The organism is Cognatiyoonia sp. IB215446 (genome assembly GCF_033963825.1).
GTDB lineage: Bacteria > Pseudomonadota > Alphaproteobacteria > Rhodobacterales > Rhodobacteraceae > Yoonia.
The window spans coordinates 56864-112363 of the sequence record NZ_JAXBMD010000003.1 but is presented as its reverse complement, the minus strand read 5'-3'; the positions used below and the strand labels follow the sequence as shown (position 1 = coordinate 112363).

Here is a 55500-nt window from a genome sequence, read left to right as displayed (position 1 = left end):
CAGCCAGATATGCGTCAATCGACGCATCGATATACTGGTCACAATTGGCGATCATCAGCGGGTCGTCGTTGTCAATCGCCTCGCGCGCTAACAGCACAGTGCAGGCCGCGCCCTCGGTCACTTCATCCACATAAATGATGGAGCAGCCGGGCGCCCAATCCTGCAGCTTGGCAGCCAGATCATAGGTCTCATCGTGTTCGCGCAGGATCAGGAAATGAAACTGGTGCGGGGTCGTGGGGCGCAGATTTTCGATGACCACTTGGATCATCGGATAGCCCTGAACCGGGATCAGCGGCTTGGGCAAGGTATAGCCTTCTTTCGCAAAGCGGCTGCCGCGCCCGGCCATAGGCACCACGATATTCAGCATAGATACTTGTCCCCCGCCACACTCGGTAGTTTCACGACGACCGTGGTCACATCCGTCACCGCCTCAAAGTCAGTCGCCTCGCCCGGTTCGATCAGGATGATGTCTCCCGGACCATAGGGCACGTCATTCATCCGCGCCTCGCCGCTGATAATCAACGTCACCTCGGGCGCGACCTTATGATAATGCTTGGGCTCTTTCGTGCCCGCCTCATAGGACTTCACGCCCACTTCGGCATTTTCGGTCTGGAGAACAGCGGGGTCAAAATTACCCACAAACCAGCCCTTGGTCATGTCATCGAGCCGAAAGGTCTTCATGATGCGGCCCCGCGTTTCTCGGCCAGCAGCTTTTGATCGTATTCCTCGACCGCCTGCGGCGTGGCGAGCGATGTGTAGTCTTCGCGCTCGATCTGATGAATACCGATCTTTTTCTGGTTCAGGATCAATTCGTTAAAGGTCGGGCAAACAAAATAGCCACCATTCACGCTGGCCTTCTTCATGATCATCGCCTTGGCGGCGGCCACGAAGTCCGACCCTTTGCGGAAGTAATAGACACCCGCCGTCGCATTGCGACTGATCGGGCGCTTTTCAGCGGCCTCAATCACAATCCCATCGTCATCCGTTTTCACGAATGACCAGCGGGGGTGCACGCTATCGAAAACGACCGTACCGGCATCAAGATCACGCGCGCGGAAATCCTCAATCACCGCATTCAGATCGAAATGTAAAAGCTGATCGCCATTGGCGATGACCAGTTCGTCATCATTGTCGATCTGCTCGACAGCCAGCATCACAGTGCAGGCCGCACCAGCCGTTTCACCGTCAATCGGGATAATATCACATTCGGGGTCGAGCAGGCGCAGCACATCGCGCAGATAGAACCGCATGTCATCTTCCTTGCGGATGACAAAGGTGAAATTGGCCTGCGGCGTCATGCGCAGGCAATCGAATGCATGCTCGATCAGCGGGCGGCCATCGATTTCGACCACTGGTTTGGGGAAGGGAAAGCCGTATTGCTGGAACCGCTCATCCTTGCCAGCCATGGGGATAACGATATTCATGATTGGCCCTCCACCCGTGCGATCGCATCAAGGATGCGGTCCAACTGAACGTCGTAAATGCTTTGCACGACCAAAAGGTGACAGCCCGCGCCCTCTGCCGCCTTGATGCCGTTCACGTTGTCCTCAACCACCAGTGTCTTTTCCGGCGGCACACCGACCATCCTTGTGGCTGTCAGATACATGTCCGGGTCGGGCTTCGGCTTTTTCACGTCCTCGTTCGACAGCATCACATCGAAATAGGATTTCAGTGCGCTTTTCTCCATCATCAACTCGATGGAGTTGCGCACCGAATTCGACGCGAGCCCAAGCTTGTAGCCCCGCGCCTTGAGGCTGGAAAGCGCGTATTCATGCACAAAAACCGGGTGGCAATCGGTATGCACCTGATCGGTCGTGTATTGCTGTTTGAGATCATTCAGAAACCCGTGCAGTCCACGAGGCAGGCCGCGTTCGGCACTCAGCATCTCCAGCTTTTTGCGTGTCGGCAGACCATCAAAGGTCGACAGGTGATCTGCGCGCGAGATCGTGTAACCAAAGAGCTCCAGCGCCCGGTTCAGCGCGTGATAATGCCAGTCCTTGGCATCGATCAGCACGCCATCCATATCAAAAATAACGGCTTCAATTTTCGTCATCCGAAAAACTCACTCGCTGTTTCGGGGATATCTGTACAAAGAATAACGTCATCACTTTGGCAGAGGTCAGAGGATTTCATCATCGTCCAAAGTGCCTGGTGATCGCGTCCATGCAGTTCAGATGACACGACAGCCACCTTCTTGCCCGCCGCGAGATGCGCGCCAATCACATCCATATCCCACCATTCGCTGTGGAACGCATCAAGCCAGACGCCAGCAGCCTCATCATAAAACGCAGGCACCTCTTCCACGTCAGAATGGCGCGTGAACACAGCGATATCCGTTTTCAGCCAGCCTATGGCATCGGGCACCGCCATGTCGAAAACAAAACACCCTGTCAGCCCGTGATGCGCCACCTGAGCGGTCACCATCGGCTGCAAACCGTCCGCTTTGATGTTGAGCGCCATGGGAAGGTCAGGGTTATGGGCGGCCACCTGCGCAAACATGTCATCTGCGGCCATCGCTCCCGCCAGGGGCGGATCATGTGCCACGACCAAACGGCCATCAAGGTCGCGTAAATCCGTCTCTGTCCCGTAGCCTAGCGAAAACGACCGGTCGAAAGCCGTGGCCGTGTTCTTTTCATCCGCCGTTTTCCAATATCCGCGGTGTGAAATGATGATCATGGATGATCCAAAAATATCAATAACAAATACACCAGTGGTCTAGTCGCGTTAACCTTCTGTATCAAGCCTTTATCCTTGCCACAAAGCGCCGCGGCCCGGATGATTGTTTCGCCAACGGTGCCTAGAGTGACGCATAGACAACACCAGCGATGATCAGGGTCAGCACCAGCCACAGGATGTCAAAACTGATCTGCTTCATACCCAGATAAGGCCGCACCAGCCAGAGCGAATAGGGCACCGTCACCAGCGGGACGAGCGCGATGATGACGAGTGCAGCGTTAAAGCCAACATACTGAAACGTCAGTGGCAGCGCGATGCAGATCCACGTGGCACGCACACCAGAAATCACCATCATCGCCCGGCTATTGCCGTGGTTCATGATCAGACCATTCACCGTATCGAACCTGACGGCCAGGAAACGCAGCGAAAGAACGGTCAGATACAGCCCGGCAACTTGGTAGGTTTCGGTGTATAGCGTATCAATCAAAAGCTGCCCACCAAAGAACAACACCAGAAACGCGCTGAGGCAAATGACGTCGATCCCGGTCTGCAGTTTGCGATAAAGGCGCGGCGCGTCGTGAGGTCGGGTGCGCAGAACCTCACTGATCACAGGGAAACCCACACCATCACCCAGCCGCACGACCAGCATAACCCCAGCCTCGATCCAGAACATCGCAATTACAAAAATGCCGAACGTGGCAGCGTCTAGAAACACACCAAGGATCAGCTTTTCCGCATTGACGGCGAAGAAGGTGAAAACGGACGATCCCAGCAGCCACTTGCCAAAGTGCCAGAGCCGGTCGGCAACCTCTTTGTCCCAGACAAACGCCATGCGCGGGCCGGGATAAAAGGTATGCGTGAATGTGACCTTCAGAATAGCACCGACGAGCATCCCACACATCAGGGCCCAGACAGTTGGGCTTATCGAGGCGAAGATCACCATGAACACAATCGTTAGGGCGTGGTTGAGGTTGTCAAAAATCGCCGGATACTGCATTTGCAGACGCCGCTGGCTGAGTTCGTTTCTGGTTGAGTCGAATCCCAGAATGAGCGGCACAAATGCCGCCATCGCCATCAGATACGGAAGGTTGGGATCCGCGTAGACCGTACCTTCCGGTGCATAAATCGGGGCCAGGAACCAGACTAGCACGGCCAATACGAAAACAGCGGTCGAAATCATCGCACCACGGCCAATCTTTACAACCCATGCAACGCGTAGAAAATGTGGCTGGTCACCATCCTTCTCGCGCATCACCGACCGGTTGATGCCGATGTCGGTAAACAGGTTGAAGCCCGCCAGCAGCACACCAATTAGGGCCATCAGACCGAAGGCTTCAGGGACAAGCAGGCGCGTCATGATCAGGTTGCTGCAGAGCCGCAGGATGTTGCCGCCCATCACCTGAATGATGCCCCAGCTGCCCGCCTTCGCTACGCGACGGGACAGTGATGGCCCTTCGCTGCCTTGGGTGGATGATGCGTTTGTCATTTATACTCGATCAATTGTGCCTGATAGCCGCGCCATCGGCGCCAGTAATAGGTAAGAATGCCCTGACTTTCCGCGAATTTGCCCAAGGTCAGCAGAACGGCCTGCTCCCAGGCGAAGCGGCTGTTGCCGTCCCGCAATGCCAGGCGGACGACTTGCAGCGGATAGACGAGCAAGAGTAAGAGGGCCGCGGGCCCGGTGAGAAAGGTCAGGCAGAGCACTAAGAGCGGAATCGCGACACCCCAAAGCAATGCGCGGCGCGTTGCGGCCACACCGTGCTTTTCGGGACCACGGCCATGCATAGCCTGCCCCTCCGCCGCCGCATGCCCAGCGCGGCTGGCACGTTTCCAGAACTGGCCAAAGCGGCTCATATCCGCGTCATGCAGCGTCATCTCTGCATCCAGGCGCCAGATCTTCCAACCCAGCCTGCGCATCCTCAAACACATCTCTGGCTCTTCCCCGGCGATTAGGCCCGGGTTGTAGCCATCCACTGCCTGCAACGCATCCCATCGCATCAGGGCATCACCACCACAGGCGCTCGCCTCACCAATCGGCGTGCCCCATTCAGCGTCACACATGCGGTTGTAGACGGTCTTCTCAGGAAACCGCTCGCGCCGTCGCCCGCAGACCACGACCACACCCGGATTTTCTTGCAGAAACGCCGATGCGACATCCAGCCAAGCGGGGTCAAGCACGCAATCACCATCGATGAATTGTACAAAATCTGGCGGCGAGCCCTCCGCCAGAGCGGCAATACCAGCATTGCGTGCTCGCGCCGCGGTAAATGGGCTGTCCATATTGAGCGCGACGACATCAACACCGCGATCCTTTGCCGCTGCCACCGATCCATCATTTGAACCGCTATCCACGTAAACGATACGCTCTACCCGACCCTTCAAGGAATCCAAACAAGCGATCAGACGCTGCCCCTCATTCCGTCCAATGGCCACGGCATGGATGGTTGGCAAAGACTGTGTCATGCAAGCGCCGCCGGACGTTTTTCACCGGTCAACGACATGCGACGCGGGAACATCGCGCAGTCAAATTGGCTCAAATCCAGTTTCAACAATCTCAGCAACCAAAAACAAAATCTGCTGTTCACTAAGCGTGGTTTGACGCCATTGTACAGCCTGCAGACTGGCAGAGCCTGAATAGGCGTCGCAGTGATGCATCACGATAACGTTCGCTTCCGCTTGCTTTTCACACAAGTATGATAAGAAGCGATCTAACCGTCCATGAACAGACATCGCGGTCCGCCTACACCTGACCATATATGCCAAATCTTTTTGCCACTTTCGTCCTCTTTTCCTATCCGCTGGTCGTGATTGTGCTGTTCCGGCGGATGCCGGTACCGAATGCACTGATCTGGTCGATCATGGGCGGATATCTTTTTCTGCCGGAGCGGACGGGCATTGATTTGCCGCTTTTACCAGAGTTGAATAAGCATCTGATCCCCAGCCTGAGCGCAGCCATCATGCTGCTGCTGACCCCAAAACCACCGATGCGCCGCATTGTTGATCCCAGAGGTGCAAACCAGCGGGGCGGTCGTGCTGAAGGTGGCACGACTACAATCGCAACGCGGCATCAGCCCAGTGTGATCGCGAATCTCTGTATCGCGACCATGTTTATCGCACCAATCGGGGTCGCGCTGACAAACACGGATTGGGTCGTATTCGGCCCACGCGTGATTCCCGGCATCCGTCTTTATGATGCACTTTCAATGATGCTGAATGCAGGCGTGATGCTTTTGCCCTTCTTGTTGGCCAGGCGGCATCTAGGCACGCATGAGGCGCATATGGCGATGCTCTGGACCTTCGTAAAGCTGGGATTTGTCTACACTCTACTGATCCTGATTGAGATCCGTCTAAGCCCGCAACTGCACCGCTGGCTCTATGGGTTTCACGCACATGATTTCGTCCAGCAGATCCGTTTTGGGGGCTTTCGCCCTATGGTGTTCATCCAGCACGGTTTGCGGGTCGGAGTGTTCATGCTGATGGTCGTGATCGCGGCCTTCACCCTCTACAAAATTCGCGTCGCCAACCGTCCACCTCCCGGGCGAGCCGGACAGTCAGCAACTGAAACGCCAAAAGACAAGGGTTTGCCGCTTTATGTCGGCATCTACTTTCTGGCCATCTTGCTGATCTCGAAGGTTGTTGGCGCCTTCATGATCGCGATGATCTTCGTGCCATTTCTGATGATGACTAAACCCAGCCAATGGCGAATCCTTGCTGCCTTCGCAGCTCTGCTCGTTCTGCTTTACCCCATGGCACGATCCACTGGTGTGGTGCCCGTCGAACGTGTTTATAACCTTGCTTCTATCATCAGCGAAGACCGGGCGGGTTCCTTCCGGTTCCGGTTGAACCACGAGGAAGCCCTACTCGAACGGGCTGCCCAAAAGCCGCTTTTGGGGTGGGGTGGCTGGGGGCGTAGCCGCGTGTATGACCCCTTCACGGGCGCGGATATCACCGTTGCCGATGGCATCTGGGTGATCGTTTTCGGTGTGTCGGGTTGGGTTGGCTACATTGCGCAATTCGGACTTTTGACGCTGCCCGCCTTCGCTTATTTCTTTGCCAAAGGACAGCTTCGATACGCGATCGCCAGTCAGGGCTTGTGTTTGATATTGGCCACAAACCTCGTCGATCTGATGCCGAATTCCGGTTTGACGCCAGTGACATGGATGGTTGCGGGTGCGTTGCTGGGTCGGTTCGAACGGCGCGGTCAGAGTGAGCCTCAACGCACAGAAAATCCGCGACGTGATTTACGCCGCAGAACCGACCTGGCCGTCGCATCCCCGCGTCAGGTCAGACGCCGACCTACGGCCTGACGCGGCCCCAACCCTTGGTCTTCATGTTCAGGAAGAACCGCTCGAACGTGCGGAAACTGATATCGGCGATCACTATGGAAATGCCGGTATAGATCAGCAGCACCACCCAGTTTTGTGTCGCAAGGCCAGCCGCACCCAGACCCACGTTTGCGATGTGCAACCCGATCAGGTGATAAAGATAGACGCCATAGCTGATTTCCCCAACCCTCGCGATAGGCCGCAGGGCAAGGACAGGGCGCAATGCATTGTCTTCACGAATCACAATCGTGATCAAGGCAATTGCCATCGCGATATGCAGCGCCAGATTGGGCCACCCCTGCAAATCTGCAGGCAACCATTGTAGAAGTGCCAGAATGGTGCCGAACGACAGTAGGCAGGCAGGTGCAGATGACAAAAAGCGCGCGAGAACAGCAAAGCTTGCTGGCCGGTGCAGAAGTATCGCCACGACCGAACCGAGCAAGATGGGCGCATATGTCGTGTTGAACATCGCAAAGCGCAAAGGCCCAGCCTCAAATGCGGCAATCCCTAACGGCGTCAGCCAACCGATCACCGCTACCACATTCAACAAGACCAAAAACCCAAGGACCGGGATCAACCAGCCGGGCGGCAAAATCATCAGCAAGAGCGGCCAGACCAAATAGTACTGCTCTTCCACTGCGAGTGACCACATAGGCGATAAAAGCGGGATATCCGTAGTCAGGAAATTGGCAAGAAACAGATAGTAAAAGGGCAGTTGGCTCAGATACTGGGTCTCACCCTTCACACCTATGTAGTAGGTGGCCACCGCTGTCACGACCAGAAAGTAGACAGGGATAATGCGCAAAAACCGCCGCCAGTAAAACCCGCGCAGTGAGAAACGACCGCGTTCCGACGCCTCGCGCATCAACAACGTAGTGATCAGAAAACCACTGAGAACAAAGAAAAAATCAACCCCTACGAAGCCACGTGTCGCGATCCGGGGTGCGTTTTCAAGGCTGGTCCAGACCGGTCCATGATGCCAAAGCACTGCCGCGATGCACAAAAAGCGTAGGCCATTCAAAGAGCCGAAATGCCGCGTGGCCTGATAGTCTGAGAATGACGGCGCATTGTCCGCTGGCATGGCAATACTGATCACGTTTGAAATCCAAAACCGTTTGATATGCCTATCCATGTCACGGTTTCATGCGACCGCAAAGCCAAACTCGCCGTTGTATCACACCAACACACACTGTTTTTCCAGTGTTGGACCTGTCGGTCGTCGTCATCATCGTATAGACGTAAGGCCATATTTTGTGCCTACATTGAATATCAGCGCCGTGATGTTAACCTATTTGCATTGTGATTTAGATGACTGCTCGCCCTGAACCCCACGCCTCTTGGTTTATCACAGGCTACTTGCAAGCAGGAGTTTTCTGGCTGTTTCTGGCGACGCTGGCAGCGCTAGCCTTCTTTTTTGAAGGTCTGCAAGCGCTCTTCACAGCATGGCAATTGCCGGAATACAGCCACGGGCCGCTGATTCCCGTTCTTTCGCTGCTGCTGTTTTTACGTCAGTTGAAGACGGTGCCAGTCGATCATGGCCCCGTCACCGATCAGGGTCCGGGTATCGCCCTTTTGATCTTTGCCGTCATTCTAGGCCTGCTCGGCAAACTCAGCCAAATCGATCAGATTGTCGCCTATGCGATCATCCTGTGGGTCGGGGCAATCCTGCTGATCTTGTGGGGCTGGCGTGACGGTCGGCAGTTCTGGCCGCCGGTTGTGCATCTGGTCTATATGCTGCCACTGCCCGGCGTCCTTTATTACAAGGTCTCGACCTATTTGCAGATGGTATCATCCGAACTGGGCGTGTGGATGCTGCAGGTCATCAACGTGCCGGTCTTCCTTGAGGGCAACATCATCGATCTGGGCGTCTACAAGCTGCACGTTGCCGAGGCCTGTTCAGGCCTACGCTACCTTTTCCCGATCATGTCGTTTTCCTATGTCTTTGCTGTCCTGTTTCGCGGAACGATTTGGCACAAGGCGATCCTTCTGCTAGCAGCGGTTCCGATCACGATAGTCATGAACTCCGTCCGCATCGCTTTTGCTGGCTGGCTCGTGAACTATGTGGGGCTGGAATACTTGGAAGGGTTCACGCATTTCTTCGAAGGCTGGATCATCTTCATGATCTGCGTGGTCCTCCTGTTCCTTTTGGCGTGGCTGATGCTGCGGCTTGGCGGCTCTGGCATGGGGATTATCGACGCGCTTGACCTCGACACAAGCGGATGGGGCAGCCAGATGGCGCGGTTGCGGTTTGTCGCACCCTCACGCACACTGGTTCTGTCGGCTGTCATCCTTGGCGCTGGCGCTGCGGCGTGGGAGGCGCGGGGCACGACCGAACGCGTCACTGTTTCGCGTGAGCCCTTCGTGTTGTTCCCCACATCGCTCGATACCTGGCAGGCTGGCATTCCGCAGGCGTTATCGCCCGAAGTTCAGCGGACACTTGGCGCGGACGATTATCACTCGGTCTGGTTTGCAGAGCCGAACGAAGCCGCTGATGTCGGTCTCTTCGTGGCCTGGTACTATGATCAAACGGATGGCGGCATCCACTCGCCCGAGATTTGCCTGCCCGGTGCGGGCTGGGAAATTGCCAAGCTCGACCGGATCGACATCGCGCCCCAGGTCGGGTTTGACGCGCCCTACAACCTCAACCGCGCCGTGATCCAAAAGGGGCAGACGCGCATGCTGGTCTATTACTGGTTCGAACAGCATGGACGTCACACCGCATGGGATTTCGCTGCCAAGATGTACCTTTTGTGGGATAGCTTGGTGCTTGGCCGCTCTGACGGTGCATTGGTGCGCCTGACAACGCCGATCCTGTCGGGTGAGAGTGAGGCGGACGCCGAGCGCCGCCTGCAGGACATGTTCATCGAAACAACACGGGTATTGCCCCGCTTTGTGCCGGGACTTGATGTATGAGTATAGAAAAGGGCCGGCTGCTGATTTACGCGCCGGTGCCGCTTTATGGCACGCCTGACAACTGGATGATCGAGGCGCAGGCGGCGAATGGATTGCGCCTGTGGGCGGAAAACTTTGATCGCGTCACGATCATGATGCCTCATCTGGACGGTCCCGCGCCCACAGGCTGGACGCCTGCAGATGAGGTCGGCCCGAACATGGCGCGGGTCAAAGTTGTCGCCTTGCCGACGGCCTGGGTGCTGCCCAAGTTTGCAAAAGTCTACAGGCCGACCCGCGATATCATCCGGGCCGAGATTGCGCAGGCTGAATATCTGTCATTTGCCATCGGGGGCCTGATTGGTGATTGGGGCGCTGTCGCCTGTCTGCAGGCCCACAAAATGGGACGGCCATATGGCGTGTGGACGGACCGGGTGGAGTCGCAGGTCACACGCTCTGATGCGCGCGCTGGACCGCTAAAAGGCCGGATCAAGAAAAGCGTGATACACCGCCCTATGGCGATACTTGAACGATGGGTCATTAAGCGTGCGACCATTGGCTTGTTTCACGGCCAGCAGACGTTTGACGCTTATGCGCGATACTGCCGGAACCCACAGATCGTGCATGATATCCACGTTTCGCGTGATGCGCATATCTCTGACACGGCCTTTGAAGCCAAACTGAAAAGCGCCGCTTATGACCCATTGAAAATCGTTTATGCCGGGCGCGCGAATGCGATGAAGGGTCCGCTTGATTGGGCGTCCGCCTTGCAGAAGCTGGCACAAAAGGGGGTTGATTTCGAAGCACATTGGCTCGGCGACGGCCCACAACTCGATAACCTCAGAAAACAGCTTCAGGCTAATAGGCTGTCAGATCGTGTGACCTTGCATGGTTTCGTCAACGATCCGGCGCAGGTCGCCGCGCAAATGCAGGCGGCGCATGCTTTCCTCTTCTGTCATAAGACACCTGAGTCTCCACGTTGCCTGATCGAAAGCCTAATCGCTGCCACCCCGATTGTGGGCTATGAAGGGTCTTACGCCGCTGATCTGATTGGCGAAAACCAAGGCGGTCATCTTGTCCCGATTGGTGACACTGCTGCGCTGGGCGATATGCTATTCAAGCTCGCGCAAGACCGCAGTCATCTTGCCGACCTCATCCAAAACGCCCGAAAGGACGGCACGCCCTTCGATGATGAAAGTGTCTTTGAGCATCGATCGGACCTGATCAAACGCTATCTTGGCCAGCAACGGTAACGCCCGCGATCAGACCCTCACCACCTCCATACGCAAAATCTTCAGAAAGCGGCTGACATGCCCAAATCGCCACTGGTTCACATCGGATATCAAAAGACAGCATCGACGTTTTTGCAGAAACGGGTCTTCTCCGACGATGCCGTGTTCGTCAGACCATGGGGAGAACATGCTGCTCCAGCGATTGAGCATTTCGTGCTGGAGCATCCAGAGCATTTCGACCCCGTCACGGTCCGAAACGCATTTGGGCAGTTCGAGCACCAGATTCCGGTTATTTCGCAAGAGGATTTGTCCGGTTTTCCCGTATACGCATTCTATCATGCCGAAACCGTCGCGCAGCGGATCAAGGCAACCTTTCCCGATGCGCGCATATTGGTCTGCATCCGCGAGCAAAAATCGATGATCGTCTCGCAGTATTTTCAGTTTGTCCGGCAAGGTGGCAGCAGGTCGCTTCTTAGCATGCTTAAGGACAACGACAGCAAGGTTGGTTTTCGCCCGGTCATCCGCAAGGAACACTTCGAATACGATCTGATGTACAACCTATTGCGTCGGTATTTTGACGCAGACAACATACTTATGCTGCCTCACGAGCTGCTGCATCACGATCCGGACGCCTATTTTGCGAAGCTCAACGCATTGCTTGGGACATCACTGGTATCAACTGTCGCAACTGAAACGGTGAACGCAAAACGCAGCGGCAGTGCAGCGCAGATTGAGCTGTTCTTCAACAAGATGTTCCCAATGCCGCCGGATTTGCCGACGAACTATGGTGATTACCCGCTGTGGGTCCGCGGTCGTAATCGCATGCTGAGGAACATTGATCTGTTCGCCACACGATACACTAATTTGGGTCAGTCTTTTGAGGATAAGATCAAGCGTGACGCAGCCGGATATATTGGTGATCACTTTGCGAAATCCAACTCACGTCTTTCCAAGCAGTTAGACATCGACCTCGCCGCGCTTGGCTATCCAACTGCGGCCAAGACACAAGTGACCGCCGACTGAGTCGGCACCGCCTGGGTTTCTTGGTCAACTCGAGAGGTCGCGTTTCCGCAACGTTAACAATCCTCCTGATTCGCACCAATGGAATCGATGCCCGCAACAACCAAACCGTCGCGCAGGCAAAATACTGTACTTTGGGGCAAAAAGAGTCGTTTTATGCTTGCACAGGGCCATAGATTGCGGCCATTTGATGTCATTATGTAACCAGATATTAACTTTTGTCTTGATTGAGACGAGTGGAGTAACGACGATGAAACGGCTTTTGGCAGGCGCGATTGCACTTTTGATTTTGTCTGCGGTGAACGCGGCGGCGGCAACATTGAACTTTGTCGGCGCAGGTCAGACACACGATGTGACCCGAAATGATATCCAGCCAGCGTTCAACACAGAAATAGACATCATTACTGGCGATCAGAAGACCTACAGCAACGGCTTGTTCCTTGATGCAAGTGGTGGTGCTGCAGACGTGACCTACACATTCCTCGGCGCTGAAGCGGGCAACAGAAACTTTTCAGCCATTTTCGGTGGTGGGACGTTCTTCAATAGGGGTGGTGCTGCGTCCACGCCGGGTGACCAAATCACCGTGCGGCAAGAGACGAGTGGTTTGCTGGATTTTGCCTTTGGGACATATTCACCACTCCGCGCGATTGGCGTCTTTTTCAACGACGGTCTAGCCTATCCGGGTTCTTCCAACTTCGCGATGGGCTTTATCCAGATCGACGTGAACTCGTTCTACGTGCTCTTTGATGACATCGCGCGGGGTGACCGTGACTTTGACGATATGGCCATCCGTATCGATGTCGCGGCTGTGCCCATTCCAGCCGGTGGACTGTTGTTGCTGTCTGCATTGGCCGGGGCACTGGTGCTGCGGCGGAAATCCAACATCGCCTAATTCAAAACAAAACATTTTCACGACGGGGCTGATCGCTGATCGGCCCCTTATTTTTCTCAGCGAAAATCAGTCATATCCCATCTGACCGGTCTCATTGTCCATATACCGGCACTTGTTGAGAAGCACGCCGACCACATTCGTCTGTGATGCAAGATCACGCTCACAGACATCGATCTCGGCCAATGACGTGCTTTCGGCTGCAGCGACGAGCAAAACACAATCGACGACATCCATGAAAGCAAGCGTATCGTCGGTCTGCAGCATCGGTGGCATGTCAAAAATCGTCAGATCCGGCTGGTAACGCGCTTCGATTTCATCCAGCGCAGGCTCAATCGTTGAGCTTTGCAAAAGCTCCGATGAATTGCGCACTGGCCCGTAGTTGACGGCAAAGGCCAGGTTTGGTCGCGCGCGCATTGCCACATCAGTAAAGCTGGCTTTGCCTTCAAGAACAGCGGCAAAGCTGCCACCCCCCGAAAGATCCAAAGCCTTTGCCAAAGTCGGACGGCGCATGTCCATTTCACCAACAATCGTGTGCACCTCAGCCTGTTTTGAAAGCGAAAAGGCGAGGTTGAGTGCGACAGTCGACTTCCCACAATCCTTACCTGGTGACGTGATGGCAAGCCTTTTCCATCCTTGCGCACGCATCTGCTGCAGAACTTTGGTACGCAACATATCAAATGCCGCCGCCCCTTCGGGCTTTGCCGCAGAATTGCTGAATGTGACGATACGCTGCCGCGCCATCTTTTTGGGTGATGGCACGAAGTTGGCCAACGGCAGCCAGATTGACGCGCGATCCGTGGCCGGACGGATCAGTTGGGACCTTTTCGACATCGGCCCGCCAACGACGGGCGTAGCTTTGGATGGCGCGACAGGTTTTGGAGGAGGAATACGGCCCTCACGCGCGGCGCGTGCTTTTGCGATTGCGGCTTGTATCTTATCCATAATATTCCGCCATTCTTAGACCAGCCCAACCCTGCTCATGATCTCATCAAGGATGGGCTGCAACGGACGGATGTAGGCATCAATATACCAGATCGCCGCCGGCAGACCGACCAGAACCATGACCACCACGGCGAATACAATCAGCCGTTTGCGCCAAATCTCGCCCCTCGTCCGAATGTAGGGCATCGTCATGATAGGGGTGATCTGCAAGCCGTTCACGATATCAACTGGACGGCGCACCGCAGTGTTTATCAATTCGAGCAGCGCGATCAGTCCTAGCCCCATACCAAGGCCAGCGGCGATTCCCATCGCAACAATTCGACGCCTATTCGGACGAGTCGGGCTTGCGGGTGGGCTCGCCTGTTCAATAACCGAGATACGCTGACCCTTGGACAAAGCCTCAATCGTGTCACCAACTTCTGCGGCAGAACGGTTGCGCACAGCCTGATCGTATTGCGCGCGCAGATTATCGAAATTCCGCTCTAATGTGCCAAGGGTGATTGCGTTGCCGGGTGTCGCAGCGATCGATGCGGCAAGTCGTTCCAGATTTGCGGTGATGACAGCCTTCTGTTCATCAATGAACCCGATCTGTCCATCAAGATCGGCGAGCTGCAATTCGAATGGCGTCAGTTGAGTGCCTTCATCATTCAACCCGATTGTGCCCGCTGCCTGCTGCTCCGCAACGATCCGCTCAAGCGCCGAAATCTGTGCCTGCAACACTGCAATGCGTGGATTATCCGATGACAAAACGGCAGAGGTGCGCGTCAGCTCATCTTCCAGTTCCTGCAGTTCGGCCTCTTCCGGCGTGCGCGCAACAGCACCGACCAAACCAACTTCGCCGGTTTGTTCAAACAACTCAACCAGACGCTCACGCCTATCACGCAGCTGACTTTTCTCGCGTTCAAGTTCCAGCAAACGCTCCTGCTCGGCGGCCTGCTGCGAACGACGAAATTCAAGGCTGTCGGGCAGGGCTTCCAGATTGGCCTCTTGAAACTCAAGGATGCGCGCACTCATCTGGGACAATTCCTGTTCCAGCCGGTCGGTTTCCTGCGAAAAGAACTCCAGTGTCTGACCAGAAACGGTCGTCCGCATCTCAATGTTTTCTTGCAGGATGAGCGTGACGACCTCGTTCGTGACCGCTGCGGCCATCTGTGGTTCGGGTGCGTCAAAACTAACGGTCACAAAGGATGCGGATGAGCCGCGTCCGGTACCGCTAGTCTGAATCCTGATCCGCTGCCGCATGTCCATCACGCGTTCATCAGGTGTCAACTGATCCTCTGGTGCGGACGCACCGCGATAGACGCCCAACCGGTTGGCCATCTCAAGCAGATTGTCTCGCGCCAAAATCCGTTGACGAATAATCTGCAACTGCTCGGTCGCATCCGTGCGGACGGTCGAAGCGGCAAGGTCGCCGGGGATCTGTTCGGATTCAACCACCAGCCGCGCTTCGGCGACATAGATCCGCTCTTGTGTCAGCGCGACAGCAAGGCCAACGGCCGTGCCAAGGCACAGCAGGACAAAGAAGTAAGGAAAGCGGCGCCAAAACACCGCAAGATAAAATCTAAAATCGATCATCCACCAATCACTTCGTACTGCCAGACTGCAGAGCCGGTTGATCCGGTCTTTCAGTCGCAACGCCCCCGGCGAAAAATACCCCGTCGCCCAGTACTTGTTCAACCGTTGTTGCCGTCACTTTTTGTTCTTCGCTTGTATAGGCATAAAGCAGTGACAAGTCACAAAGCTGATTGATCAATCGCGGCACGCCGCGAGTCTGTACAAAAACCATGTCGCAGGCGGCTGGTGTAAAGATTGGCGTTTGCGCCCCAGCAACTTCCAACCGGTGGTCGATGTAGTCACGAACGGCAGAGGCATCCAAGGCAGGCAAATGAAAACTGGAAGCGACCCGCTGGGCAAACTGGGTGAAGTCCGGGTGGCGGACCTTGTCGCGCAGCTCGGGCTGACCAACCAGCACCAATTGCAGAAGCTCATCCTTATTGGAGTTGATATTGGTAAACATCCGCAGCTCTTCCAACGACTCGCGGCTAAGGTTCTGCGCCTCGTCAAAGATCAGAACGACGCGGCGGCCTTCGCCATATTGCGCGATCAGATATTCCTCAAACTGACCGAAAAGACGCACATAATCGGCCTCCGCCGGAACCGGCTGATCAAGGGCCTGCAAAACCCAACGCAGCAACTCATCCCGCGTGCCGTGGGCGTTTGAGATTAAACCGATCGTCAACTCATCGCCCATCGATTTGAGCAGATGATGCAAGAGCGTGGTCTTGCCCGCGCCGACGTCGCCAGTGATCAACGTGATTGGCGCGCGCGTGACGATACCATACTCGAACATCGCATAGGCCCGTTCGTGCACCGGCGACCAGAATATAAAGTCTGGATCGGGCACCAAACTGAACGGACGTTCATGCAGGCCGAAGTGATCAAGGTAAATATTGATCGCGTGATTCATGCGTTTCCCAGCCAAAGTTGGCAGCGCTCTGTGACACGGGACACAGACGCGATTCGAAGTCTTGTGATTTTTATCTGATAACCGCTTTTCAAGCCAGTCAGAGCCCCTTGGTAAGGAAAAACTGACTTTAGGTAAGGTTGGAAAAACAACAGACTGGTGCGCGAGACGCAACAATGGGGAAAAATGCCGATTATCAAACACTTAAAGAGACGATAAATTCAGCGATTACGCCGAAAATGGGCTATTTTTGTGGCTAATGATCCGTTAAAGTCTGCGTTGTTAGGACCGTGTGTTGCTCCACGAGTCGGATTGCTGAAAACTGGTGATGTAAACGGTGCAATGGTACTGACAGATTAGATTTGTGTCACATTTTTCGGGCACATGTTTTTGGAAAACGAGTAGAGATTAATGACAACAAATTATTCAGAAGTCCCCAAGAGGACGAAGGCGCGCGCCCTTGCAGCCGCGCTGCTCAACGAGCGTCCTTATGAGCTTGGGCTAAAACGTATTTTCGATATTGCTTGCGTGCTTTTAGCAGCACCCATTGTCCTCCCGCTGATTGGTATCATGGCAATCCTGGTGTCGCTGGACGGCCATTCTCCTTTCTATCGGCAAGACCGTGTTGGCCGTGGCGGCCAGATCTACCGGATCTGGAAGTTGCGGACCATGGTGGCAGATGCTGACCAGATGCTGAAAGGCTATTTGGCTAGCAACCCGGATGCCGCCGCTGAATGGGCACTGACTCAAAAACTTAAGCGCGATCCACGGATCACAAATATCGGCCATGCACTGCGCAAAAGCTCTTTTGATGAACTGCCGCAGCTTTGGAACGTGCTTGTGGGCGAGATGAGCCTTGTTGGCCCGCGGCCAATGATGCCGGAGCAGCGCGACCTTTATCCTGGGCGTGCTTACTTCACGCAACGGCCTGGCATCACGGGCACCTGGCAGGTCTCAAAGCGAAACGAAAGCACCTTCGCTGATCGGGCACGCTTTGATACCGACTATGTTGCGAACCTGTCTTTCGCCAATGATATCAAGATCTTGTTGGCAACGGTCCGCGTAGTACTGAAAGGCACGGGTTACTAAACAGGTAACCCGTGTAGACCCGCATGCCTATGCTGCACTATGCCACCAGACGCACCCTGCGACGGGGGCTTTTGTGTGTTGCGCTTTGCGCTTTGGTGGCCTGCAAGACATCCGAGGAAAAGGCCGATGAATTCTATCAGTCCGGTCTGACGCTTCTTGAAGCTGGTGATCTTGATCGGGCGGCGATTGAGTTTCTGAACGTCTTTCAACATGACGGTTTTCACCAGGATGCGCGGCGTCAGCTGGCCGATATCCGTATGGCACAAGGTCAGGTCGGTGCGGCCTATGGGCAATATCTGCGCCTGATCGAACAATATCCAGACACGCCCGATGTGCGCCTGATCCTTGCGCGGACCGCGATTGACATCAACAACTGGGATGAGGTGCGTCGCCATGGCGATGCGGCGTTCCAGCTTGTGCCTGACAATCCAATAGCCCAAGCCCTGCAAACCGCGTTGACTTATCGCGACGCGACATTTGCCAACGATCTGGCCGCGCAAGCCGCTGCCGCCACGCGCGCGCATGACCTGCTGGCCGCTGATCGGATGAACGAGGTCGCGCGCCGCGTTGTTATTGACGATCTTCTGCGCAGCGACACACCAATGGACGCCATGCCCGAGATTGACCGGGCCTTGCAACTCGACCCGGAAAGTTATGCCTATCATACGATCCGCCTACGCCTGCTGATGCAGGTCGGCGACATTTCGGGCATTCGTGCACAGCTTGAACGGATGGTAGCGCTTTATCCCGAAGACGATGACCTCACCAACACATTGGTCAGCTGGCATTTATCACAAGAGGATTTTGACGAGGCCGAGATCTATCTGCGGGAACTCGCGGGTGACATCGCCGGACCAGTCGAAGGACATATCGCGGTTGTGCAACTGATACAGGGCGCGCACGGTCCAAGTGCCGCGAAGGTGGAACTCGACCGCCTTGCCGCTGCTAATGCCGGTACGCCAAATGCGGATATCTACCGCTCTCTCGCTGCCGTTATTCGCTTTGATGAGGGCGCGCAGGAAGACGCAATCGCAACCTTCGCCGATATTCTCGAAAGTGCACCCGCCGTTGACCAGACCCGGCGCATACGCAACACTTACGCGCGTCTTTTGATTGCCCAGGGTGACATCGCCGGCGCCCGCGATCAGGTCGACACGATCCTGAGTGAGGACCAGTCAAACGTCGATGCACTGAAACTGCGGGCCGGGTGGGCAATCGCAGATGATCGCGCCGATCAGGCAATCCTTGATCTGCGCATGGCCCTTGGTCAGCAGCCACGCGACGCCGAAATCCTGACGCTGATGGCGGACGCCCATGAACGCGAAGGTAGTCTTGCGCTCGCTGGCGAACGTCTCGCGCTGGCCTTTGACATCAGTGGTGCGGCACCGGATACCGCGCTCCGCTATGCCAGCTTCCTGATGCGCGAAGGGCGCAGCGCAGCCGCGCGCAATGTGCTAACGGACGCCCGCGCAGCCAATCCCGGTGACATCCCGGTGATGACGGCGCTTGCCCGCATATTGCTGACCAAAGGTGCCTGGGTTGAGGCGCAAAGCATCGCCAACACGTTGCGCAGCATCGAAACACCTTCTGCGCAAGAGGCCGCGACATCGCTGCAGGCCGCGCTTTTGCTGGGGCAAAACCGGGTCGATGACAGTCTGGCGTTTCTGCAAGGTGAGATTGATCAGGGCAACGCGGACATCACCGCCATCACACAGGTGGTCCAGATCCACTTGCGGTCCGGGAACGTGGACAGCGCTCGCGTCTATCTGGATCAGGCGCTGACGACCCACCCCGATGACCGCACGCTGCTTATGCTGGATGCGAGCCTGCATGCCATGGCCGGTGCATTTGACCGCGCGGAAGACCTTTTCCGTGACATGATCGCGGCAACGCCGACTGCCGAGGCCCCGGTCCTGCGGCTTTATAACCTTCTGGTTGCGACAGACCAACCCGACGCTGCCAGTGCATTGATTGACGAGGCCCTTAAAGACCAGCCAGACTCGCTCAACCTGCGTTGGATTCGCGCGGGCGCGCTGGAGGCGCAAGGCGACATTGACGGGGCCATCGCCCTTTACGAAGAGATGTATGCCGTCAACTCAAGTGCTGTGACGATTGCCAACAACCTCGCGTCGCTGATCGCCACGCACAAAAACGATGCCGAAAGCATCGCCCGCGCGGCGGCCATCGCCAAGCGGTTGCGTGAGCTAGATTTGCCGCCGTTTCAGGACACTTACGGCTGGATTGCCTATCGCCAGAACAAGTTTGACGAGGCGCTGACCTACCTGAAACCCGCGGCAGAAGGGCTGCCCGATGATCCGCTGGTTCAGTACCATCTTGGCATGACCTATGCCGCGCTCGGCGATCATGAAAAAGCCATTGAGCAGCTTGGCAATGCGCTCGCGCTTGCCGGATCAAGCCCCCTCCCGCAGTTCGACGAGGCGCGCGCGAAGCTGCAAGAGCTGAGTCAATAAAGTGTCACTTCGCAACAACATCCGGTTTTTGTTGCGTTTTTCGTTTGGTGAAACCGGAAATCGCGGTAAGTCTGGCCCCAAGTGGGGCATAGATCCCGCGTGAAACTATTGGAATGAGGCCGTGTCATGACCCGTTTTGCCACGTTTCTGGGAGCTCTTGCCGCCCTTTGGCTCATCGCGACCCCAGGTGTCGCACAGGAATATCGCGTTCAACCCGGCGACACATTGCGTGTCGAAGTTGTCGAAGACCAAAGCCTGAACCGCACCTTGCTGGTCTCGCCCGACGGGCGCATTTCCCTGCCTGGTGCCGGGGCATTGCGCGTCAACGGTTTGACGATTGAGCAGATCCAACGCGCGCTGGCACAGCGTCTGGCGCCCGGATTTGTCAATCCACCCAATGTCTTCGTCGATATTCAGGCATTGGCACCCGAGGATGAAGACCCCGTCACTTCGATCTTTGTTGTGGGCGAGGCAAACACCGTCGGCCGAATTGAGCTTGAGCCTGGCACGACGTTGCTGCAGGCTTTCGCGCAGTTCGGCGGCTTCACGAACTTTGCCGCGACCAAGCGCATCCAGCTGCGCCGCGGCTCTGATATATACACCATCGACTACAACAAGATCCTGGATGGCAGCAGCCGTAATGGCTCCGTGCGCATGCACGAAGGCGACGTGATCATCATTCCACAACGGAAACTGTTTGAATAACGTCCCGCACCCCGGACTGCTTTAGGGGGAGTGGTCTGACATGAAGAAGTTCACCTTTCTGGTTTTGGCAAGCAGCCTTTGCCCGGGCCTTCCTGCGGCGCAAGAGGCCGAGCCGGGCGGCGTCTTTTTCACCTTCGACATCACTCAGTCGTTAGAGGCAAATTCAGACCGCGACCTGGCAACACCTGAAGAGGAAGACGAGGTCGAGGCGACACTCGGTTTGCGTTTCGGTGCCGTGACAGAGACACGGACACAGCGGCTTGCATTCGGTCTGGGGACCGGTTTGCGGGCTGTAGATGGAGAAGTTTCGAATGAGGATGTGAGCGTCCAGCTCTCTTATGACCGTAACAGTGCCGATGCTGTGCTTAACACGTCTGTCCGAGCCGTCAGGTCCGATATTTCGTTTCTGAGGGATGCGTCGGATTTCATCAATGACCAGGGCGAGATCGAACTGCCCGACGATTTTGAAGATCTGACAGGCACCGGGACGCGCACAGCATCCACAATCTCTGCCGGATTCCGCTGGGGTGAGACCGCGCCCTTGGGTTACCGGATCAGCGTCAGCCAGCAGTTTTTGCGCTATGAAGACGCAAGTGCCGCCTTGGCAGATAGCGACACAGGTTCGATTGGCGCCGGGTTACGGCTGAATATCAATGAGGTGACAACAGGCAACCTCGACCTCAGTTACACCCAAACCGATGAGGTGGGCGAACCGCTGGAAGATCGCGTAACACTAAGTGGATCGGTAACGGTCGACCGGCCATTGGGTGATCTGACCTTTCAACTCAGCACATCTCGCGATGAAGCCGATGACATCTTTTGGGCAGGGTCCGTGGCGCGCCGTCTGGCGCTACCGCGCAGTGCTTTGTCCGGTTCTCTGGGCCTCGTCGAAGATGAGGCTGGTGAGGCGCGCCCCACGGGTAGCTTGGCGTATACTCTCCCTCGGCCTGCAGCTCGGATCGAACTGAGCGCAAATAGATCACTCCCCCCCGGCGGAGACCGTGCAACGACCACTTTGCGCGGTACCTATGCGCAGGAGATCACGCCGGTTAGCAACATGCTGTTCGACGTCACATTTGGTGAGACGCGCGACCCTGATGGATCTGACAGGTTAGCGACGGGCAGCGTGACAGGACGATACGCCGTTGAACTGACACCAGTCTGGTCATTCAGCGTCGGAGCGGGAATCAGTCTGCGCGACGAGGACGGGACAAGGCGTCGCAGCAACTCACTCTTCCTGGGGTTGGATCGCCCAATCTCATGGAGACCCTGACGAGTCTTCGCGAGAGTCGGAAACGTCGCCGCAAAATCAATCAATTGCCTTCAGAATTATCGCGACAATTGATACAGAACCGGGCATTTGTCGCCAAATTTGGGCTAATTCTCGCCGATCTTATACAAAAATGAGTTGGCAAGCATCAATACCGGCCTAATATGAATATTGTACTAGAAATTGTTTCGGCAAAGTTGGCGCAACGTTAAGGTTATATTAACGCAAGGATCGTATGCTCGCCAACATGTGGACACAGTTTGGACATGGTTGTTGACCACGTTCAGGCTTGCTTCGGGTAAAACCGGTGCTTCAGTCCCCAAAGGGAGGAGTGGATGATGTTTATCGTTGCTATCGCCTTCGGGATCTTGTCCGGCATGATTGCTGCGGCAGCGGCACTTTTAGCGGGTTACGGGTTACTAACAGCATTTGTCGTCTACGTCGTCGCAGGGATCGTCGGTACGGTTGTTACCGCCGTAGTCAGCTTGATCCCCAAGCAAAGCCATGCAGCCAAAGCTGGTGTGACGCAGCGCGGCTAAGCGTGCTCTCGCATTGTTGAACGGCTTTATCCTCAAATCATCACTGATGACAGAAGCTGTTTTCGTTGGGGCGCCAAATCGTGCCTGTGGCGACAGCGCGACCTAGCGAAGCCAAGATAAGTCAAGCTGTCGGTTGCGCACGCTTGACGGAACGGCAACCAACTCATACCACTCAATTCAGCGCGTTCGGCGGCCATTTGATGGTACGAGTTTCATTTGAGCCCACAGGATCTTTTCGATTGCATCTTTGCCGCATGGTCACCGCAGATCGGTGATCCGACCCTGATCGGCTGGGCCACTGTTGTGGCCTATGCACTTGGCGGAGTTCTCGCGCTGGTGGTGGTTATCAGAAATCCCGGTCGCGCCCGCCTTTTTTGGCTAATCGTGATGGCGCTACTTTGCGCGCTAGCAATCAACAAACAACTCGATCTGCAGTCGGCGCTGACGGCTGCCGCGCGGTGTCTGGCGCAAGCACAGGGCTGGTACGAAAACCGCCGGTCAGTCCAGATCGCCTTCATCCTGTTCGTGGCGGTCGCAGCCTTGGTCGCAGGCCTGACACTTGCCTGGGTGATGCGCCGGCAAATGCCACAAATCTGGCTCGCTTTGCTGGGCCTCTGCCTGCTTCTTGGCTTCGTTGCCGTGCGGGCTGCGGGCTTTCACCACATGGATCGTCTGATTGGCTTTGAGATCGGAGGGATCCGCCTCAACTGGCTGTTGGAACTTGGCGGGATCACCTTGATCGCGGTCAACGCGCTTGTCCTGATCGCAAGAAGCAACGACAGCGCTCGATAGCATCTGTTGCCCGCACCGCGTCACATGATAGCGTCCACATGATTGATGCAGCACATTTGCACGAGGGCATATTTTGACAGCCATCCAAAAGGTCGATCTGGCGATTTTTGCGCATAATGAAGAACACAATATAGGTGCAGTGCTCACGATGCTTGCAAAGCAAAGCATCTTTGAAAATGCCGAGATATCCGTGCGGATCATCGTGCTTGCCAATGGTTGTGCTGACCAGACCGTGAGCGTCGCGCAGACGACCATCCGGGAGCTGCCGCATGGTCGACATTTTGAAGTGTGCGATCTTGCCATCGGAGGGAAGTCGCGTGCATGGAATGCGTTCGTGCACGAGACTGCGCGCAAAGATGCGGATCATCTGATCTTTTGCGACGCCGATATCGACATCCCCGAACCGGACACGCTGGACCGGCTGCTCGCCTTTGTGCAGGCCGACCCCAAGCGGGTGATCGCATCAAGTCGCCCCGTGAAAGACATCGTTTATGCCCCGGATAACCTGAATTACCGTGACAAGATGATTGCCGCTGCGGGCGGCACGCTCGACAATTGGCGCAAGGCCGTCTGTGGCCAGCTTTACATCATGCGCGCCGCAACTGCGCGCAGCTTTCATCTGCCCATCGGCCTACCCGTGGAAGATGGTTTTGTTCGGGCGATGACCCTGACCGACCTTTTCCGCCACCCCGAAGACCTTGATCTGATCGACGGGGACAATACGATCTTTCACGTCTACGCATCCGAACGTGGTATCCGCGCCCTGATCCGCCACCAGGTGCGGATCGTGATCGGCAGCGCCATCAACGCAATCATCTTCGATGTGGTTCGGCAATCTGACACGCCCAATCAATTGCTGCGAGAGGCCGCAGAAGACGACGATTGGCTGGCCCGCACATGCAAGAGCGCTCTGCCGCGGCGATACGGCTATGTGCCGGTCCACTTCCTGACCAAACGGCTGAGCAATCTGCGGGCGCAGAGCCTCAAACGCAAGGCAATCTTACTTGTTGGGTTCGGCTTTGATCTGGTGGTTTACGTAATCGCACAGTTCAAAATGGCGCGCGGGACGGGGGCAGGGCACTGGTAGCCGAGGCGTTCAGCCACCGTTCGCCCGCCGCGCGCGCAACGCCGATCGGAGCAATCGCGGCATCACCATGATGCAGGCGACATAGCGGGCGGCCAGCCGTCTGGGATTGGTCATCAACCGCCAAACCCATTCCGCCGCGATAGCACGCACGAATTTCGGGGCGCGTATCTGTGTGCCGGCAATGAAATCCAGACCGGCGCCGATTGAGACAAACCCGACACGATCCGTCTTTGACATCGCATGGGCCGCGAACATTTCCTGTTTTGGGGCGCCCAGAGCCAGAAAGCACATCGCAACGCCCGCATCTTCAAGCTGAGCAACATACCGATCCGCCAACTCGCCCGTCGGATCAAAGCCCATCGGCGGCGCGATACAGGTGACAACACGCAGACCTGGGTGCTCCATCTGCAACGCATCCGCTGCTGCCTGCAACGTCTCCTCGGTGCTGCCGAGCAATCCGATCGGCACGTCCATTTCACCCGCAAGTTGCGCCAATGGCGCGATCAAATCGGCCCCCGCCAAAAGCGAAACCGGTTGCCGCGCCAAGCGCGAGAGCCACACAATCGGATTGCCATCCGCTGTCACATGGCTTTGGGCCTGATAGGCACCCCGAAAGGCCGGATCATCCCGCAGCTTGACCACGTGATCGAGGTTCAGCGTGGCTAGACTAAAGCCTCGGCGTTCCGCAAAGTGCGCGCGCATTTCGGACAAAAGCACATCCAGCGAAGGCATATTCACGATCACATTGGGCCCTTTGTCGCTGGGCACCCAGGTGACATGCCCATCGTTTTCAACCATGTTCTTCAAGTCCAATTCGCACCCAATCCTAATCTATCAAAGGGCGCTTCTCGATCAGGTGACCGTAAAGCGTGGTAAGAATACTAACCCCCAACATAATGATCAGCCATTGAATGGCGATATTTAGCACAAAGCCCATAACGGGAATGGCAACCATCACCGCCGTGCTCAGGCTGTCGGCAAAACCACTTAGCCCGACCAGCAAAACTGAAACACCGAAGATCGCTCCTGACAGCGGCGCAGAGGCTGCCCAAGCCTCGCCCATCCGGATAGGCTGGCCGACTGCGACAGAAGGCAAGGCGAGCGCGATCCGCAGCCAGACAAAGGTCAGCACCGAGACCAGCGCAAGCCCGACCACCCATTGCATCACCAAAGGCCCGATTGTCGCCAACGGCCCCAGCACAAGCACAAGCGGGATCGCGACGATCACAAGCAGCAGAGCATAAAGAATGCTTCGCCCGGCATAGGCCCCGATTGGCCTGTCCGAAAAGGCCGGCAGCGCGCCGCTATATTCCTCCAAAAGAACAAACCGATGCCAGGACACCGCAACCCAGCTAAAGATCAAAAGCCCGAAAATAGCCATTCCAGTTAGGCCCAGGAAAATGATGCCCGCGTCTGCCCCTGATAAGGTGCCTGCGGCGCCGGGGCTGCCCAGCAGGTTCAGCCGCTCTTGAAAAAGGGCGACGAACAAGGCGAACCCGGCCAAAAGCACCAGATATGGACCAACCGAGACCCGCAAGGCCTGTCCAAAATTGCGATAGATCATGAAAAATGCATGCCGCAGAATCTGCAATGCCATCGTCGCCTCTCACCATCTCCCCCATCGCAGTTCGCATGCCCCATCCGCGCCCGTCAACCGCCCGCGCCTTGCCCCTCTCGTTGAAAACAGCTATCGCGCCCTGAAGGACACATCTGATGCAAAGGCACCGCGCATGACGGCTCCGAAGAAAGTGGTGCTCGCCTATTCCGGCGGGCTTGATACCTCGATCATTCTCAAGTGGTTGCAGACGGAATATGGCTGTGAAGTCGTGACATTCACCGCCGATCTGGGCCAGGGGGAAGAGCTGGAACCCGCTCGTAAGAAGGCCGAGATGATGGGCGCCACGGGCATCTATATCGAGGATCTGCGCGAAGAGTTTGTCCGCGATTTCGTCTTCCCGATGTTCCGCGCCAATGCGCTTTATGAGGGGCTGTACCTCCTCGGCACCTCCATCGCCCGCCCGCTCATTTCCAAGCGGCTTGTCGAGATTGCCGCAGCTGAAGGGGCCGACGCGGTCTCCCACGGGGCGACGGGCAAGGGCAATGACCAGATCCGGTTTGAACTCGCCGCCTATGCGCTCAACCCAGAAATCAAAGTCGTCGCCCCCTGGCGCGAATGGGATCTGGGCAGCCGGACCAAGCTGATCGACTTTGCCGAGAAACATCAGATCCCCATCGCCAAGGACAAACGCGGCGAGGCGCCGTTCAGTGTGGATGCGAACCTGCTGCACACCTCGTCCGAGGGCAAAATCCTGGAAGACCCCGCCGAGGAAGCGCCTGAACATGTCTACCAGCGCACCGTCGCGCCGGAAGATGCGCCCGATACGCCCGAAATGGTGGAAATCACGTTTGAGCGCGGCGATGCGGTTGCCATCAATAGCGAACGGATGTCACCTGCCACGGTGCTGACCAAGCTTAACGAATTGGGTGGCAAACACGGGGTTGGCCGTCTCGACCTCGTCGAAAACCGCTTCATCGGCATGAAGTCTCGCGGCATCTATGAAACCCCCGGCGGCACCGTGCTGCTGGAGGCGCATCGCGGCATCGAACAGATCACGCTGGATGCAGGCGCAGGGCACCTCAAAGACAGCATCATGCCGCGCTATGCGGAGCTGATCTATAACGGCTTCTGGTTCAGCCCCGAACGCGAGATGCTGCAGGCGCTGATCGACAAGTCTCAGGAGCATGTCTCCGGCACCGTCCGCGTGAAGCTCTATAAGGGCTCCTGCAACACGGTCGCGCGTTGGTCGGACAAGACACTTTATTCCGAGGAGCATGTGACGTTCGAGGATGACATGGGCGCCTATGATCAATCCGACGCGCAAGGGTTCATTCAGTTGAACGCACTGCGGCTCAAACTGCTGGCCGCCCGCAACCGGCGATGATCGACGCACGGCCTGTTACGCTGCAAGACGTGGTGCCCCTGCACGACGTCACCGTGCGGGACGACCAAGACCGCTTTGTCGCGCCCAACGCGATCACCATCGCGCAAGCCCGCTTTGAGACCGGCGCCTACGATTTTTGCCTGTGGGACGGAGACATCCGCGTCGGCCTTATTGCCCTGATCGACATGGCGGAACACGAGGATCTTGAAGAGATCGATGACCCCGAGGCTGTCTATGTCTGGCGACTACTGATCGGCAAAGACTTCCAACAACAAGGCCACGGCAAAGCCGCCATGGATTTCGCCGAAGACTGGGCCCGCGAGCGCGGACGCCGCTGCGTGCAAATCCAGGCTGTCGAAGACAACATGGCAGCCATCGCGATGTACCAGGCGCTGGGCTACACCCTCACTGGCCACAAGTCCGGTAAAGAGGTGCAGCTAGAGAAGGTGCTCTGACGAACGGCCAGCTATTCGGATTGCCCGGAGGCCCTCTCGACCTGCAGCAACGCCGACACGATCCGCAACGGCACGTTCAGATCTTCAAACGCATCCGTGATACCCGCCATGATCTTTTCGCGGTTGGCGCGCAGACCACCCACCGCGAACATGTCACGGAAATGGGACAGGGCGATATGCATTTCCTCACCGGTGCTTGTGGCAGAGAACAGTTGGGCAAAATCGCCAACCTGCGTCTCAAGGTCCGTCAGCAGATCGATCACGCCTCGCAGTGCCGGATTGTTTTTTTCAACGCCGTGCTGCGAAAGCCAGACGCCATAGACCTCACCGTTCTGCCCGGTAACGCTGTCGACTTGAACAAGATCATCGACATTCATCCGGCTGAACCAGCCCCCGGTCTTGCGCTCTGGTGCGATGAAGAAAGCAGGGATGGGCGCGGCATTCTGAAACCGGACAACAATGCCGCGAAAGAGTGTGCGGGAATTCTTGCCACCGGTTTCAAACTTCACTTCTGCAAGTGCGAAAGGTCTGTCGTCAATAGTGCCTGAGATGCAGTCTTCGGCCCGACGCACACCCGCCTTTGGCAAAAGCCGCGCGGGAAGCGCGTCAAGAAAGGCCCGGCCATTTTGTTCATATTCCAGATCAATAGCCTTGGCCAAATGCGGCAGGACCATGCGCTGCTGCCCTTTCGTCACCCAACCATTGATGAAAAAGAGGATAACAACCCCAACGAAGACAAGCGCTAGCGAGACAAGTTGATTATCGGCATCCGCACTTGCCCAAATCAGGAGACTCAACGCGATGGCGACCACGCTCACACCAGCCGCGAAAATAAGGCCGGTGCGTCTTTTCTGTTCCAGTTCCGGCATCAGCTCTTGCAGCGTCACATCAAGCTTTTGGTCAGCTGGCTGTGTATCGGGGTGATCGGACATGGCACGCTCCGGCTAAAAACGGGGTTTTTCTAGCATCCTGTACCAACACCGCGAAGCGGGAGTTTCCTCACCCAGCGTCACAGTTGCGCGCGCGGGCTCATCTTCGTACCGATTGCGCAGTGAAGAGGAGACGGTTTTGGACATTTCAGAGATCGCCGCGAAGATGCAAAAGGGGATTTCCAGCCGGGAGTTCACAGGCAGCCTGAAATTTGATTGCGGGCAGGACGGGGTGATTGTTTTGGCCGACAATGCCGTCAGCCGCGATGACCGGGACACGGCCTGCACCATCGGCATCACTACGGCCAATCTGGCGAAACTGATCACCGGCAAACTGAACCCCATGACGGGCGTCATGATGGGCAAGCTGAAAGTCTCTGGCGATGCCCGCGTGGCGATGAAGCTGGGCGAGTTGCTCAAGGCCTGAGCCGCAGGCTCGCCATCGCTTCGTAATGTGGCAAGGCCTCTGCAAGCAGGTCTTGATATTGTACCGTCACCACCGGCAAATCCCCCTCGGCGCCAGCAAAGCCGGTGCTCTTGTGCACCGCGTTGTACCAGTGTTTGGCCCAGATACCATCCTCCGCACGGGGGCCTGAAGGCCAAGAAAGCATAGCGTTATCAAAGGGTAATCCGATGTGATCGCAAAGCATCCGCAGCATGCCCGCCGGATCGGCCCGGATATCCGCACTGTCGATCACGATACCGCCCAGCGCGTCGTAAATCCGCGTCTGCGCCAAGAACCCGATATCGGCCATCTCCATCTCATCCCGCTTGGCGCCATAGCTCGCGATGACCCGCGCAGGATGGCGGATCAGGTGGATGTTCAGGCAATCCCTGGCCCAATCCAAAGGGAAGTCCTTCACCATGTGATGCGGCATATGCTTCATGTAGAAATGCGGTTTGCCGTCGGGTATCGACCCGGCACAGCGGGCCGTGACCGCCTTTGGATCGGTCTCATGCGCCGCCAAGACCTCTTCGTGCATCGGATGATCAACACCAGTCGCGGCAAGATAGGGTGCATAAAACGGTTCATCCCAAACGGCGAAATCGGCACGATTGCCAAACGCATACATCATCGCGGTCGAGAGATTCCGCGGCCCCGACCACATCGCGATTTTCATGAGCGGGCCACCAGATCTTTGTAAAGGTCACGCAACCGCGCGGTCACCGGGCCAAGCTGCCCTGTCCCGATCACCCGGCCATCAATGCTGCCCACAGGCGTCTGTGCTCCAAAAGTCCCGGTCAAAAACGCCTCATCCGCCGAATAGGTATCGACGAGGCTGAAATTGCGCTCAAAAACCGGGATGTCATTGGCGCGACAAAGATCGATCACCTTCTGCCGCGTGATCCCGTTCATGCAATAATCGCCGGTGCTGGTCCAAACCGCGCCATTCTTGACGATGAAAAAGTTGCAGGCATTGGTCGTGTTCACGAAACCATGCACATCGAGCATCAGCGCCTCATCCGCGCCTGCCTTTTCGGCAGCGATGCAGGCGAGGATGCAGTTGAGCTTCGAATGGCTGTTCAGCTTCGGGTCCTGCGTCATCGGCAGGCCGCGCTGATGCGGCACGGTGGCGAGCGCGATGGGGCGCGGGATAGAGGGCCGCGAATGCTCCATGATGATCACGATGGTGGGGCCAGAGCGGGAGAGGCCCGGATGCTGAAAAGGCCGCACCTTCACCCCCCGCGTCACCATCAGGCGGGCATGGGCATCTGTCGTCATCCCGTTGGCCTTTTGCGTCTCCACCAACGCCTTGGCCACGCCATCGCGGTCCATCCCGATATCCAGATCAATCGCCTTCGCGGCCTCGAACAACCGGTCGAGATGTTCATCCAAAAACGCCCACTTCCCATCATAGAGGCGCAACCCCTCCCACACGCCGTCCCCGAGCATGAAGCCGCTGTCATAAACACTAACCATCGCCTCGGTTTTGGGCGCAATCCGGCCATCGACATAGATCAGGATCGCCTCATTACGCGCATCCTCTTCGGTTTGATGGGTTGTGACTTTGGTCATGTGATCGACTTGGTGTTGCGGCAAGGTCTGGGCATGATCCTTCAGTCCGCCAACTCTGTCCAAGACTATTCGAATAGTCTTGGCAAAAATCTTCCAAGATGCTTGCAACGCTTTGACTTTCACGGATGCGTGAAATTACAAAGCGTCACCTTGCCCAAATAGCGGCTGACGGGCACTGAGAATGGTATGCAACACACTATCCAAACGCTGACACTCTGCCTTGCCCTTTGCGCAGGTGTGGCCAACGCCGAAACACTGAAAACAGCCTATGTCGCGGGCGGCTGTTTCTGGTGCGTTGAGAGCGATTTTGAATCGCTGGACGGCGTGGTCGAGGTCATCTCTGGCTATACCGGAGGAACGACCGAGAACCCGACCTATCGCACGATCAAAGGGTCAGGCCATTACGAGGCGGTTGAGATCACTTATGACGCAGATGTCGTGAGTTACGACCAGTTGCTGCACTCCTTCTTCCGGTCCATCGATCCGACGGATGCTGGCGGGCAGTTCTGCGATCGGGGTGAGAGCTACCGTACGGCTGTTTTCGTCTCCACCCCGGCAGAGCGGGCGGCGACCGAGCGGGCGAAGGCCCGGGCTGAACGGGATCTTGGCCAGCGTATCGTGACCCCGATCCTGGATGCTGCGCCGTTTTACGTGGCCGAGGACATTCACCAGAATTATTATCGCGGTGAACGTCTGATCGTCACGCGCCGGGGCGTGAAGACCCAGGCTGAGGCCTACAAATTCTATCGCGATGCCTGTGGCCGGGATGCGCGGGTCGCGGCGTTATGGGGCGATTCAGCACCCTTTGTTCAGGACTGAAACGCCTGCACCTCGGCAAGGTCAGGGATCACATCCGCCGTGCCGTGGCGCGTCACCATCAGTGCGGCGGCTTTTATTGCCTGACCAATCGCCTGTGCCATCGGCATCTCACGATCAAGCCCGGCAAGCACATAGCCGGTGAATGTATCGCCCGCTCCGGTCGTATCCACAGGCTCAACGGCGATGGCAGGGAAGTGCTGGCGGCCATCCTTGCCAAACCACTCCGCCCCATCGGCGCCAAGTGTAACGATCACGTCGGAGACGGGCAGATCGGCAGGCGCCAGACCGGTCGCGGCTTCCAGCTGTGCGGCCTCAACCGCGTTCAGGATCAGAAAGTCGAGATGGGCCAGCACCGCCTCGACCCGCTCCGCATCAAACGGGGCGGCGGCATAGGCCACGCGCAGCCCCATCTTCTTACCCAAAGCGGCGGCGGTGCGTTGCAGGTTCGTTTCGTTCTGGATGACCAGCCAATCACCTGTTTGCGCCTCGGCCATGGCGGTTTGCAAAGTGGCTTGGGGGATTTCGGCATTCGCACCGGGGTGCAGCACAATCGCATTCTCCCCATCGGGGTTGACCATGATGATCGCCTGCGCCGTCTCGGTCCCGATCTCGGCGATGTTGCGCGTATCAACGCCGTATTCCAGCAGCCGCTCAACTGCCCAGTGGCCGTCGGCCCCAACCGCGCCAATATGATAAACATGCGCCGCCGCACGCGCCGCCGCGACAGACATATTGGCACCCTTGCCGCCCAGAAACACCTCTCGCCCTGTCGAGGCCAGCGTCTCTCCCGGCGCGGGCACATGCGGGACAGCATAGACGAAATCCGCGTTGATTGAGCCGAGGTTCCAGATCGCCATCAGTCGACCTTGCAGGCGGCGATCACCGCCATGTTCAGGATGTCGTTGACGGTTGAGACGGTCGAACAGACCTGGATCGGCTTCCCGATACCCGACAAGATCGGCCCGATCACTGTCGCCCCCGCCATTTCCTGCATCAACTTGACAGAGATGGACGCGGAGTGCCGTGCAGGCACGACAAGGACATTGGCAGGCCCGGTCAGCCGCTGGAACGGATAGTTCTCCTGCGCCTGCGTATTGAGGGCGACATCCACCGTCATCTCACCCTCATACTCAAAATCCGCCTTGCGCGCGTCCAGCACGAGGGGCGCTTTGTGCATCTTCTCGGCCCGTTCCGAGACCGGATAGCCGAAGGTGGAAAAGGACAGGAAGGCCACGCGCGGCTCTAGTCCCAATTCGCGCGCCACAAACGCGCCACGCTCGGCGATGTCTGCCAAGTCGTTTTCGTCGGGCCATTCGTGCACCAACGTATCGGCAATCAGAACGATCCGCCCATTATGCAACACCGCCGTGACGCCTACGGCGCCATCATGAGGCTGCGCGTCAAAGACATGGTTGATCAATTCCAGAATATGCGCCGATTTCCGGGTCGCCCCGGTGACCATCCCATCGGCATGTCCATGTGCCAGCATCAAGGTTGCAAAGACATGCCGGTCGCGCGCCGCGAGCCTGTGCACATCCTGCGCATCAAATCCCTTGCGCTGCAAACGCTCATAAAGAAACGCCTTATAGGCGTCGAGATGTTCGGTATTGGCCGCATTCACGATCTCAAGCTCGTCAAAAGCCTCTGGCAACCCTTCTGCCGTCAGCTTTTCACGCACATCCTCATCGCGGCCCACGACCAGTGCCTTACCCATGCCCGACCGCTGATACAGCACCGCCGCCCGCAGCACACGTGGATCGTCCCCTTCGGCAAAGACCAAAGTCGACTGGTTCGCCCGGGCGCGGGCGTTCAGGCTACGCAGGATGGATTGCGTCGGGTCCATCCGGGATTTGAGCGACAGCTCATACGCATCCATATCCACAATCGGTCGCCGCGCGACGCCGGTTTTCATGCCCGCCTGTGCGACGGCGGTCGGAATCCGGTGGATCAGGCGCGGATCAAATGGTGTCGGAATGATGTAGTCGCGGCCAAAGGTCAGCTTTTTGCCGTAGGCCATGGCGACCTCGTCCGGCACATCCTCGCGGGCGAGTGCGGCCAAAGCCTCGGCACAGGCGATCTTCATTTCTTCGTTGATTGCGCGGGCGTGGATGTCCAAGGCACCACGGAACAGGTACGGAAAACCCAACACGTTGTTGACTTGGTTCGGGTAGTCGCTGCGCCCCGTGGCCACGATCGCATCCTCGCGCACCGCATGGGCATCTTCCGGCGTAATCTCCGGATCCGGGTTCGCCATCGCAAAGATCACCGGGTTCTCGGCCATGCTCTCGACCATCGCGGGCGTTACGGCACCCTTCACCGAAACCCCCAGAAACACGTCACAACCCTTCATTGCCTCTTCGAGGTTGCGCAGGTCCGTTTTCACCGCATGGGCCGACTTCCACTGGTTCATCCCCTCGGTCCGGCCCTGATAGATCACGCCCTTCGTGTCACAGACGATGCAGTTTTCATGCCGCGCGCCCATGAATTTCAGAAGCTCGATGCAGGCAATGCCTGCCGCCCCCGCGCCATTCAGCACGATCTTCACATCCTCGATCTTCTTGCCCGACAGATGCAGTGCGTTGATCAGCCCCGCCGCGCAGATCACGGCCGTCCCATGCTGGTCGTCGTGGAAGACGGGGATGTCCATCTGCTCTTTCAGCGTCTGTTCGATGATGAAGCATTCGGGGGCTTTGATATCCTCAAGGTTGATCCCGCCAAAGGTCGGCCCCATCAGCTTGCAGGCCTGAATGAAGGCGTCGGTATCTTCGGTATCGAGCTCAATATCGATCGAGTTCACATCGGCGAAGCGTTTGAAGAGGACCGATTTGCCTTCCATCACTGGCTTGCTGCCCAGCGCGCCGAGGTTGCCGAGGCCGAGAACGGCGGTGCCGTTTGAGATCACCGCGACCAAGTTGCCCTTGTTCGTATAGTCGTAAGCCGTGGCCGGGTCCGCCGCGATTTCTTCGCACGGGATTGCCACGCCGGGGGAATAGGCCAGCGACAGATCGCGCTGGGTTGTCATCGGGACAGTTGCATTGATCTCCCACTTGCCGGGGGTTGGTTGCATATGAAATTGCAGTGCGTCTTCACGCGTGTGTTTCGCTTTTGACATGCGGTCCCCCCGATCTGTCCACAAGACATAGCGGGGAATGAATTGAAGGCACAAGAAAGAGTTTGAGGCCAGCGGCCTGGGCCCAGATGCGGAGGAGATCAGCGCCTATTTTTTCTTCAAAGACCGCGCATGACGCAGGCATGTGGCAAAGGCCTCTTCCAGCGCATCCGGTTCGACAAGCCGTTCATTCGGGATCGCCACGTATCCCCGCATGATCGCACCGTATTGTTCGACCGGCTCGGTGCCAAAGCTTTCGGCAAACCGCGCGCGATCTTCCTCGGCCATACGCAGGCAAATACGGCCCGCAGGGTCAAGCAAGCTATACATGTTGCCATTCATGGACGTGTAAGGGTTGGCCTTGCCCTTGACCTTGTCATCAAAGAACCGTGCAACGAGGTCGCGATAGATGGCCAGGTTTTTTATTCTCTCAGACACGACCGTTCCCCATGTGCCAACGCGCTAGCATTCCGCACGCAAATACATAACCATATTGTTATGGATTCGCAAGAACTCGACCTTGTCTTCAGCGCGCTCGCTGACCCGATCCGGCGGGGCATCCTCGTCAATCTGTCCACGGGCGAAAAGAATGTCTCGCAACTCACCGATGCGTTCGATGTGTCGCAGCCCGCCATCTCGCGCCATCTGCGCACACTTTACGACGCCGGGCTGATCGAAAAGCAAAAGCGCGGACGTGAACAATTTGTCCGCGCACGCGCTGAACGCGCCGAAGAGGCAGCCCGCTGGATCAGGCATTACAGCACCTTCTGGAAAGAACACTTTGACGAGGTCGACCGCATTCTCAGCCAAAAGAAAAGGGATCAACATGACGACAAAGACCAAGGTTGAGGGCGACACCCTCACAGTCGAACGCCTTTATGATGCTTCTCAATCCAGCGTGTTCGACGCGTGGATTGATGCTGCCAAGACAACCCACTGGTGGGGCTGCGGGCAAACGACCAAGGTGGTTTCGACCATCGAACAGGAAAAGGACGGATGCTACCAACATCTGATGACCATCGACGGGCATGGCGAGTATCTGATTGACGGGCGGTTGATGGAATACAAACCGCCAGAGCTTCTGTCCTACACGATGCCGGGCGTGGACGGCGGTGCTGATATGGCGGTGCACGTAACCTTCACCGCCGTTGGCGACCAAACTAAAGTCACACTGGTCCAATCCCCCGTGCCCGATTTCCTGCAAGATACTGTCGTAGCCGGGTGGACCGCATCTTTCGAACGCCTCGCAAACTTCTTTACCGGCGCACGGCGCGCAGCCTGACAAAAAGCACCACAGCCTTAGCGCTGACGCCGCAGATAGATGTAATAGGCACCATGCCCGCCATGTTTCAGATGCGCGGGCGTGACCTGCAAAACGGCCTTTGACAAAGGTGGCAGTGCCAGCCATTGCGGCACCTGATGGCGCAACACACCCAATCTCGTTGGGATCGGTCCGCCATCGTCGCGGTCCTTGCCCTTGCCGGTAATCACCAGCACCAGACGGCGCCCCATCTGTTGCGAGCCCATGATGAAAGAGATCAAGGCCGGATGCGCCTCGGCCAATGTCATGCCATGCAAATCAAGCCGCGCTTCCGGTTTCAGCTTGCCGCGTTTGAGCTTGCCGAATGACTTGCGGTCCATATTGACCGGTGCCTCTGCCATCCGATCGGCAATGCCGGGCAATACATCACGCCGCTCCCGACCGTTGACGGCTTCACCCACACGAAAAGTTGGGATCGGCTCCTTTCGTGGCGCGGGCATGTCCTTCTTTGGCGGCTCCGGCAGAGGATCGGCGCGGCGGCCATTCATCGGCGTCGTGCGTTCCGCCACCCGGTCCCACAGGGCGCGCTCCTCCGCCGACAGATTGCGGGGGCGACGCATCAGTTTTCCGCCAACAGGCGCTGCGCCATGGCGCTGGGCATCAGCACAACCATGCGGCCATCATCCTTGATCCGCCCGGCAGCGCGACCCGCCTCTTCACCCGTTCCGAAAAAGATATCGGCGCACTGCGCCCCCTTGATCGCCGATCCCGTATCCTGCGCGATCATCAGGCGGTTCATCGGTTCCGCACCGGCTTTCTCAATCCAGACCGGCGCGCCGAGCGTCACAAAGGCCGGATCAACAGCAATCGACCGAAACGGCGTAATCGACCGGTTCATCGCGCCCAATGGTCCCAACTCAGCAGGTACCTCGCTCACCTCGCGGAAGAACACATAGCTTTCGTTCTCCCACAAAAGCTCTCGCCCCTCTGGTCGGTTCTTGCGCACCCAGTTGCGGATCACAGCGGCCGAGACCTGATGCGGCTCAAAAATCCCGCGCGCGACAAGCGCCATGCCGACAGACGAATATTCCCGGCTGTTCTTGCCACCATAACCTACGCGCATGACCGTCCCATCCGGCAGCCGAATGCGACCCGAACCCTGGATCTGCAGAAAGAACAGATCAACCGGATCGGTCAGCCACGCCAGTTCCAGCCCACGACCGGCAAGAGGCTGATCCTCATCAATCTCACGCCTTGTGTAATACGGCTCTCCCGGCACCAGATCGTCCGGCACCGCATAGATCGGAAACTGATAGCCATCGCCACGTTCGCGTGACCCCGGTAGTTCCGGCTCAAAATAGCCGGTGAACAACATCGGATCGCCGTCCTCGATCAGGATAGGGGTAAAGAAGCGTTCAAAGAAATGGCGCGGATCGGGATCGGTCTTCAGGAAATCGCACACGACCTCCCACTCGATCCCGCGCAGATCACGACAAGTGTTCTGAAAAACGGACAAGGCGGCGTAATGATCATCCGCCGCCCAGCCATTCAGGTCGTCATATGTCAGCTGCGTATAGGTCGGGTCCGCCATCGCATGCCCCGCTGATATCAGTGACAGCGCAATGGCACCAAGGCCCTCACGGATCATTCGCCGGTGGCGACAAGCTTCCAGTTCGGGTCGCCCGAATCCATCCTGCGCGAGAAGGTCCAGGTATCTTTCTGGCGCTTGATCTCCTTGTCGCTACCTTCGATGATATCGCCAGCGTTGTCACGCACCACCGATGTCATCTCGCTCTTGAACCGGACGGACACTTCACCCTCTTTGGTGACCTCATCGAATTCGGCCTCAACAAGGCTCATGTCGCTGATACCGATAAAGTTCGCCTCCACAGTCAGCCCCTGTCGCTGGCGATCATCCACGACGCTCGCGAACGCCTCATACACATCTTCCGAGATGAACGGCACAATCTGGTCCAGATCACCTTTTTCAAACGCCATCAGGATCATTTCATAAGCGCCACGCGCGCCGCCCAGAAACTCACCCACGTTGAATGACGGGTCCACACGCTTCATCGCGGCCAAGGCCTTGGCCTGATCGGAATCCTCTGGGACATGATCCGTGATATCAAGATCAGGACCGCCCTCGATCACATCAAATTCCGGCGCTGACCTGCGTGCTGGGTCAGGGCGTGTCACCGCAGGTTTTTCATATCCTTCACGCGTACCAAGCACACCGCGCAACCGCAGGATCAGGAAAACAGCAATGCCAGCAAGCACCAAAAGCTGGATAATCGGAGAGTTCATTCGCGCCTCGTTTCAGGGTGAGGCATGGAAACATGCCCGGTCGGTCCCTATGTAGGTCGTGGGCCGGGGCAAGTCCACCTTACCCCCGAACAAGTTACGAAAGGCGCCGACCATGTGGCTGTTACTTGCTTTTATTGCCGTTCCGATGATCGAAATCGCCCTGTTTATCCAGGTCGGGGGCTATATCGGGCTGGGTTGGACCCTATTGATCGTGCTGATGACTGCGATTGCCGGGTCTTATCTGGTGCGCAACCAAGGCATACGTGAACTCAGCAACCTGCAGCGGTCGTTTTCGGAACTCAAAGACCCGACAGAGCCTTTGGCCAATGGCGCAATGATCCTCTTTGCCGGGGCACTGCTGCTCACGCCCGGTTTTTTCACCGACGCGGTTGGCCTTTCGCTTTTGGTGCCTGGCATCCGCCGGGCCGCATTCCTGTGGGCGCGGTCTCGTATCAGGGTGCAGACCTTTACCATGGGGCAACAGCATCCGCAGTCGCATCAGCCCGATGATCAGGTGATTGATGGTGACTTTCAGGAAGTCCCCCACGACAAAAAGCCCACGCATCGGCCATCCGGCTGGACCCAGCATTGAGCCTTTTCAAAGGGCCTGCTAGGAACGCGCGAACCTGAAATTATTGGAGCACGTTCCCATGTCCGACGCCCCCGAAAACGGCGCCCAGCCCGCACAACCCCAACAGCAAGCCAGCAACAAGATCATGGCGCAGTATATCCGCGACATGTCTTTCGAAAACATCCTGGCCCAGAAAGGTGTTACCGGTGATGCGCAGCCTGAAATTCAGGTGCAGGTGAACCTTGATGCCCGCAAGCGCAACGCCGACAATCATTTTGAGGTCATCACGAAGCTCAACATCACCAGCAAGACCAAGGAAAAGGGCGAGCCGCTTTTCGTGCTGGAGCTGGAATATGGCGGTGTGTTCGAAATAAGCGGTGTTCCTGACGAACAGATGCATCCCTATCTTCTGATCGAATGCCCACGAATGACATTCCCATTCGTGCGCCGGATCGTCAGTGACGTGACCCGCGACGGTGGCTTCCCACCGCTGAACCTTGAAACCATTGATTTCCTTGCGCTTTACCGGGCCGAACTCGCCCGCCGTGCAGAAGCTGAAAAGGCCAAGGCAAACTAAGCCAGCTTTTTCCACACAGCATCGTCGCCCAGTTCCGCCACAAAGGCGGCATGGGCGGCGGCTTCCTCATCGGTCAATCGCGATGGCAAAGGCGTGGGCCGCTTGGTTGGCCGCCATGCGTCTTCGGCAACTCCGTCAGACGTGACCTGCGCGGCGCTCGACAGCGCGAAGTCAGGCTGCCTGCCGCCGATCAATTCCAGATAGACTTCAGCCAGGATTTCACTGTCGAGCAACGCGCCGTGCAGGGTGCGCGATGAGTTATCGATGTCAAAGCGACGGCAAAGCGCATCAAGTGAAGCGGGCGAGCCCGGGAATTTCCGCCGCGCGATGGCCAGAGTATCAATGGCCTGATCCATCGGCAAAAGCGGGCGGTTGACCCAACCGAGCTCTGCATTCAGGAACTTCATGTCGAAGGCAGCATTGTGGATGACGAGCTTCGCATCGCCGACAAAATCCACGAAATCCTGCGCGATATCGGCAAAAACAGGTTTATCCCGGAGCGTCTCCTGACCGGGTTTGGGCTCTTGCGGTGGGTCGAGCAGATCCGGACCAATCCCGTGCACGCCAAACGCCTCTTCGGGCATGGAGCGTTGCGGGTTGATATATTGATGATAGGTGCGGCCCGTCGGCACATGGCCGCGCAGCTCGACCGCCCCGATTTCGACAATCCGGTCGCCCTCGCCGGGTTCAAACCCTGTGGTCTCAGTATCAAGAACAATTTCACGCATCGGCTGCACCTGTCAGTTCACCAATCAGATGTCGCACAGCAGCGCGGGTGTCGTCCATATCCAGCGTCTCAATGATATGATCAGCCCGCGCGCGTTTCTCGGCATCCGGCATCTGTTTTGCCATCATTGCCTCAAACTGCGCCTCTGTCATGCCCGGCCGGGCCATGACACGTTGCTTCTGCACATCCCCTGGGACGGAGACAACGAGGACGGAGGTCAACCACGCGTCAGCCTTGGTTTCGAAAAGAAGGGGAATGTCGAAAACCAGCAAGGGGGCTTTGTTGTTTTTCAGGAATTCCTGGCGATCTGCGGCGACAAGAGGATGCACAATCGCCTCAATCGCTGCCAGCACCGCCGAATCCTCCGCGATCAGGTGTTTCAGGACATTTCGGGATACGGCGCCATCGACAATCGCATCGGGAAACTTCGCGCCGATTGGGTCAACGGCTGCACCGTCTCGATCATAAAGTGCATGAACACAGGCATCTGCGTCCCAGACAGGCACATCTTCATCGCGGAACATCTGCGCCGTTGTCGATTTTCCCATACCAATCGACCCGGTCAGGCCCAGCAGATGCCTCACGACAAAACCGCGCTGCGCGTCGCCTCATCCACTTCGGGTCGCGTTCCAAACCAGCGTTCAAATCCGGGCACACCCTGATGCAGCAACATGCCCAGACCATCCACCGTGCGGCAGCCGCGTTCCGCGGCCGCATCAAGAAACGCAGTGCGCAGCGGCGTATAAACAATGTCGGTCACAATCGCGTCGGGGCTCAGCTCATCAAGCGGTACCTTGAACGGTTGCGCGCCCTTCATACCAAGAGAGGTTGTATTCACCGCGAAAGCCACCTCATCCAGCATCGGCCCCGCCTGCACCCAGTCATAGACCTGGATGCGCGCGCCAAACTCGGCCTTAAGTGCTTCGGCCTTCAGACGCGTGCGGTTGGCCAGGCGAATCTCGGGGACGCCCGCATCGGCCAAGGCAACGATAATCGCGCGCGCTGCACCGCCCGCGCCGAAGATAGCAGCGGGACCTGCCTTTGGATCCCAATCGGGTACACCTTGCCGGATATTGGCGGCGAACCCGTAACCATCTGTATTATCTGCAAAAATACGGCCGTCGTCAGTAAAGATCAGCGTGTTCGCCGCACCGATCAGTGTTGCACGGTCCGTCACATTGTCAGCCAGTTGGAGCACCGCGACCTTGTGCGGTATCGTGACATTCGCGCCGATAAAGCCCTGCTCTGGCAAGGCTCGTAGCGTGTGAGCCAGCGCATCCTCTGCCACCTGCAACGCCTCATAGTGACCAGGCAAACCATAGCGCTGCAGCCAGTAATTATGCAGTTTTGGCGATAACGAGTGCGAGACCGGGTTACCAATCACAGCCGCGCGGGGGACATCCTTCATGAGGTCAATGTTCCGCGAAGCGTGAGATATGACAAGAGTTCAAGCAGCGGCAGACCCAGGACATTGAAATAATCCCCTTCAATCCGTGTGAAAAAGCGCACACCTTCTTCTTCCAGCTTATAGGCGCCAACGCTGTGTTGGATACCGTCCCAGTTTCGCGCGACATAATCTGCGATATATGTGTCAGAGAGATCACGCATATGCAGCCGCACGACGCCCACATGGCGCCAAAGCGGCCGCCCCTCACCGTAAATCACAGCCGCAGACAGAAGCTGATGCGTCTGACCGCGCAAAGACTGCAATTGCGATATAGCATCGTTCTCGCTTGACGGTTTGGAGAGGATTTGCCGGTCAAAAGCAAGCACCTGGTCGCAGCCGATCACAAGAGCGTCGGGATGCTTCGCCGCCACCCGTTGCGCCTTGAGTTCGGCCAGAAGATCGCCAACATCGCGGGGAGGTGCATTTTCGGCCTGCAGGGACGATTTTACGCTCTCTTCATCGATCCGTGCAGGGACAACCTCATGCGGGACGGCTGCGTTTGTAAGCAGCTGGCTCCGGATCGCGGAGCCGGAAGCAAGGATGATCCGATCGGTCATGTGGATAACCTGGCGGAGAAATCGTGTATCTGCCGCTGATCGAAGCGGGGGCAGTTTAGCTGGACGGCGCGCATGACGATAACATCCGGATTTATTCAGGTTTTGTGCCATATTATCCACGGTGGGTAAGGATAACAGTGCCATGTGGAAAGTTTGGAACGACGTGAGGTTCTTTCACGCAGCTACTATAATCTTGGCAGAGGTGGATAGGGATTAACATACTGATTTACAATGCTTTTTATTGATCTCGGTAAGAAACCCAAACATAGTCACCATCATTTGCAACGCTGGATAAGTCTGAGGATGGAAAACTCACCCACAGAAATCCACCGACCAAAGATCATCATCATCTTTTCTTTCTTCCTATATTTATTAAGAACGCAAAGAGCAGGGAGAGGATAAGATAATATGGGTATGCTTGCCGCCTACTATGATTGGATCAAGGCCATCCATATCATGGCGGTGATCGCATGGATGGCTGGGTTATTCTATCTACCACGTCTGTTTGTCTATCATGCTGAGCGGGCAAGCGTAGGGTCAGAGCTTGATCAGACCTTTCAGGTGATGGAAGAAAAACTCCTGCGTGTGATCATGAACCCGGCCATGATCGTGGCCTGGGTGGCCGGGCTGACTCTGATCGGGCTTGGGGCGTTTGACTGGGGTGCGATCTGGTCCTGGGTCAAGATCATCTGCGTGATCCTGATGACAGGCGCACATCATTGGATGAGCGTGCGGCGCAAGGAATTTGCGGCCGGTCAGAATACCCGCAGCGGACGCACTTATCGGCTGTTTAACGAAGTACCCACCGTGCTGATGCTCTTTATCGTGATCGCGGTTGTCGTCAGGCCGTTCTGATCCTGAGCGTTGACTCCGCTTCACAGAATCCTTAGTTGGGTATCGCTCCCGTCCGGGAACGCGATTTTCCTTTGCTACTTAGAATGACAGTGCCTGATGCGGTGCTGCTGGATGCTATCATGTCGACACATCGTCTGAACCTCGCTGATCTCAAGGCACAAAGCCCCAAGGATCTGTTGTCTCTGGCCGAAGAGCTTGAGATCGAAAACGCCTCGACCATGCGGAAGGGCGACATGATGTTCGCCATCCTCAAAGAGCGGGCGGATGAAGAATGGGTCATTGGCGGCGATGGCGTTCTTGAAGTGCTGCAGGACGGATTTGGTTTCCTGCGCTCGCCCGAGGCGAATTACCTGCCCGGTCCGGATGACATTTACGTCTCGCCCGACATGATCCGCCAGCATTCGCTGCGGACCGGCGACACGGTCGAAGGGGTGATGAAAGAGCCCAACGACAATGAACGGTACTTCGCGCTGACATCCGTTGAGCGGATCAATTTTGAGGAACCGGAGCGGGCTAAGCACAAGGTTGCATTCGACAACCTGACACCGCTTTATCCCGAAGAGCGGTTGAATATGGAGATTGAGGACCCAACGATCAAGGATCGCTCAGCCCGGATCATTGACCTGGTCGCGCCCATCGGGAAAGGACAGCGTTCGCTGATCGTGGCCCCGCCGCGGACTGGTAAGACGGTGCTGTTGCAGAACATCGCGAACTCCATCGAGAAGAATCATCCGGAATGCTACCTGATTGTTCTCTTGATTGACGAACGGCCTGAAGAGGTGACGGACATGCAGCGCTCCGTCAAAGGTGAGGTTGTCTCCTCGACCTTTGATGAACCCGCATCGCGCCACGTGGCTGTGTCTGAGATGGTGATCGAAAAGGCGAAGCGGCTGGTGGAGCACAAACGGGATGTTGTGATCCTGCTCGATTCCATCACGCGATTGGGTCGGGCGTTCAACACGACGGTACCATCATCTGGGAAAGTGCTGACGGGTGGTGTGGATGCGAATGCGCTGCAACGGCCCAAGCGGTTCTTTGGCGCCGCGCGGAATATCGAGGAGGGTGGGTCGCTGACGATCATCGCGACGGCGCTGATTGATACGGGCAGCCGCATGGATGAAGTGATCTTTGAAGAGTTCAAAGGGACGGGTAACAGTGAGATCGTGCTTGACCGGAAGGTGGCTGACAAACGCGTCTTCCCGGCGATGGACATCCTGAAATCCGGGACACGGAAAGAGGAATTGCTGGTGGACAAGGCAGACCTGGCGAAGACCTACGTCTTGCGTCGTATTCTGAACCCGATGGGGACGACGGATGCCATTGAATTCCTGTTGGGTAAGCTCAAGCAGACCAAGACAAATTCGGACTTCTTTGATTCGATGAACACCTAACTTATTGTTCATAAACAATGGGTTAAGCACATGGATACAGTCTTTGCGCTTGCGACGGCGCGCGGGCGCGCGGGCGTCGCTGTCATACGGATTTCGGGCGATCAGGCGTGTGCTTCGGTCGCGCGGCTGACGGGTGATGTGCCCGAGATCAGGGGTGTGCGGCTTCTGAAAGATCAAGCGGGTGATCTGTTGGATGAAGCGCTTGTCCTGCATTTTCCAAAGGGGAAAAGCTTCACCGGCGAACAGGTGGTTGAACTGCATTTGCATGGTAGTCCGGCTGTTGTGGCGGCAGTGCTGCGTTGCCTTGGTGAGGATGATGATCTGACGCCCGCTGCTCCGGGTGAGTTCACGCGACGCGCGTTGGAAAACGGACGACTGGATCTGGCACAGGTGGAAGGCCTGGCCGATCTCATTGATGCTGAAACAGAAGGCCAACGCAGGCAGGCGGTGCGGGTCTTTTCCGGTGGATTGGGCGCATTGGCAGAAAGCTGGCGGGCGCGGTTGATACGGGCGACGGCACTGCTTGAGGCGACAATCGATTTTGTTGATGAGGACGTGCCGGTTGATGTGGCACCGGAAGTGATCGCGCTGATCTCGGGCGTTGTGGCCGAGATGGAGGTTGAGGCAGCTGGTGTAGGTATTGCAGAGCGGCTGAGGGAAGGCTTTGAGGTGGCGATCATCGGTGCGCCAAATGTGGGTAAATCGACGCTCCTTAACCGGTTGGCCGGGCGTGAGGTGGCGATTACGTCACAGATTGCGGGGACCACGCGTGATGTGATTGAGGTCCAGTTTGATCTTGACGGGCTGCCGGTGACGTTGCTCGACACTGCCGGTTTACGGGAAACCGATGATGTTGTTGAAGGGATTGGTGTTGCGCGGGCAAAGGAGCGTGCTACGCAGGCGGACCTTCGGGTGCATATCATGGATGTCAATGAATTACCGACGCAAGATATAGTGAGCGGGGACCTCTATTTTCGCGCCAAGGCAGATCTGGCTGTGGATGAAGAATGGGGCATTTCTGGTAAGACGGGGTTGGGTGTCGATCTGCTGGTCAAACAGATCGGTGATATCCTGCAGGAACGCGTTGCCTCTATTGGGACGGCGATGCGGGAAAGACATCGTATCGCATTGCTGCGTGGTGTCGGCGACCTTAAGACGGCGTTAAGTGGATTGGAAAGCCCACACGGTATGACGGATTTGACGGCGGAAGAGTTGCGATCTGGGATCCGTGCGGTGGATAGTCTTGTAGGCCGTGTTGATGTAGAACATGTCTTGGATGAGATTTTTGCCAGCTTCTGTATCGGCAAATAGGAGTGTTTCACGTGAAACATCTTGATTACGATGTCATCGTCATTGGTGGCGGGCATGCAGGTGCGGAGGCTGCGCATGCAGCCGCGCGTATGGGTGTTCGGACGGCGCTCGTCACGCTTACGCGTGCCTCAATTGGCGTCATGTCCTGCAACCCTGCGATTGGTGGATTGGGTAAGGGGCATTTGGTCCGGGAGATTGATGCTCTTGATGGCGTCATGGGCCGCGTTGCCGATAATGCTGGCATTCAGTTTCGTCTGCTTAACAGGAAGAAGGGTCCTGCGGTTCAGGGTCCTCGGGCGCAGTCAGACCGTGCAGTCTATCGTCGGTCCATGCTGGCTGAGCTAGAAGCATTGCCTGATTTGACGATCATCGAAGGTGAAGCGACCGATCTTGTGATGAATAAGGACCAGGTCACTGGTGTTCAAATCGCGAGTGGCGAAACGTTGTCAGCACAGAGCGTGATCCTGACGACTGGCACGTTTTTGCGCGGTGTGATCCATATCGGACATGTGTCGCGACCCGGCGGTCGGATGGGGGATAAACCATCCCTGCGTATGGCAGAGCGATTGGATAAGTTTGATCTGCCGCTTGGCCGCCTTAAAACAGGGACTCCGCCACGCCTGGATGGACGCACAATCCGATGGGATGCTCTGGAAAAGCAACCAACGGATCCTGACCCGGTCTTTTTCTCGTTTCTGTCGACACGAGTTTCGGCACCGCAGGTGGATTGCGGCATCACACATACGAACGAAGAAACGCATGACATCATTCGCAAAAATCTGTCACGGTCTGCTATGTATGGAGGGCAGATTGACGGTGTTGGCCCACGCTATTGCCCATCGATCGAGGATAAAATCGTCCGATTTGCAGATAAACCGTCTCATCAGATTTTTCTGGAGCCCGAAGGGGTTAACAATGATACCGTTTATCCGAATGGGATATCTACTTCGCTGCCAACGGACGTGCAGGAAAGCTATGTACGGTCCATCTATGGCCTTGAAAATGCAGTCATTTTACAGCCAGGCTATGCCATCGAATATGACTACGTCGATCCTCGTTCTTTGAAAGAGACTTTGGAGCTCAGAGACGTGCCCGGCCTTTACTTGGCGGGTCAGATCAACGGGACGACAGGTTATGAAGAAGCCGCGGCGCAAGGCCTTGTCGCTGGCCTGAATGCCGCCGCTGCGGCTCAGGGGCAAGCGGAAGTCATATTCAGCCGCCGGACTTCTTACATTGGCGTGATGATTGATGATCTGATCACGCGCGGCGTTTCCGAGCCGTACCGGATGTTTACGTCACGCGCAGAGTTTCGTCTGTCACTTCGGGCCGATAACGCCGATCAACGGCTGACCGAATTGGGGCGCAACATCGGGTGTGTAAAAGACGAAAGATGGTCAGCGTTCTCCGAAAAAATAGAGGCTCTTGCTGCGGGAAGAAGCGATTTGGAGGCGCGCGTTTTTTCCGCCCGCGATATTGCGGCTTTGGGCGTCAAACTCAACGTGGATGGTGCGAGACGGACTGCGCTTGAGGCCCTATCTCTTACAGATTTTGGCTTTGACGAGCTTTCGCAGCTTGTACCAGACGCGATGGATATCCCGGCGCCAATCCGCGATCAGATCAAAAGGGACGCACTCTACGTGCATTACATTGAGCGTCAGGCCCGTGATATTGCCGCGATGGAACGTGATGAGAAGCAGGTGATCCCCGACAATACTGCGTTTTCCGAGATCAGCGGCCTTTCAAATGAACTGGTCAACAAACTGAACGCCGTCCGGCCACGCAGTATTGCACATGCCAGCCGAATCGAGGGCATGACGCCAGCTGCGCTGATGCTTTTGATCAGCGCGATCAAGCGATCACAGCAAGCCCAGACAGGTACGTGATCGTGAATACGCAAATGGTCGCCGGCCAAAGTGTTTCACGTGAAACATACGATGATCTCGTGACGTTTCGCGATCTGGTCACAAAGTGGACCCCGAAGATTAACTTGATTGCCCCAAGCACCGTCCCAGACATGTGGGAGCGACACATCGTCGATTCGGCGCAGCTCTATGCATTTACATCTAAGTCTTTCGCTCATTGGGTCGATTTGGGCAGCGGCGGTGGATTTCCCGGCATCGTTATGGCTATCTTTGCCAAAGTGGATGTTGCAGATGCGCGATTTACGCTCATTGAAAGTGACCAACGCAAGGCAACTTTCCTCCGCACCGCGGCCCGGCAACTGTCGCTAAACGTCACGGTCATCAGCGAACGCATCGATCAAACGGCGCCACAGGAAGCAGATATAGTATCAGCCCGCGCGCTCGCCCCACTATCTGCCCTGTTTCCAATGACGTCGCGCCACCTGAAAGAAGACGGCAAAGCCCTATTCCACAAAGGAAAAGGCGCTGCCACGGAAATCGCGGATGCACGCCGGGACTGGTCCTTTGCGCTTGAACAACATGATAGTATCACCGATCCTGCAGCGCGGCTTCTTATTATCCAAAGGATCTCTCGTGTCAGCGAATAGCACTTCCCTTGGCCCGAAAATCATCGCGATTGCCAACCAGAAAGGCGGGGTGGGAAAGACGACCACCACGATCAATCTTGGCGCAGCATTGGCGGAAAGAAAGAAGAAGATCCTTCTGATCGACCTCGATCCCCAGGGGAACGCCTCCACCGGTCTTGGCATCGATCAGGATCAGCGCGAGGCCACAACCTATGATTTGCTCGCCGGTGACGCGACACTGACTGAAGCCGCACAGAAAACAAGTGATGCAAACCTCTCCATCATTCCAGCGACGACCGATCTGAGCTCGGCCGACATTGAACTCATTGACAATGAACAACGCAGTTTTCTCTTGCGCAATGTCTTGCGTGACCATGCGGATAGTATCGCAAATTATGACTACATATTGATCGACTGCCCACCATCCCTCAATATATTGACAGTCAATGCGATGATTGCGGCCCATTCGATCATTGTCCCGCTTCAAAGTGAGTTCTTCGCTCTCGAAGGTTTGTCGCAACTCATCCTGACCGTTCGGGACGTCAGACAATCAGCGAATCCCGACCTGCGGATCGAAGGGATCGCACTCACCATGTATGACAGCCGCAACAACCTTTCGTTGCAGGTGGAAGATGATGCACGCGAAAATATGGGCGATATGGTCTTTCAAACGGTGATTCCGCGAAATGTCCGGGTCAGCGAGGCGCCGTCATTTGCCATGCCCGTGCTAGCCTACGACACGCATTCCAAAGGCAGCGCGGCGTATCGGGCGCTGGCCGATGAGGTCATTAAGAAATCGAAGAAGGTAAAGGTGTAGTATGGCGCGCAATCCAAAGAAATCGCGCGGATTGGGGCGCGGCCTGTCCGCCTTGATGTCGGACGTGGCGCAGGACGAACCCACGGATTCCGCTCCAAAGCGGCCCGACATGGTTGTGCCGATTGAAACGGTCCAACCGAACCCAGACCAACCACGCCGCACCTTTGCCGAAGATGCGATGGAAGAGCTGGCGCAATCCATTGCGGAACGCGGGATCATTCAGCCGCTGATCGTCAGGTCATCCCCGGCAAAATCAGGATCCTACGAGATTGTTGCAGGAGAGCGGCGTTGGCGTGCAGCACAGGTCGCTCAGCTTCACGAAGTGCCTGTTGTAGTCCGCGATTACAACGATACAGAGATGCTGGAAATCGCCATCATCGAAAACATCCAGCGCGCCGATCTGAACCCAGTGGATGAGGCGGCAGGATATCGCCAATTGATGGACAGGTTCGGTCACACCCAGGAACAACTCGCCACTGCCTTGGGTAAAAGCCGCAGCCATATCGCCAATCTGTTGCGCCTTCTCAGTTTGCCAGAAGAGGTGCAGGAATACCTGATTTATGGGGTGCTGTCCGCCGGTCATGCGCGGGCCCTCGTCGGCCATGCCGAGGCCGTGCGGCTGGCGCGTGAGATTGTGCATAAGAAACTCTCGGTTCGGCAGGCAGAAGCCCTGGCCAAGACCGGTCTGCCCAGCAAACCGAAAGCGGCGCCAAAAGCCCCGGCAAAAGACGCTGATACGGTCCAGATCGAGAATGAGCTTTCGGCGACTTTGCGCATGAAGGTGAACATCAGCCACAAGCCCGATGCCGAGGGCGGTACGCTGTCGATCAGTTATAAATCGCTCGACCAACTGGATGATCTGCTGCGCGCTTTGTCGAACAGCTAAGACCGCTCTAATTCGCCAGAAGCTGCCGCAAAACTGCGTTCAATACGGGACGTCCCTTTGGTGTGAGGCGCAGGTGTGAGTTGTCTGTATAGACTATACCCACATCAGTTAAATAATTGATATTAATACGTAATTCATCCAAAGAGCTACCAAACCGCTCCAGGTTGACCCCTTCATGCAGCCTGAGACCCATCAACATCATCTCGGCAAACTGATCTTCCTCGGACAGCGGACTGCGCAGGCTTTCTCCATTCCCGGTCTCTTGCAACTGTGCCATCCATGCACCCGGTGCCAGCGGCGTTTCGGTGGCATAGCGCTGGCCATCCAGTGTCAGCCGCCCATGCGCGCCGGGGCCGATGCCTGCATAATCACCGGAACGCCAATAGATCAGATTATGCATGCTTTCGCTGCCGGGTCCGGCGTGGTTAGAAACTTCATAGGCACCAAAACCGGCATCGCTGCAGATGTCTTGCGTGGCAAGATACATATCGGCTGCAGCATCGTCTTCCGGCAGACCGCGTAGTTTGCCAACAGCGTAGCGGTCCCCGAACGCCGTACCGTCCTCGATTGTCAATTGATAGAGGGAAAGATGGTCCACCGCCATTGATAGTGCCTGCCGCAATTCCTGCTCCCAATCGGCCTGGCTTTGGTTTTGGCGCGCATAGATGAGATCAAAGCTGACCCGGTCAAAGACGTCTCTGGCGATGTCAAAGGCCGCCATCGCTTCCTTGGCTGAGTGTAGGCGGCCCAGCGCCTTCAGGTCGGTGTCATTCAGTGCTTGAATGCCCATCGAGACGCGGTTGACCCCAGCATCGCGGTAACCTACAAAGCGCCCCGCCTCGACCGAGGTGGGATTGGCTTCCAAAGTGATTTCGATGTCGTTGGCACAGTTCCACGTCGCGCGGACTTTCCGCAGCACAGCGTCAACAACATCCGGGTCCATGAGGCTTGGCGTGCCACCGCCGAAGAAGACAGAGCGCAGGATGCGGCCATGGGTCTCTGCTCCAACGCGCTCAATCTCGCTCAGATAGGCCTGCTCCCAGGCTTTCTGGTCAATCTGTGCGACGACATGGCTGTTGAAGTCGCAATAAGGGCATTTTGCCTGACAAAACGGCCAGTGGATATAGAGGCCAAAGCCCCCATGTTCCCAATCTTCAGGCAAAGCAGCCCGCGATCAGTTTCTGCACGGCACGGCCCCGGTGGCTGATCTTGTTTTTCTCCCAGCGGTCCATTTCGCCGAATGTGATGTCATAGCCATCGGGTTGAAAGATCGGGTCATAGCCATGGCCCTGATCGCCGCGCATGGGCCAGACAATCTGGCCGGGCATGATGCCTTCGAACACTTCGTCATGGCCGTCGGGCCAGGCGAGCACCATCGTCGCGCGGAACTGCGCGCCGCGAGGGAAGGGCGCGTTTGCCGCTTCAAGTTCGCGCCAGGCCCGTTCCATCGCGATGCTGAAATCGCGTCCCTTTGGCGTTTCCGCCCAGTCGGCGGTGTAGACACCCGGCGCGCCATCCAGACCGTCAATCGTGATGCCACTGTCATCAGCTAGCGCGGGCAGACCGGTTGCATTCATCGCGGCATGCGCCTTGATCCGTGCATTGCCGACGAAGGTGGTTTCGGTCTCTTCCGGCTCCGGCAGGCCATGATCGGCGTTTGAGGTCAGCGACACATCATAAGGCCCCAAGAGATCGATCATCTCTTCCAGCTTGCCCTTATTATGCGTGGCGATGACCAGTTCCTTGTCGGTGAACTTGCGCATCAGCCGACGGCGGCCAATTGGGCGGCGGTGAGTTCGGCCACGCCTTTCTCGGCCAGATCAAGCAGCCCGTCCATCTGAGCGCGGGTAAACGTGGCACCTTCGGCTGACATCTGCACCTCGATCAATTTGCCGCCAGTCATCACGAAATTCCCATCCACGCCAGCTTCGCTGTCTTCGGGATAGTCGAGATCGAGCACTTCTTGCCCGGCATAAATCCCGCAGGAAATCGCCGCGACGGGGTCAACCAGCGGGTCGCTGATCACGTCACCTGCTTTCATCAGTTTTTGCACGGCCAGCTTCAACGCGACCCAGCCGCCGGTGATCGACGCGCAACGCGTGCCGCCATCGGCCTGGATCACATCACAATCGACAACAATCTGCCGCTCGCCCAGCGCCACGCGGTCCACGCCTGCCCGCAACGACCGCCCGATCAGGCGCTGGATCTCTTGCGTGCGCCCCGATTGGCCATTCTTTGCCTCACGCCGCATGCGCGTATTCGTCGCGCGCGGCAGCATGCCGTATTCCGCCGTCACCCAGCCGAGGCCTGCATTCTTCAGGAACGGCGGCACCTTTTCGTCAATCGTCGCGGTGCACAGCACATGCGTATTCCCGCATTTGATCAGGCAAGAGCCTTCGGCATGCATCGTCACGCCTGTTTCGATCGAGACGGGGCGCATTTCGTTGGTCTGACGGCCGGATGGGCGCATGGGCTTCCTCCTGTTGATTGCAGCCCTCCGATACGCTGCCCATATCTGAAATCCAACCCCGATTGACGCAGGCAACACTTTCGATTTAATTGCCTCGCCCCGTGCAGAGGATGCGATGAACGACCAGACGCCCAACATCGAAGAGATGAACGACCGCTCGCGCGAAGTGTTTCGGCGCGTGGTCGAAGGGTATCTGGAAAGCGGCGCGCCTGTCGGGTCGCGCACATTGACGCGCAGCCTGTCGGAAAATGTCAGCGCGGCGACCATTCGCAATGTGATGCAGGACCTCGAATTCTTGGGGCTTCTGGATAGTCCGCACGTGAGCGCTGGGCGTATTCCCACGCAGTTGGGTTTGCGGATGTTCGTCGATGGGCTGCTCGAGGTCGGTGATCTGGAAAGTGAGGATCGCCAGAAGATCGATCGCACCTTTGGCAGCAATGATCAGGATGTCGCATCGGTGCTGGATCATGTGGGTGAGGCTTTGTCGGGCGTGACGCAAGGTGCGAGCCTTGTGCTGACGCCCAAGCATGAAGCGCCGATCAAGCATATTGAGTTTGTGTCGCTGTCCTGTGAACGCGCCCTGGTTGTGCTGGTCTTTGCCGATGGTCATGTGGAAAACCGTATCTTCACACCGCCCCCTGGCCAAACTCCGTCCTCCATGCGCGAGGCGGCGAATTTCCTCAATGCCGTGGCCGAGGGTCATACCTTGTCGCAACTTGGAGAAGTGATCCGCCGCGAAATCACCGCACGTCGACAAGAGGTGGATAAACTCGCCGCCGAACTTGTGGAAAGCGGTGCTGCCATTTGGGAAAACGAAGGCGAACCGACTGAGCGGTTGATTGTCCGCGGGCGCGGCAACCTATTGTCGGACAGCGAGGATGAGGCCGATCTGGAACGGATCCGCACGCTTTTTGATGACCTGGAACGCAAGCGGGATATCGCGCAATTCCTCAACCTGACGGAAGAGGGCGAGGGCGTGCGTATCTTTATTGGCTCAGAGAACAAATTGTTCTCACTTTCGGGTTCCTCTCTGGTTGTTTCTCCTTATATGAACGCGGACCGGAAAATTATCGGGGCGGTGGGGGTGATCGGGCCCACCCGCCTCAACTACGGGCGAATTGTGCCCATCGTGAATTATACTGCCAAGCTGGTGGGCAAGATGATTGCCGACCGTTCTTAAAAGGAACAAGCATGTCCGAAAAAGAAGAAGAGCTGCAAAGCCTTGATGAACTCGCCGCCGAAGCGGATGACCCTGATTTTGATCAGGCCGAAGCCAGCTATGACGAGATTGAGGCGCTGCGGGCTGAACGCGATGAGTTTCGGGATAAGTTTATGCGGGCCTTGGCGGATGCTGAGAATACGCGAAAGCGTGCAGATCGCGACCGGCGTGAGGCGGAGAATTACGGCGGCTCGCGTCTGGCCCGTGACCTGCTGCCGGTTTACGACAGTATGAGCCGCGCGCTGGATGCCGCCAAAGAGGGTGAAGAGAAGGTGCCGGAGGCACTGCTCGAAGGTGTTGAGCTGACAATGCGCGAGCTTCTGAACGTCTTCAAAAAGCACGGGATTGAGCCGATCCAGCCTGAAGTTGGCGACCGTTTCGATCCGCAACAGCACGAGGCGATGTTCGAAGCACCCTTACCCGGCACGAAGGCGGGCGAGATCATCCAGGTTTCGGCCACTGGTTTCATGCTGCATGATCGCTTGCTGCGCCCCGCGCAGGTTGGGGTGTCTTCGACGCCCGCGTCGTAGGATGTGTGATTTCACCCATCTGTGCCGCATAAGATGAGCCAGGACATCGGTGACAAAGACCTGTCATTCCGGACCCCGGACGAACTGGCACGCATGCTTGAAGCGCTTTCCCGCTCCCTGCATGCCAAAAACAGAATATCGGGCGGTGAAAGCGGCTTTAGCTGGCACATCGCGGTCTTGCTGCAAAAGATCGCGGTGCTGGTTGCGATGATCGAAGACGCCGATATGTGGGCAGAGGGTGGTGATCTGAGCGGTTTCGAGGATCTGTCACGTGATGCGCAGGCTGCCTTCCTCTTGGATTTTCTGGCGGGAAAGCGCGGGCTAAAGTCGGAACTTGTCAATTACAGCGCGCCGAAGCAGTAAGAGGCTGGGAAGGATGACTCGGACAAGTGACATCACCCGTCCGCCAGTAAATCCCGCAATTCATAGATCAGCGACAGCGCCTCTTTCGGGGTGAGTTCATCGGGCAGGATGTCCTTCAGTCGTGTTTCAACCTCCGACTCTTTTGCCGTCACCGGTGGCGCTGTTGCGGCGAAAAGCGGCAGGTCGTCGATGACGGCCTTGCTGCCGCCGCCTTCGCGCTCGCCCTTTTCCAGTGCGTCCAGCACGACTTTGGCACGTTCCACGACGACTGGTGGCAACCCGGCCAGCCGCGCGACCTGGACGCCGTAGGACCGGTCGGCGGTGCCGCGCCGCACCTCGTGGAGGAAGATCACGTCTCCTTCCCATTCCTTGACCGCGACAGTCGCGTTTTCCACGCCGTCGAGCTTGTTCGAAAGGGCGGCCATCTCGTGATAATGCGTGGCAAAGAGCGCGCGGCACCGGTTTACGTCATGCAAGTGTTCAAGCGTCGCCCAGGCGATGGAGAGGCCGTCATAGGTCGCCGTGCCACGCCCGATTTCGTCAAGGATCACCAGCGCCCGGTCGTCTGCTTGATTGAGGATTGCGGCGGTTTCTACCATCTCGACCATGAAGGTCGACCGCCCCCGCGCGAGGTCGTCGGATGCGCCGACACGGCTGAAAATCTGGCTGACAAGGCCGATATGGGCGGCTTCTGCGGGCACGAAGCTGCCCATTTGCGCAAGGATCGCGAGCAGCGCGTTTTGGCGCAGGAACGTGGATTTACCCGCCATGTTGGGGCCAGTCAGCAGCCAGATATAGGCGTCTGAAAGCGTGCAATCATTGGCGATGAAGGGGGCGCCGTCCTTTTGCAGCGCGGCCTCCACCACCGGGTGCCGCCCGCCGGTGATCGCAAAGGCGCGGCTGTCATCAACGCGGGGCCGGGTCCAGTTTTCAGTGGTGGCGAGATGGGCGAGGGCGGTGCTCAGGTCGATCTCGGCCAAGGCGCGGGCGAGCGCGCCAAGTGGGCCGGCCTGAGCGATGATGGCCTGTCGCAGCGACTGGTATTGCTGCTTCTCGATCTCC

General features: G+C 57.0%; 61 protein-coding genes (2 of these 61 only partly in view). 30 read left to right on the top strand and 31 right to left on the bottom strand.

The genetic code is table 11. The annotated features are described in order from the left end of the window. The 8 genes from SLH49_RS14715 to SLH49_RS14680 all read right to left on the bottom strand — a co-directional run. Positions 1 to 367 carry the 5' portion of a glycosyltransferase family 2 protein gene (locus SLH49_RS14715; RefSeq protein ID WP_320269917.1) on the bottom strand. Its footprint begins 398 nt before the window's first position, so the window shows 367 of its 765 coding nt (coding positions 1-367); it begins with the start codon at positions 365 to 367; its stop codon lies beyond the left edge, outside the window. Then, complete coding sequence (locus SLH49_RS14710; protein ID WP_320269916.1) at positions 361 to 681, bottom strand: cupin domain-containing protein; 321 nt, start codon at positions 679 to 681, stop codon at positions 361 to 363. The genes SLH49_RS14715 and SLH49_RS14710 overlap by 7 nt, the downstream gene beginning before the upstream one ends. Further along, entirely contained in the window at positions 678 to 1424 is a 747-nt protein-coding gene (locus tag SLH49_RS14705; protein ID WP_320239764.1) for a glycosyltransferase family 2 protein, read from the bottom strand. Before SLH49_RS14705 ends, SLH49_RS14710 begins: the two co-directional genes overlap by 4 nt. Further along, complete coding sequence (locus tag SLH49_RS14700) at positions 1421 to 2053, bottom strand: HAD family phosphatase (protein WP_320239765.1); 633 nt, start codon at positions 2051 to 2053, stop codon at positions 1421 to 1423. The genes SLH49_RS14705 and SLH49_RS14700 overlap by 4 nt, the downstream gene beginning before the upstream one ends. Continuing rightward, positions 2050 to 2676: a hypothetical protein gene (locus SLH49_RS14695; protein ID WP_320269915.1), complete on the bottom strand. Its 627-nt coding sequence runs from the start codon at positions 2674 to 2676 to the stop codon at positions 2050 to 2052. The genes SLH49_RS14700 and SLH49_RS14695 overlap by 4 nt, the downstream gene beginning before the upstream one ends. 121 nt (positions 2677 to 2797) lie before the next feature. After that, complete coding sequence (locus SLH49_RS14690) at positions 2798 to 4162, bottom strand: oligosaccharide flippase family protein (RefSeq protein ID WP_320269914.1); 1365 nt, start codon at positions 4160 to 4162, stop codon at positions 2798 to 2800. After that, positions 4159 to 5139 (bottom strand): glycosyltransferase, encoded by a 981-nt coding sequence (locus tag SLH49_RS14685; RefSeq protein WP_320269913.1) that lies wholly within the window; start codon positions 5137 to 5139, stop codon positions 4159 to 4161. Before SLH49_RS14685 ends, SLH49_RS14690 begins: the two co-directional genes overlap by 4 nt. A 60-nt stretch (positions 5140 to 5199) precedes the next feature. Next, entirely contained in the window at positions 5200 to 5406 is a 207-nt protein-coding gene (locus SLH49_RS14680; protein WP_320269912.1) for a hypothetical protein, read from the bottom strand. 26 nt (positions 5407 to 5432) lie between these two features. Here SLH49_RS14680 and SLH49_RS14675 point away from each other — a divergent pair, with 26 nt between their 5' ends. Then, positions 5433 to 6983, top strand: a complete 1551-nt coding sequence (locus tag SLH49_RS14675) for a hypothetical protein (RefSeq protein WP_320269911.1) — start codon at positions 5433 to 5435, stop codon at positions 6981 to 6983. Here the strand turns inward: SLH49_RS14675 and SLH49_RS14670 are convergent. Next, positions 6973 to 8097, bottom strand: coding sequence for an acyltransferase (locus SLH49_RS14670; protein WP_320269910.1), 1125 nt, complete (start codon positions 8095 to 8097; stop codon positions 6973 to 6975). The two genes, SLH49_RS14675 and SLH49_RS14670, sit on opposite strands and share 11 nt — an antisense overlap. A gap of 212 nt (positions 8098 to 8309) precedes the next feature. Between SLH49_RS14670 and xrtD the strand changes: the two genes are divergently transcribed. The 4 genes from xrtD (at position 8310) to SLH49_RS14650 (ending at position 13034) form a co-directional block, all read left to right on the top strand. Then, a complete protein-coding gene (gene xrtD / locus SLH49_RS14665; RefSeq protein ID WP_320269909.1) occupies positions 8310 to 9914 on the top strand; it encodes a VPLPA-CTERM-specific exosortase XrtD in 1605 nt (534 codons plus the stop codon). Beyond that, on the top strand, positions 9911 to 11143 hold the full coding sequence (locus tag SLH49_RS14660; RefSeq protein WP_320269908.1) for a glycosyltransferase: 1233 nt from the start codon (positions 9911 to 9913) through the stop codon (positions 11141 to 11143). Before xrtD ends, SLH49_RS14660 begins: the two co-directional genes overlap by 4 nt. Before the next feature lie 57 nt (positions 11144 to 11200). After that, positions 11201 to 12145, top strand: coding sequence for a sulfotransferase (locus SLH49_RS14655; protein ID WP_320269907.1), 945 nt, complete (start codon positions 11201 to 11203; stop codon positions 12143 to 12145). Positions 12146 to 12392: 247 nt separating this feature from the next. Beyond that, positions 12393 to 13034: a VPLPA-CTERM sorting domain-containing protein gene (locus SLH49_RS14650; RefSeq protein ID WP_320269906.1), complete on the top strand. Its 642-nt coding sequence runs from the start codon at positions 12393 to 12395 to the stop codon at positions 13032 to 13034. Positions 13035 to 13100: 66 nt separating this feature from the next. Here the strand turns inward: SLH49_RS14650 and SLH49_RS14645 are convergent, their stop codons facing one another. From SLH49_RS14645 to SLH49_RS14635, 3 genes are read right to left on the bottom strand one after another with little or no spacing between them, the layout of a single operon-like run. After that, on the bottom strand, positions 13101 to 13976 hold the full coding sequence (locus SLH49_RS14645; RefSeq protein WP_320269905.1) for a CpsD/CapB family tyrosine-protein kinase: 876 nt from the start codon (positions 13974 to 13976) through the stop codon (positions 13101 to 13103). A gap of 15 nt (positions 13977 to 13991) precedes the next feature. Next, on the bottom strand, positions 13992 to 15551 hold the full coding sequence (locus tag SLH49_RS14640; protein WP_320269904.1) for a lipopolysaccharide biosynthesis protein: 1560 nt from the start codon (positions 15549 to 15551) through the stop codon (positions 13992 to 13994). A 7-nt stretch (positions 15552 to 15558) separates the two neighbouring features. Next, complete coding sequence (locus SLH49_RS14635; protein WP_320269903.1) at positions 15559 to 16443, bottom strand: ExeA family protein; 885 nt, start codon at positions 16441 to 16443, stop codon at positions 15559 to 15561. Between the two features lie 408 nt (positions 16444 to 16851). Between SLH49_RS14635 and SLH49_RS14630 the strand changes: the two genes are divergently transcribed. The 7 genes from SLH49_RS14630 to SLH49_RS14600 all read left to right on the top strand — a co-directional run bounded on the left by SLH49_RS14630 (position 16852) and on the right by SLH49_RS14600 (position 24393). After that, a complete protein-coding gene (locus tag SLH49_RS14630; protein ID WP_320269902.1) occupies positions 16852 to 17529 on the top strand; it encodes a sugar transferase in 678 nt (225 codons plus the stop codon). 23 nt (positions 17530 to 17552) lie between these two features. Next, positions 17553 to 20000: a tetratricopeptide repeat protein gene (locus tag SLH49_RS14625; protein WP_320269901.1), complete on the top strand. Its 2448-nt coding sequence runs from the start codon at positions 17553 to 17555 to the stop codon at positions 19998 to 20000. A 126-nt stretch (positions 20001 to 20126) separates the two neighbouring features. Further along, positions 20127 to 20705, top strand: a complete 579-nt coding sequence (locus tag SLH49_RS14620; RefSeq protein ID WP_320269900.1) for a polysaccharide biosynthesis/export family protein — start codon at positions 20127 to 20129, stop codon at positions 20703 to 20705. 40 nt (positions 20706 to 20745) lie between these two features. Next, positions 20746 to 21978 (top strand): hypothetical protein, encoded by a 1233-nt coding sequence (locus SLH49_RS14615; protein WP_320269899.1) that lies wholly within the window; start codon positions 20746 to 20748, stop codon positions 21976 to 21978. A 332-nt stretch (positions 21979 to 22310) separates the two neighbouring features. Then, positions 22311 to 22514, top strand: a complete 204-nt coding sequence (locus tag SLH49_RS14610) for a hypothetical protein (RefSeq protein WP_320269898.1) — start codon at positions 22311 to 22313, stop codon at positions 22512 to 22514. Between the two features lie 216 nt (positions 22515 to 22730). Further along, complete coding sequence (locus SLH49_RS14605; RefSeq protein WP_320269897.1) at positions 22731 to 23306, top strand: isopropylmalate isomerase; 576 nt, start codon at positions 22731 to 22733, stop codon at positions 23304 to 23306. Positions 23307 to 23379: 73 nt separating this feature from the next. Continuing rightward, positions 23380 to 24393, top strand: a complete 1014-nt coding sequence (locus SLH49_RS14600) for a glycosyltransferase family 2 protein (RefSeq protein ID WP_320269896.1) — start codon at positions 23380 to 23382, stop codon at positions 24391 to 24393. Positions 24394 to 24402: 9 nt separating this feature from the next. On the opposite strand, the gene SLH49_RS14595 is transcribed toward SLH49_RS14600, so the two are convergent. Next, positions 24403 to 25206: a WecB/TagA/CpsF family glycosyltransferase gene (locus SLH49_RS14595; protein WP_320269895.1), complete on the bottom strand. Its 804-nt coding sequence runs from the start codon at positions 25204 to 25206 to the stop codon at positions 24403 to 24405. A gap of 13 nt (positions 25207 to 25219) precedes the next feature. Continuing rightward, the gene (locus SLH49_RS14590; RefSeq protein WP_320269894.1) at positions 25220 to 25990 is read right to left on the bottom strand and encodes a hypothetical protein; all 771 of its coding nucleotides are present in this window, start codon (positions 25988 to 25990) and stop codon (positions 25220 to 25222) included. 133 nt (positions 25991 to 26123) lie between these two features. Here SLH49_RS14590 and SLH49_RS14585 point away from each other — a divergent pair, with 133 nt between their 5' ends. Further along, the gene (locus tag SLH49_RS14585; RefSeq protein ID WP_320269893.1) at positions 26124 to 27335 is read left to right on the top strand and encodes an argininosuccinate synthase; all 1212 of its coding nucleotides are present in this window, start codon (positions 26124 to 26126) and stop codon (positions 27333 to 27335) included. After that, entirely contained in the window at positions 27332 to 27790 is a 459-nt protein-coding gene (locus SLH49_RS14580; RefSeq protein ID WP_320269892.1) for a GNAT family N-acetyltransferase, read from the top strand. Before SLH49_RS14585 ends, SLH49_RS14580 begins: the two co-directional genes overlap by 4 nt. 11 nt (positions 27791 to 27801) lie before the next feature. On the opposite strand, the gene SLH49_RS14575 is transcribed toward SLH49_RS14580, so the two are convergent. Beyond that, positions 27802 to 28722, bottom strand: a complete 921-nt coding sequence (locus tag SLH49_RS14575; RefSeq protein WP_320269891.1) for a hypothetical protein — start codon at positions 28720 to 28722, stop codon at positions 27802 to 27804. A gap of 163 nt (positions 28723 to 28885) precedes the next feature. Here SLH49_RS14575 and SLH49_RS14570 point away from each other — a divergent pair, with 163 nt between their 5' ends. Continuing rightward, entirely contained in the window at positions 28886 to 29146 is a 261-nt protein-coding gene (locus SLH49_RS14570; RefSeq protein WP_413785300.1) for an SCP2 sterol-binding domain-containing protein, read from the top strand. Here the strand turns inward: SLH49_RS14570 and SLH49_RS14565 are convergent. Both SLH49_RS14565 and SLH49_RS14560 read right to left on the bottom strand, forming a co-directional pair. After that, positions 29136 to 29840, bottom strand: coding sequence for an HAD family hydrolase (locus tag SLH49_RS14565; protein ID WP_320269889.1), 705 nt, complete (start codon positions 29838 to 29840; stop codon positions 29136 to 29138). The genes SLH49_RS14570 and SLH49_RS14565 overlap by 11 nt on opposite strands. Further along, positions 29837 to 30736: a D-amino acid aminotransferase gene (locus SLH49_RS14560; protein WP_320269888.1), complete on the bottom strand. Its 900-nt coding sequence runs from the start codon at positions 30734 to 30736 to the stop codon at positions 29837 to 29839. The genes SLH49_RS14565 and SLH49_RS14560 overlap by 4 nt, the downstream gene beginning before the upstream one ends. 186 nt (positions 30737 to 30922) lie before the next feature. Here SLH49_RS14560 and msrA point away from each other — a divergent pair, with 186 nt between their 5' ends. Next, positions 30923 to 31555: a peptide-methionine (S)-S-oxide reductase MsrA gene (gene msrA / locus SLH49_RS14555; RefSeq protein ID WP_320269887.1), complete on the top strand. Its 633-nt coding sequence runs from the start codon at positions 30923 to 30925 to the stop codon at positions 31553 to 31555. Here msrA and SLH49_RS14550 read toward each other — a convergent pair. The 3 genes from SLH49_RS14550 to SLH49_RS14540 form a co-directional block, all read right to left on the bottom strand. After that, positions 31546 to 32412 (bottom strand): ribokinase, encoded by an 867-nt coding sequence (locus SLH49_RS14550; protein WP_320269886.1) that lies wholly within the window; start codon positions 32410 to 32412, stop codon positions 31546 to 31548. The two genes, msrA and SLH49_RS14550, sit on opposite strands and share 10 nt — an antisense overlap. Next, the gene (locus SLH49_RS14545) at positions 32412 to 34667 is read right to left on the bottom strand and encodes an NADP-dependent malic enzyme (RefSeq protein WP_320269885.1); all 2256 of its coding nucleotides are present in this window, start codon (positions 34665 to 34667) and stop codon (positions 32412 to 32414) included. Before SLH49_RS14545 ends, SLH49_RS14550 begins: the two co-directional genes overlap by 1 nt. Before the next feature lie 105 nt (positions 34668 to 34772). Then, positions 34773 to 35102, bottom strand: a complete 330-nt coding sequence (locus SLH49_RS14540; RefSeq protein WP_320269884.1) for a hypothetical protein — start codon at positions 35100 to 35102, stop codon at positions 34773 to 34775. A 60-nt stretch (positions 35103 to 35162) separates the two neighbouring features. Here SLH49_RS14540 and SLH49_RS14535 point away from each other — a divergent pair, with 60 nt between their 5' ends. Continuing rightward, positions 35163 to 35513 carry a metalloregulator ArsR/SmtB family transcription factor gene (locus SLH49_RS14535; protein WP_320269883.1) on the top strand — a complete coding sequence of 117 codons (351 nt, stop codon included), beginning with the start codon at positions 35163 to 35165 and terminating at the stop codon, positions 35511 to 35513. Further along, on the top strand, positions 35491 to 35946 hold the full coding sequence (locus tag SLH49_RS14530) for an SRPBCC domain-containing protein (protein ID WP_320269882.1): 456 nt from the start codon (positions 35491 to 35493) through the stop codon (positions 35944 to 35946). Before SLH49_RS14535 ends, SLH49_RS14530 begins: the two co-directional genes overlap by 23 nt. A gap of 17 nt (positions 35947 to 35963) precedes the next feature. On the opposite strand, the gene SLH49_RS14525 is transcribed toward SLH49_RS14530, so the two are convergent. From SLH49_RS14525 to SLH49_RS14515, 3 genes are read right to left on the bottom strand one after another with little or no spacing between them, the layout of a single operon-like run. Beyond that, entirely contained in the window at positions 35964 to 36545 is a 582-nt protein-coding gene (locus tag SLH49_RS14525; protein ID WP_320269881.1) for a Smr/MutS family protein, read from the bottom strand. After that, positions 36545 to 37573: a murein transglycosylase A gene (locus SLH49_RS14520; protein ID WP_320269880.1), complete on the bottom strand. Its 1029-nt coding sequence runs from the start codon at positions 37571 to 37573 to the stop codon at positions 36545 to 36547. The genes SLH49_RS14525 and SLH49_RS14520 overlap by 1 nt, the downstream gene beginning before the upstream one ends. Then, complete coding sequence (locus SLH49_RS14515; protein ID WP_320269879.1) at positions 37570 to 38229, bottom strand: Tim44/TimA family putative adaptor protein; 660 nt, start codon at positions 38227 to 38229, stop codon at positions 37570 to 37572. Before SLH49_RS14515 ends, SLH49_RS14520 begins: the two co-directional genes overlap by 4 nt. Before the next feature lie 112 nt (positions 38230 to 38341). Between SLH49_RS14515 and SLH49_RS14510 the strand changes: the two genes are divergently transcribed. Together SLH49_RS14510 and secB are read left to right on the top strand one after the other, a co-directional pair. After that, positions 38342 to 38821: an FxsA family protein gene (locus SLH49_RS14510; RefSeq protein ID WP_320269878.1), complete on the top strand. Its 480-nt coding sequence runs from the start codon at positions 38342 to 38344 to the stop codon at positions 38819 to 38821. 58 nt (positions 38822 to 38879) lie between these two features. Then, on the top strand, positions 38880 to 39377 hold the full coding sequence (secB, locus tag SLH49_RS14505; protein ID WP_320239809.1) for a protein-export chaperone SecB: 498 nt from the start codon (positions 38880 to 38882) through the stop codon (positions 39375 to 39377). On the opposite strand, the gene dnaQ is transcribed toward secB, so the two are convergent. From dnaQ to SLH49_RS14485, 4 genes are read right to left on the bottom strand one after another with little or no spacing between them, the layout of a single operon-like run. Continuing rightward, on the bottom strand, positions 39374 to 40105 hold the full coding sequence (gene dnaQ, locus SLH49_RS14500; RefSeq protein ID WP_320269877.1) for a DNA polymerase III subunit epsilon: 732 nt from the start codon (positions 40103 to 40105) through the stop codon (positions 39374 to 39376). The two genes, secB and dnaQ, sit on opposite strands and share 4 nt — an antisense overlap. Beyond that, positions 40098 to 40688 (bottom strand): dephospho-CoA kinase, encoded by a 591-nt coding sequence (gene coaE / locus SLH49_RS14495; protein WP_320269876.1) that lies wholly within the window; start codon positions 40686 to 40688, stop codon positions 40098 to 40100. Before coaE ends, dnaQ begins: the two co-directional genes overlap by 8 nt. After that, entirely contained in the window at positions 40685 to 41512 is an 828-nt protein-coding gene (locus SLH49_RS14490) for a shikimate dehydrogenase (RefSeq protein ID WP_320269875.1), read from the bottom strand. Before SLH49_RS14490 ends, coaE begins: the two co-directional genes overlap by 4 nt. After that, complete coding sequence (locus SLH49_RS14485) at positions 41509 to 42108, bottom strand: nucleoside triphosphate pyrophosphatase (protein WP_320269874.1); 600 nt, start codon at positions 42106 to 42108, stop codon at positions 41509 to 41511. Before SLH49_RS14485 ends, SLH49_RS14490 begins: the two co-directional genes overlap by 4 nt. Positions 42109 to 42522: 414 nt before the next feature. Here SLH49_RS14485 and hemJ point away from each other — a divergent pair, with 414 nt between their 5' ends. The 7 genes from hemJ to SLH49_RS14450 all read left to right on the top strand — a co-directional run bounded on the left by hemJ (position 42523) and on the right by SLH49_RS14450 (position 49856). Continuing rightward, positions 42523 to 42963 (top strand): protoporphyrinogen oxidase HemJ, encoded by a 441-nt coding sequence (gene hemJ / locus SLH49_RS14480; RefSeq protein ID WP_413785299.1) that lies wholly within the window; start codon positions 42523 to 42525, stop codon positions 42961 to 42963. Between the two features lie 119 nt (positions 42964 to 43082). Then, the gene (gene rho, locus SLH49_RS14475; RefSeq protein ID WP_320269872.1) at positions 43083 to 44354 is read left to right on the top strand and encodes a transcription termination factor Rho; all 1272 of its coding nucleotides are present in this window, start codon (positions 43083 to 43085) and stop codon (positions 44352 to 44354) included. 30 nt (positions 44355 to 44384) lie between these two features. Continuing rightward, on the top strand, positions 44385 to 45665 hold the full coding sequence (gene mnmE, locus SLH49_RS14470) for a tRNA uridine-5-carboxymethylaminomethyl(34) synthesis GTPase MnmE (protein WP_320269871.1): 1281 nt from the start codon (positions 44385 to 44387) through the stop codon (positions 45663 to 45665). Positions 45666 to 45676: 11 nt separating this feature from the next. Beyond that, entirely contained in the window at positions 45677 to 47548 is a 1872-nt protein-coding gene (gene mnmG, locus SLH49_RS14465; protein WP_320269870.1) for a tRNA uridine-5-carboxymethylaminomethyl(34) synthesis enzyme MnmG, read from the top strand. Positions 47549 to 47550: 2 nt separating this feature from the next. Next, positions 47551 to 48174: a 16S rRNA (guanine(527)-N(7))-methyltransferase RsmG gene (gene rsmG / locus SLH49_RS14460; protein WP_320269869.1), complete on the top strand. Its 624-nt coding sequence runs from the start codon at positions 47551 to 47553 to the stop codon at positions 48172 to 48174. Further along, a complete protein-coding gene (locus tag SLH49_RS14455) occupies positions 48161 to 48970 on the top strand; it encodes an AAA family ATPase (protein ID WP_320269868.1) in 810 nt (269 codons plus the stop codon). Before rsmG ends, SLH49_RS14455 begins: the two co-directional genes overlap by 14 nt. Before the next feature lies 1 nt (position 48971). After that, positions 48972 to 49856, top strand: coding sequence for a ParB/RepB/Spo0J family partition protein (locus SLH49_RS14450; protein WP_320269867.1), 885 nt, complete (start codon positions 48972 to 48974; stop codon positions 49854 to 49856). 7 nt (positions 49857 to 49863) lie between these two features. Here SLH49_RS14450 and hemW read toward each other — a convergent pair whose 3' ends face one another. From hemW to rph, 3 genes are read right to left on the bottom strand one after another with little or no spacing between them, the layout of a single operon-like run. Continuing rightward, positions 49864 to 51018: a radical SAM family heme chaperone HemW gene (gene hemW, locus SLH49_RS14445; protein ID WP_320269866.1), complete on the bottom strand. Its 1155-nt coding sequence runs from the start codon at positions 51016 to 51018 to the stop codon at positions 49864 to 49866. Beyond that, positions 51011 to 51619: an RdgB/HAM1 family non-canonical purine NTP pyrophosphatase gene (gene rdgB / locus SLH49_RS14440; RefSeq protein ID WP_320269865.1), complete on the bottom strand. Its 609-nt coding sequence runs from the start codon at positions 51617 to 51619 to the stop codon at positions 51011 to 51013. The genes hemW and rdgB overlap by 8 nt, the downstream gene beginning before the upstream one ends. After that, complete coding sequence (rph, locus tag SLH49_RS14435; protein WP_320269864.1) at positions 51619 to 52326, bottom strand: ribonuclease PH; 708 nt, start codon at positions 52324 to 52326, stop codon at positions 51619 to 51621. The genes rdgB and rph overlap by 1 nt, the downstream gene beginning before the upstream one ends. Before the next feature lie 115 nt (positions 52327 to 52441). Here rph and hrcA point away from each other — a divergent pair, with 115 nt between their 5' ends. Genes hrcA through SLH49_RS14420 form a run of 3 tightly spaced genes read left to right on the top strand, consistent with a single transcriptional unit; the run spans position 52442 to position 54438 of the window. Then, positions 52442 to 53506 (top strand): heat-inducible transcriptional repressor HrcA, encoded by a 1065-nt coding sequence (gene hrcA, locus SLH49_RS14430; protein ID WP_320269863.1) that lies wholly within the window; start codon positions 52442 to 52444, stop codon positions 53504 to 53506. A gap of 11 nt (positions 53507 to 53517) precedes the next feature. After that, complete coding sequence (locus SLH49_RS14425) at positions 53518 to 54075, top strand: nucleotide exchange factor GrpE (protein ID WP_320269862.1); 558 nt, start codon at positions 53518 to 53520, stop codon at positions 54073 to 54075. Between the two features lie 33 nt (positions 54076 to 54108). Beyond that, positions 54109 to 54438, top strand: a complete 330-nt coding sequence (locus SLH49_RS14420) for a hypothetical protein (RefSeq protein ID WP_320269861.1) — start codon at positions 54109 to 54111, stop codon at positions 54436 to 54438. Between the two features lie 32 nt (positions 54439 to 54470). Here the strand turns inward: SLH49_RS14420 and mutS are convergent, their stop codons facing one another. Then, a protein-coding gene (gene mutS, locus SLH49_RS14415; protein ID WP_320269860.1) for a DNA mismatch repair protein MutS crosses the window boundary here: on the bottom strand, positions 54471 to 55500 show its 3' portion. Its footprint extends 1577 nt past the window's final position; 1030 of the gene's 2607 nt are visible here — the last part of the coding sequence; the start codon falls outside the window, past its right edge; it ends in the stop codon at positions 54471 to 54473.

What these genes read in the sequence shown, in the direction of transcription:
- SLH49_RS14710 (WP_320269916.1), bottom strand. Translation starts at nt 681, where the DNA reads ATGAAGACCTTTCGGCTCGATGACATGACCAAGGGCTGGTTTGTGGGT.
- SLH49_RS14705 (WP_320239764.1), bottom strand. Translation starts at nt 1,424, where the DNA reads ATGAATATCGTTATCCCCATGGCTGGCAAGGATGAGCGGTTCCAGCAA.
- SLH49_RS14700 (WP_320239765.1), bottom strand. Translation starts at nt 2,053, where the DNA reads ATGACGAAAATTGAAGCCGTTATTTTTGATATGGATGGCGTGCTGATC.
- SLH49_RS14695 (WP_320269915.1), bottom strand. Translation starts at nt 2,676, where the DNA reads ATGATCATCATTTCACACCGCGGATATTGGAAAACGGCGGATGAAAAG.
- SLH49_RS14690 (WP_320269914.1), bottom strand. Translation starts at nt 4,162, where the DNA reads ATGACAAACGCATCATCCACCCAAGGCAGCGAAGGGCCATCACTGTCC.
- SLH49_RS14685 (WP_320269913.1), bottom strand. Translation starts at nt 5,139, where the DNA reads ATGACACAGTCTTTGCCAACCATCCATGCCGTGGCCATTGGACGGAAT.
- SLH49_RS14680 (WP_320269912.1), bottom strand. Translation starts at nt 5,406, where the DNA reads ATGTCTGTTCATGGACGGTTAGATCGCTTCTTATCATACTTGTGTGAA.
- SLH49_RS14675 (WP_320269911.1), top strand. Translation starts at nt 5,433, where the DNA reads ATGCCAAATCTTTTTGCCACTTTCGTCCTCTTTTCCTATCCGCTGGTC.
- xrtD (WP_320269909.1), top strand. Translation starts at nt 8,310, where the DNA reads ATGACTGCTCGCCCTGAACCCCACGCCTCTTGGTTTATCACAGGCTAC.
- SLH49_RS14660 (WP_320269908.1), top strand. Translation starts at nt 9,911, where the DNA reads ATGAGTATAGAAAAGGGCCGGCTGCTGATTTACGCGCCGGTGCCGCTT.
- SLH49_RS14655 (WP_320269907.1), top strand. Translation starts at nt 11,201, where the DNA reads ATGCCCAAATCGCCACTGGTTCACATCGGATATCAAAAGACAGCATCG.
- SLH49_RS14650 (WP_320269906.1), top strand. Translation starts at nt 12,393, where the DNA reads ATGAAACGGCTTTTGGCAGGCGCGATTGCACTTTTGATTTTGTCTGCG.
- SLH49_RS14645 (WP_320269905.1), bottom strand. Translation starts at nt 13,976, where the DNA reads ATGGATAAGATACAAGCCGCAATCGCAAAAGCACGCGCCGCGCGTGAG.
- SLH49_RS14640 (WP_320269904.1), bottom strand. Translation starts at nt 15,551, where the DNA reads ATGATCGATTTTAGATTTTATCTTGCGGTGTTTTGGCGCCGCTTTCCT.
- SLH49_RS14635 (WP_320269903.1), bottom strand. Translation starts at nt 16,443, where the DNA reads ATGAATCACGCGATCAATATTTACCTTGATCACTTCGGCCTGCATGAA.
- SLH49_RS14630 (WP_320269902.1), top strand. Translation starts at nt 16,852, where the DNA reads ATGACAACAAATTATTCAGAAGTCCCCAAGAGGACGAAGGCGCGCGCC.
- SLH49_RS14625 (WP_320269901.1), top strand. Translation starts at nt 17,553, where the DNA reads ATGCCTATGCTGCACTATGCCACCAGACGCACCCTGCGACGGGGGCTT.
- SLH49_RS14620 (WP_320269900.1), top strand. Translation starts at nt 20,127, where the DNA reads ATGACCCGTTTTGCCACGTTTCTGGGAGCTCTTGCCGCCCTTTGGCTC.
- SLH49_RS14615 (WP_320269899.1), top strand. Translation starts at nt 20,746, where the DNA reads ATGAAGAAGTTCACCTTTCTGGTTTTGGCAAGCAGCCTTTGCCCGGGC.
- SLH49_RS14610 (WP_320269898.1), top strand. Translation starts at nt 22,311, where the DNA reads ATGATGTTTATCGTTGCTATCGCCTTCGGGATCTTGTCCGGCATGATT.
- SLH49_RS14590 (WP_320269894.1), bottom strand. Translation starts at nt 25,990, where the DNA reads ATGGCATTGCAGATTCTGCGGCATGCATTTTTCATGATCTATCGCAAT.
- SLH49_RS14585 (WP_320269893.1), top strand. Translation starts at nt 26,124, where the DNA reads ATGACGGCTCCGAAGAAAGTGGTGCTCGCCTATTCCGGCGGGCTTGAT.
- SLH49_RS14580 (WP_320269892.1), top strand. Translation starts at nt 27,332, where the DNA reads ATGATCGACGCACGGCCTGTTACGCTGCAAGACGTGGTGCCCCTGCAC.
- SLH49_RS14575 (WP_320269891.1), bottom strand. Translation starts at nt 28,722, where the DNA reads ATGTCCGATCACCCCGATACACAGCCAGCTGACCAAAAGCTTGATGTG.
- SLH49_RS14570 (WP_413785300.1), top strand. Translation starts at nt 28,886, where the DNA reads ATGCAAAAGGGGATTTCCAGCCGGGAGTTCACAGGCAGCCTGAAATTT.
- SLH49_RS14565 (WP_320269889.1), bottom strand. Translation starts at nt 29,840, where the DNA reads ATGAAAATCGCGATGTGGTCGGGGCCGCGGAATCTCTCGACCGCGATG.
- SLH49_RS14560 (WP_320269888.1), bottom strand. Translation starts at nt 30,736, where the DNA reads ATGACCAAAGTCACAACCCATCAAACCGAAGAGGATGCGCGTAATGAG.
- msrA (WP_320269887.1), top strand. Translation starts at nt 30,923, where the DNA reads ATGCAACACACTATCCAAACGCTGACACTCTGCCTTGCCCTTTGCGCA.
- SLH49_RS14550 (WP_320269886.1), bottom strand. Translation starts at nt 32,412, where the DNA reads ATGGCGATCTGGAACCTCGGCTCAATCAACGCGGATTTCGTCTATGCT.
- SLH49_RS14545 (WP_320269885.1), bottom strand. Translation starts at nt 34,667, where the DNA reads ATGTCAAAAGCGAAACACACGCGTGAAGACGCACTGCAATTTCATATG.
- SLH49_RS14535 (WP_320269883.1), top strand. Translation starts at nt 35,163, where the DNA reads ATGGATTCGCAAGAACTCGACCTTGTCTTCAGCGCGCTCGCTGACCCG.
- SLH49_RS14530 (WP_320269882.1), top strand. Translation starts at nt 35,491, where the DNA reads ATGACGACAAAGACCAAGGTTGAGGGCGACACCCTCACAGTCGAACGC.
- SLH49_RS14525 (WP_320269881.1), bottom strand. Translation starts at nt 36,545, where the DNA reads ATGCGTCGCCCCCGCAATCTGTCGGCGGAGGAGCGCGCCCTGTGGGAC.
- SLH49_RS14520 (WP_320269880.1), bottom strand. Translation starts at nt 37,573, where the DNA reads ATGATCCGTGAGGGCCTTGGTGCCATTGCGCTGTCACTGATATCAGCG.
- SLH49_RS14515 (WP_320269879.1), bottom strand. Translation starts at nt 38,229, where the DNA reads ATGAACTCTCCGATTATCCAGCTTTTGGTGCTTGCTGGCATTGCTGTT.
- SLH49_RS14510 (WP_320269878.1), top strand. Translation starts at nt 38,342, where the DNA reads ATGTGGCTGTTACTTGCTTTTATTGCCGTTCCGATGATCGAAATCGCC.
- secB (WP_320239809.1), top strand. Translation starts at nt 38,880, where the DNA reads ATGTCCGACGCCCCCGAAAACGGCGCCCAGCCCGCACAACCCCAACAG.
- dnaQ (WP_320269877.1), bottom strand. Translation starts at nt 40,105, where the DNA reads ATGCGTGAAATTGTTCTTGATACTGAGACCACAGGGTTTGAACCCGGC.
- SLH49_RS14490 (WP_320269875.1), bottom strand. Translation starts at nt 41,512, where the DNA reads ATGAAGGATGTCCCCCGCGCGGCTGTGATTGGTAACCCGGTCTCGCAC.
- SLH49_RS14485 (WP_320269874.1), bottom strand. Translation starts at nt 42,108, where the DNA reads ATGACCGATCGGATCATCCTTGCTTCCGGCTCCGCGATCCGGAGCCAG.
- hemJ (WP_413785299.1), top strand. Translation starts at nt 42,523, where the DNA reads ATGCTTGCCGCCTACTATGATTGGATCAAGGCCATCCATATCATGGCG.
- rho (WP_320269872.1), top strand. Translation starts at nt 43,083, where the DNA reads ATGTCGACACATCGTCTGAACCTCGCTGATCTCAAGGCACAAAGCCCC.
- mnmE (WP_320269871.1), top strand. Translation starts at nt 44,385, where the DNA reads ATGGATACAGTCTTTGCGCTTGCGACGGCGCGCGGGCGCGCGGGCGTC.
- SLH49_RS14450 (WP_320269867.1), top strand. Translation starts at nt 48,972, where the DNA reads ATGGCGCGCAATCCAAAGAAATCGCGCGGATTGGGGCGCGGCCTGTCC.
- rdgB (WP_320269865.1), bottom strand. Translation starts at nt 51,619, where the DNA reads ATGCGCAAGTTCACCGACAAGGAACTGGTCATCGCCACGCATAATAAG.
- rph (WP_320269864.1), bottom strand. Translation starts at nt 52,326, where the DNA reads ATGCGCCCATCCGGCCGTCAGACCAACGAAATGCGCCCCGTCTCGATC.
- hrcA (WP_320269863.1), top strand. Translation starts at nt 52,442, where the DNA reads ATGAACGACCAGACGCCCAACATCGAAGAGATGAACGACCGCTCGCGC.
- SLH49_RS14425 (WP_320269862.1), top strand. Translation starts at nt 53,518, where the DNA reads ATGTCCGAAAAAGAAGAAGAGCTGCAAAGCCTTGATGAACTCGCCGCC.
- SLH49_RS14420 (WP_320269861.1), top strand. Translation starts at nt 54,109, where the DNA reads ATGAGCCAGGACATCGGTGACAAAGACCTGTCATTCCGGACCCCGGAC.